The organism is Pseudomonas poae, assembly GCA_028869255.1.
GTDB lineage: Bacteria > Pseudomonadota > Gammaproteobacteria > Pseudomonadales > Pseudomonadaceae > Aquipseudomonas > Aquipseudomonas poae_C.
The window spans coordinates 4,204,491-4,258,587 of sequence record CP110972.1 but is presented as its reverse complement, the minus strand read 5'-3'; the positions used below and the strand labels follow the sequence as shown (position 1 = coordinate 4,258,587).

Annotated in this window: 65 protein-coding genes and 2 pseudogenes (2 of these 67 only partly in view); 45 read left to right on the top strand and 22 right to left on the bottom strand. The window is 59.0% G+C overall.

Annotation, left to right across the window (positions count from 1 at the left end):
* The 5 genes from LRS56_19360 to LRS56_19340 all read right to left on the bottom strand — a co-directional run.
* Positions 1-366: the start of a DMT family transporter gene (locus LRS56_19360; GenBank protein ID WDU61001.1), read on the bottom strand. 534 nt of this gene lie to the left of the window's left edge; 366 of the gene's 900 nt are visible here — the first part of the coding sequence; the start codon lies at positions 364-366; its stop codon lies off the left edge, out of view.
* Between the two features lie 169 nt (positions 367-535).
* On the bottom strand, positions 536-3,094 hold the full coding sequence (locus LRS56_19355) for a TonB-dependent hemoglobin/transferrin/lactoferrin family receptor (GenBank protein WDU61000.1): 2,559 nt from the start codon (positions 3,092-3,094) through the stop codon (positions 536-538).
* Between the two features lie 129 nt (positions 3,095-3,223).
* A complete protein-coding gene (locus LRS56_19350; GenBank protein ID WDU60999.1) occupies positions 3,224-4,192 on the bottom strand; it encodes a FecR domain-containing protein in 969 nt (322 codons plus the stop codon).
* Positions 4,189-4,728, bottom strand: coding sequence for a sigma-70 family RNA polymerase sigma factor (locus LRS56_19345; protein WDU60998.1), 540 nt, complete (start codon positions 4,726-4,728; stop codon positions 4,189-4,191). Before LRS56_19345 ends, LRS56_19350 begins: the two co-directional genes overlap by 4 nt.
* Positions 4,729-4,919: 191 nt before the next feature.
* The gene (locus LRS56_19340; GenBank protein ID WDU60997.1) at positions 4,920-5,936 is read right to left on the bottom strand and encodes a DUF4917 family protein; all 1,017 of its coding nucleotides are present in this window, start codon (positions 5,934-5,936) and stop codon (positions 4,920-4,922) included.
* 125 nt (positions 5,937-6,061) lie between these two features.
* Here LRS56_19340 and yiaY point away from each other — a divergent pair, with 125 nt between their 5' ends.
* From yiaY to LRS56_19310, 6 genes are all read left to right on the top strand, one after another.
* The gene (yiaY, locus tag LRS56_19335; protein ID WDU60996.1) at positions 6,062-7,210 is read left to right on the top strand and encodes an L-threonine dehydrogenase; all 1,149 of its coding nucleotides are present in this window, start codon (positions 6,062-6,064) and stop codon (positions 7,208-7,210) included.
* A 92-nt stretch (positions 7,211-7,302) separates the two neighbouring features.
* Positions 7,303-7,977 carry an NAD(P)H-binding protein gene (locus LRS56_19330; GenBank protein ID WDU60995.1) on the top strand — a complete coding sequence of 225 codons (675 nt, stop codon included), beginning with the start codon at positions 7,303-7,305 and terminating at the stop codon, positions 7,975-7,977.
* Positions 7,977-8,891, top strand: a complete 915-nt coding sequence (locus LRS56_19325; protein WDU60994.1) for a LysR family transcriptional regulator — start codon at positions 7,977-7,979, stop codon at positions 8,889-8,891. Before LRS56_19330 ends, LRS56_19325 begins: the two co-directional genes overlap by 1 nt.
* Positions 8,892-9,169: 278 nt before the next feature.
* Positions 9,170-10,363, top strand: a complete 1,194-nt coding sequence (locus tag LRS56_19320; GenBank protein WDU60993.1) for a CaiB/BaiF CoA-transferase family protein — start codon at positions 9,170-9,172, stop codon at positions 10,361-10,363.
* A complete protein-coding gene (locus tag LRS56_19315) occupies positions 10,360-11,301 on the top strand; it encodes a hydroxymethylglutaryl-CoA lyase (GenBank protein WDU60992.1) in 942 nt (313 codons plus the stop codon). Before LRS56_19320 ends, LRS56_19315 begins: the two co-directional genes overlap by 4 nt.
* A 59-nt stretch (positions 11,302-11,360) precedes the next feature.
* Complete coding sequence (locus tag LRS56_19310; GenBank protein WDU60991.1) at positions 11,361-12,692, top strand: MFS transporter; 1,332 nt, start codon at positions 11,361-11,363, stop codon at positions 12,690-12,692.
* Here LRS56_19310 and LRS56_19305 read toward each other — a convergent pair whose 3' ends face one another.
* A complete protein-coding gene (locus tag LRS56_19305) occupies positions 12,693-13,181 on the bottom strand; it encodes a DMT family transporter (GenBank protein WDU60990.1) in 489 nt (162 codons plus the stop codon).
* Between the two features lie 69 nt (positions 13,182-13,250).
* Between LRS56_19305 and LRS56_19300 the strand changes: the two genes are divergently transcribed.
* The 3 genes from LRS56_19300 to LRS56_19290 all read left to right on the top strand — a co-directional run bounded on the left by LRS56_19300 (position 13,251) and on the right by LRS56_19290 (position 15,670).
* Positions 13,251-14,165: a LysR family transcriptional regulator gene (locus LRS56_19300; GenBank protein ID WDU60989.1), complete on the top strand. Its 915-nt coding sequence runs from the start codon at positions 13,251-13,253 to the stop codon at positions 14,163-14,165.
* A gap of 216 nt (positions 14,166-14,381) precedes the next feature.
* Positions 14,382-15,023, top strand: coding sequence for a LysE family translocator (locus tag LRS56_19295; GenBank protein WDU60988.1), 642 nt, complete (start codon positions 14,382-14,384; stop codon positions 15,021-15,023).
* A gap of 119 nt (positions 15,024-15,142) precedes the next feature.
* Entirely contained in the window at positions 15,143-15,670 is a 528-nt protein-coding gene (locus tag LRS56_19290) for a DUF4142 domain-containing protein (GenBank protein WDU60987.1), read from the top strand.
* 54 nt (positions 15,671-15,724) lie between these two features.
* Here LRS56_19290 and LRS56_19285 read toward each other — a convergent pair whose 3' ends face one another.
* The 5 genes and pseudogenes from LRS56_19285 to LRS56_19265 all read right to left on the bottom strand — a co-directional run bounded on the left by LRS56_19285 (position 15,725) and on the right by LRS56_19265 (position 18,530).
* Positions 15,725-16,150 carry a low affinity iron permease family protein gene (locus tag LRS56_19285; protein ID WDU60986.1) on the bottom strand — a complete coding sequence of 142 codons (426 nt, stop codon included), beginning with the start codon at positions 16,148-16,150 and terminating at the stop codon, positions 15,725-15,727.
* Between the two features lie 113 nt (positions 16,151-16,263).
* Positions 16,264-16,765 (bottom strand): annotated as a pseudogene (locus tag LRS56_19280) (methylated-DNA--[protein]-cysteine S-methyltransferase).
* Between the two features lie 87 nt (positions 16,766-16,852).
* The gene (locus LRS56_19275) at positions 16,853-17,263 is read right to left on the bottom strand and encodes a type II toxin-antitoxin system HicB family antitoxin (GenBank protein WDU60985.1); all 411 of its coding nucleotides are present in this window, start codon (positions 17,261-17,263) and stop codon (positions 16,853-16,855) included.
* A 22-nt stretch (positions 17,264-17,285) separates the two neighbouring features.
* The gene (locus tag LRS56_19270) at positions 17,286-17,468 is read right to left on the bottom strand and encodes a type II toxin-antitoxin system HicA family toxin (protein ID WDU60984.1); all 183 of its coding nucleotides are present in this window, start codon (positions 17,466-17,468) and stop codon (positions 17,286-17,288) included.
* 168 nt (positions 17,469-17,636) lie between these two features.
* On the bottom strand, positions 17,637-18,530 hold the full coding sequence (locus LRS56_19265) for a LysR family transcriptional regulator (GenBank protein ID WDU60983.1): 894 nt from the start codon (positions 18,528-18,530) through the stop codon (positions 17,637-17,639).
* 108 nt (positions 18,531-18,638) lie between these two features.
* On the opposite strand from LRS56_19265, the gene LRS56_19260 reads away from it, so the two are divergent.
* The 4 genes from LRS56_19260 to LRS56_19245 all read left to right on the top strand — a co-directional run bounded on the left by LRS56_19260 (position 18,639) and on the right by LRS56_19245 (position 21,787).
* The gene (locus LRS56_19260; protein WDU60982.1) at positions 18,639-19,802 is read left to right on the top strand and encodes an MFS transporter; all 1,164 of its coding nucleotides are present in this window, start codon (positions 18,639-18,641) and stop codon (positions 19,800-19,802) included.
* Positions 19,799-20,992, top strand: coding sequence for an MFS transporter (locus LRS56_19255; protein ID WDU60981.1), 1,194 nt, complete (start codon positions 19,799-19,801; stop codon positions 20,990-20,992). Before LRS56_19260 ends, LRS56_19255 begins: the two co-directional genes overlap by 4 nt.
* 187 nt (positions 20,993-21,179) lie before the next feature.
* Positions 21,180-21,455, top strand: coding sequence for a hypothetical protein (locus tag LRS56_19250; GenBank protein ID WDU60980.1), 276 nt, complete (start codon positions 21,180-21,182; stop codon positions 21,453-21,455).
* A gap of 38 nt (positions 21,456-21,493) precedes the next feature.
* Positions 21,494-21,787, top strand: coding sequence for a helix-turn-helix domain-containing protein (locus LRS56_19245; GenBank protein WDU60979.1), 294 nt, complete (start codon positions 21,494-21,496; stop codon positions 21,785-21,787).
* 75 nt (positions 21,788-21,862) lie between these two features.
* On the opposite strand, the gene LRS56_19240 is transcribed toward LRS56_19245, so the two are convergent.
* Positions 21,863-22,168 (bottom strand): DUF6482 family protein, encoded by a 306-nt coding sequence (locus LRS56_19240; protein WDU60978.1) that lies wholly within the window; start codon positions 22,166-22,168, stop codon positions 21,863-21,865.
* A 23-nt stretch (positions 22,169-22,191) separates the two neighbouring features.
* On the bottom strand, positions 22,192-22,716 hold the full coding sequence (locus tag LRS56_19235; GenBank protein ID WDU60977.1) for a DUF3833 domain-containing protein: 525 nt from the start codon (positions 22,714-22,716) through the stop codon (positions 22,192-22,194).
* Positions 22,717-23,113: 397 nt separating this feature from the next.
* On the opposite strand from LRS56_19235, the gene LRS56_19230 reads away from it, so the two are divergent.
* Together LRS56_19230 and LRS56_19225 are read left to right on the top strand one after the other, a co-directional pair.
* The gene (locus LRS56_19230; GenBank protein WDU60976.1) at positions 23,114-23,458 is read left to right on the top strand and encodes a toxin; all 345 of its coding nucleotides are present in this window, start codon (positions 23,114-23,116) and stop codon (positions 23,456-23,458) included.
* On the top strand, positions 23,455-23,769 hold the full coding sequence (locus LRS56_19225) for a transcriptional regulator (GenBank protein WDU60975.1): 315 nt from the start codon (positions 23,455-23,457) through the stop codon (positions 23,767-23,769). The genes LRS56_19230 and LRS56_19225 overlap by 4 nt, the downstream gene beginning before the upstream one ends.
* A gap of 47 nt (positions 23,770-23,816) precedes the next feature.
* Here the strand turns inward: LRS56_19225 and LRS56_19220 are convergent, their stop codons facing one another.
* The 5 genes from LRS56_19220 to LRS56_19200 all read right to left on the bottom strand — a co-directional run bounded on the left by LRS56_19220 (position 23,817) and on the right by LRS56_19200 (position 25,905).
* The gene (locus LRS56_19220) at positions 23,817-24,053 is read right to left on the bottom strand and encodes a hypothetical protein (GenBank protein ID WDU60974.1); all 237 of its coding nucleotides are present in this window, start codon (positions 24,051-24,053) and stop codon (positions 23,817-23,819) included.
* A gap of 125 nt (positions 24,054-24,178) precedes the next feature.
* The gene (locus LRS56_19215) at positions 24,179-24,457 is read right to left on the bottom strand and encodes a pyocin activator PrtN family protein (GenBank protein ID WDU60973.1); all 279 of its coding nucleotides are present in this window, start codon (positions 24,455-24,457) and stop codon (positions 24,179-24,181) included.
* Complete coding sequence (locus LRS56_19210) at positions 24,454-24,720, bottom strand: pyocin activator PrtN family protein (GenBank protein WDU60972.1); 267 nt, start codon at positions 24,718-24,720, stop codon at positions 24,454-24,456. Before LRS56_19210 ends, LRS56_19215 begins: the two co-directional genes overlap by 4 nt.
* 48 nt (positions 24,721-24,768) lie before the next feature.
* Positions 24,769-24,963, bottom strand: a complete 195-nt coding sequence (locus LRS56_19205) for a hypothetical protein (protein WDU60971.1) — start codon at positions 24,961-24,963, stop codon at positions 24,769-24,771.
* A gap of 144 nt (positions 24,964-25,107) precedes the next feature.
* Positions 25,108-25,905, bottom strand: a complete 798-nt coding sequence (locus LRS56_19200; GenBank protein WDU60970.1) for an XRE family transcriptional regulator — start codon at positions 25,903-25,905, stop codon at positions 25,108-25,110.
* Between the two features lie 113 nt (positions 25,906-26,018).
* Between LRS56_19200 and LRS56_19195 the strand changes: the two genes are divergently transcribed.
* The 3 genes from LRS56_19195 (at position 26,019) to LRS56_19185 (ending at position 29,256) form a co-directional block, all read left to right on the top strand.
* Positions 26,019-26,228: a Cro/CI family transcriptional regulator gene (locus tag LRS56_19195; GenBank protein ID WDU60969.1), complete on the top strand. Its 210-nt coding sequence runs from the start codon at positions 26,019-26,021 to the stop codon at positions 26,226-26,228.
* 9 nt (positions 26,229-26,237) lie between these two features.
* Positions 26,238-28,580, top strand: coding sequence for a bifunctional DNA primase/polymerase (locus LRS56_19190; GenBank protein WDU60968.1), 2,343 nt, complete (start codon positions 26,238-26,240; stop codon positions 28,578-28,580).
* A 241-nt stretch (positions 28,581-28,821) separates the two neighbouring features.
* Positions 28,822-29,256, top strand: coding sequence for a hypothetical protein (locus tag LRS56_19185; GenBank protein WDU60967.1), 435 nt, complete (start codon positions 28,822-28,824; stop codon positions 29,254-29,256).
* A gap of 83 nt (positions 29,257-29,339) precedes the next feature.
* Here LRS56_19185 and LRS56_19180 read toward each other — a convergent pair whose 3' ends face one another.
* The 3 genes from LRS56_19180 to LRS56_19170 form a co-directional block, all read right to left on the bottom strand.
* Entirely contained in the window at positions 29,340-29,729 is a 390-nt protein-coding gene (locus tag LRS56_19180) for a hypothetical protein (protein ID WDU60966.1), read from the bottom strand.
* Between the two features lie 262 nt (positions 29,730-29,991).
* Complete coding sequence (gene nadS, locus LRS56_19175) at positions 29,992-30,279, bottom strand: NadS family protein (GenBank protein WDU60965.1); 288 nt, start codon at positions 30,277-30,279, stop codon at positions 29,992-29,994.
* A 2-nt stretch (positions 30,280-30,281) separates the two neighbouring features.
* Positions 30,282-30,596, bottom strand: a complete 315-nt coding sequence (locus tag LRS56_19170; GenBank protein WDU60964.1) for a type II toxin-antitoxin system RelE/ParE family toxin — start codon at positions 30,594-30,596, stop codon at positions 30,282-30,284.
* Positions 30,597-30,713: 117 nt separating this feature from the next.
* Here LRS56_19170 and LRS56_19165 point away from each other — a divergent pair, with 117 nt between their 5' ends.
* The 5 genes from LRS56_19165 to LRS56_19145 all read left to right on the top strand — a co-directional run bounded on the left by LRS56_19165 (position 30,714) and on the right by LRS56_19145 (position 34,953).
* Positions 30,714-31,046 (top strand): phage holin, lambda family, encoded by a 333-nt coding sequence (locus LRS56_19165; protein WDU60963.1) that lies wholly within the window; start codon positions 30,714-30,716, stop codon positions 31,044-31,046.
* The gene (locus LRS56_19160; protein WDU60962.1) at positions 31,043-31,357 is read left to right on the top strand and encodes an HNH endonuclease; all 315 of its coding nucleotides are present in this window, start codon (positions 31,043-31,045) and stop codon (positions 31,355-31,357) included. Before LRS56_19165 ends, LRS56_19160 begins: the two co-directional genes overlap by 4 nt.
* A 116-nt stretch (positions 31,358-31,473) precedes the next feature.
* Positions 31,474-31,995: a phage terminase small subunit P27 family gene (locus LRS56_19155; GenBank protein WDU60961.1), complete on the top strand. Its 522-nt coding sequence runs from the start codon at positions 31,474-31,476 to the stop codon at positions 31,993-31,995.
* Positions 31,961-33,700 (top strand): terminase large subunit, encoded by a 1,740-nt coding sequence (locus tag LRS56_19150; protein WDU60960.1) that lies wholly within the window; start codon positions 31,961-31,963, stop codon positions 33,698-33,700. Before LRS56_19155 ends, LRS56_19150 begins: the two co-directional genes overlap by 35 nt.
* 2 nt (positions 33,701-33,702) lie before the next feature.
* The gene (locus LRS56_19145; protein WDU60959.1) at positions 33,703-34,953 is read left to right on the top strand and encodes a phage portal protein; all 1,251 of its coding nucleotides are present in this window, start codon (positions 33,703-33,705) and stop codon (positions 34,951-34,953) included.
* 46 nt (positions 34,954-34,999) lie between these two features.
* Here LRS56_19145 and LRS56_19140 read toward each other — a convergent pair whose 3' ends face one another.
* Positions 35,000-36,538, bottom strand: a complete 1,539-nt coding sequence (locus tag LRS56_19140; protein ID WDU60958.1) for a serine/threonine-protein kinase — start codon at positions 36,536-36,538, stop codon at positions 35,000-35,002.
* A 200-nt stretch (positions 36,539-36,738) separates the two neighbouring features.
* On the opposite strand from LRS56_19140, the gene LRS56_19135 reads away from it, so the two are divergent.
* The 22 genes and pseudogenes from LRS56_19135 to LRS56_19030 form a co-directional block, all read left to right on the top strand.
* On the top strand, positions 36,739-37,428 hold the full coding sequence (locus tag LRS56_19135) for a Clp protease ClpP (GenBank protein ID WDU60957.1): 690 nt from the start codon (positions 36,739-36,741) through the stop codon (positions 37,426-37,428).
* A gap of 3 nt (positions 37,429-37,431) precedes the next feature.
* Positions 37,432-38,667 carry a phage major capsid protein gene (locus LRS56_19130; GenBank protein ID WDU60956.1) on the top strand — a complete coding sequence of 412 codons (1,236 nt, stop codon included), beginning with the start codon at positions 37,432-37,434 and terminating at the stop codon, positions 38,665-38,667.
* A 2-nt stretch (positions 38,668-38,669) separates the two neighbouring features.
* Entirely contained in the window at positions 38,670-39,011 is a 342-nt protein-coding gene (locus LRS56_19125; GenBank protein WDU60955.1) for a head-tail connector protein, read from the top strand.
* Positions 39,011-39,334, top strand: coding sequence for a phage head closure protein (locus tag LRS56_19120; protein ID WDU60954.1), 324 nt, complete (start codon positions 39,011-39,013; stop codon positions 39,332-39,334). Before LRS56_19125 ends, LRS56_19120 begins: the two co-directional genes overlap by 1 nt.
* Positions 39,327-39,743 carry an HK97 gp10 family phage protein gene (locus LRS56_19115; protein WDU60953.1) on the top strand — a complete coding sequence of 139 codons (417 nt, stop codon included), beginning with the start codon at positions 39,327-39,329 and terminating at the stop codon, positions 39,741-39,743. The genes LRS56_19120 and LRS56_19115 overlap by 8 nt, the downstream gene beginning before the upstream one ends.
* Complete coding sequence (locus LRS56_19110; GenBank protein WDU60952.1) at positions 39,740-40,087, top strand: DUF3168 domain-containing protein; 348 nt, start codon at positions 39,740-39,742, stop codon at positions 40,085-40,087. The genes LRS56_19115 and LRS56_19110 overlap by 4 nt, the downstream gene beginning before the upstream one ends.
* An 8-nt stretch (positions 40,088-40,095) precedes the next feature.
* Positions 40,096-40,566 carry a phage tail tube protein gene (locus LRS56_19105; protein ID WDU60951.1) on the top strand — a complete coding sequence of 157 codons (471 nt, stop codon included), beginning with the start codon at positions 40,096-40,098 and terminating at the stop codon, positions 40,564-40,566.
* Positions 40,566-41,033: a hypothetical protein gene (locus LRS56_19100; GenBank protein WDU60950.1), complete on the top strand. Its 468-nt coding sequence runs from the start codon at positions 40,566-40,568 to the stop codon at positions 41,031-41,033. Before LRS56_19105 ends, LRS56_19100 begins: the two co-directional genes overlap by 1 nt.
* A gap of 14 nt (positions 41,034-41,047) precedes the next feature.
* Positions 41,048-41,347: a phage tail protein gene (locus tag LRS56_19095; protein WDU60949.1), complete on the top strand. Its 300-nt coding sequence runs from the start codon at positions 41,048-41,050 to the stop codon at positions 41,345-41,347.
* Between the two features lie 108 nt (positions 41,348-41,455).
* A pseudogene (locus LRS56_19090) lies at positions 41,456-41,941 on the top strand (Hcp family type VI secretion system effector).
* Entirely contained in the window at positions 41,941-42,669 is a 729-nt protein-coding gene (locus tag LRS56_19085) for a DUF4225 domain-containing protein (GenBank protein WDU60948.1), read from the top strand. Before LRS56_19090 ends, LRS56_19085 begins: the two are co-directional and overlap by 1 nt.
* Before the next feature lie 394 nt (positions 42,670-43,063).
* A complete protein-coding gene (locus LRS56_19080) occupies positions 43,064-43,357 on the top strand; it encodes a hypothetical protein (GenBank protein WDU60947.1) in 294 nt (97 codons plus the stop codon).
* 38 nt (positions 43,358-43,395) lie between these two features.
* The gene (locus LRS56_19075; protein ID WDU60946.1) at positions 43,396-43,707 is read left to right on the top strand and encodes a hypothetical protein; all 312 of its coding nucleotides are present in this window, start codon (positions 43,396-43,398) and stop codon (positions 43,705-43,707) included.
* Between the two features lie 111 nt (positions 43,708-43,818).
* Positions 43,819-44,424, top strand: a complete 606-nt coding sequence (locus LRS56_19070) for a hypothetical protein (protein ID WDU60945.1) — start codon at positions 43,819-43,821, stop codon at positions 44,422-44,424.
* Positions 44,425-44,446: 22 nt separating this feature from the next.
* Entirely contained in the window at positions 44,447-47,689 is a 3,243-nt protein-coding gene (locus LRS56_19065; protein WDU60944.1) for a tape measure protein, read from the top strand.
* On the top strand, positions 47,690-48,022 hold the full coding sequence (locus tag LRS56_19060) for a phage tail protein (GenBank protein ID WDU60943.1): 333 nt from the start codon (positions 47,690-47,692) through the stop codon (positions 48,020-48,022).
* Positions 48,023-48,028: 6 nt separating this feature from the next.
* Positions 48,029-48,727, top strand: a complete 699-nt coding sequence (locus tag LRS56_19055; GenBank protein ID WDU60942.1) for a phage minor tail protein L — start codon at positions 48,029-48,031, stop codon at positions 48,725-48,727.
* A gap of 2 nt (positions 48,728-48,729) precedes the next feature.
* Positions 48,730-49,500, top strand: a complete 771-nt coding sequence (locus LRS56_19050; protein WDU60941.1) for a C40 family peptidase — start codon at positions 48,730-48,732, stop codon at positions 49,498-49,500.
* Complete coding sequence (locus LRS56_19045; protein WDU60940.1) at positions 49,497-50,081, top strand: tail assembly protein; 585 nt, start codon at positions 49,497-49,499, stop codon at positions 50,079-50,081. The genes LRS56_19050 and LRS56_19045 overlap by 4 nt, the downstream gene beginning before the upstream one ends.
* Before the next feature lie 7 nt (positions 50,082-50,088).
* Positions 50,089-53,439, top strand: a complete 3,351-nt coding sequence (locus LRS56_19040; protein WDU60939.1) for a DUF1983 domain-containing protein — start codon at positions 50,089-50,091, stop codon at positions 53,437-53,439.
* Between the two features lie 3 nt (positions 53,440-53,442).
* Positions 53,443-53,736 (top strand): hypothetical protein, encoded by a 294-nt coding sequence (locus tag LRS56_19035; GenBank protein ID WDU60938.1) that lies wholly within the window; start codon positions 53,443-53,445, stop codon positions 53,734-53,736.
* Positions 53,736-54,097: the 5' portion of a hypothetical protein gene (locus LRS56_19030; protein ID WDU60937.1), read on the top strand. Its footprint extends 313 nt past the window's final position; 362 of the gene's 675 nt are visible here — the first part of the coding sequence; it begins with the start codon at positions 53,736-53,738; its stop codon lies beyond the right edge, outside the window. The genes LRS56_19035 and LRS56_19030 overlap by 1 nt, the downstream gene beginning before the upstream one ends.

The following is a 54,097-nucleotide window of genomic DNA, read 5'->3' as shown; positions in this document are numbered from 1 at the left end:
TTTCGACGGCCGCTCATGGGACAGCCACGCCGCGTACAGCGCCACGCACAAAGGTTGCAGGCCGTTGACCAGCGCGCCATGGGAGGCCGGCAAGGTTTGCATGGCCCAGGCCGACAGCACCGGAAACCCCAGGATCACGCCCGCGATCACCAGGCACAGCCCGCGCACCTGGCGCCAGGTGGGCCAGCGCTCACGGCGCCACAGCAACAGCGCCGCCGCCGGGATTGCCGCGAACAAGGCGCGGCCCAGGCCGTTGAGCAAGGGGTGGATTTCCTGCACCACGATGCGGGTGAAGGGCAGGGTCAAACTGAAGATGATGACACCCAGCAGGCCGAGGGCCATGCCGGTGTTTTCGCGCGAGCTCATGGGAGGGATCCGAAATCCAGAGGGCTTCAAAGGAAGCCCATCTAGCCACAACCCCCGTCGATTGCGGGCCTACAGCTGGGTGCGGATTTATCCGTACAGTTTCAATTGCTCGGTTAGCCGTGCCGCCGCCTTCGCAGCCTCGCCAAGGCTGCGAAGGGATCGCCTGACCTTAGAAGAACCGCGTAACGCTGATCTTCGCATCGCGGCCTTTGGTGTAGGCGCGGTCGCCGCTCAAGGCCGGGCGGAAGTTGTTGTTGAACAGGTTGTCCACGGTGAAGTTGACCTCGGTGCCTTTCAGGTAAGCCTGTTGCGGTTGCCATTTGGCGAACAGGCCCTGGGTGTTGTAGCGCTTGTTGCCGTATTGGTCGTAGAACAAATCGCCCACGCTGCTGCCCGGGCCGCCGGAGTATTTGTCGCTGGGCAAGCGGTCGGTCGCGCCGATGAACTGGCCCATCCAGCCCACTTGGGCATCCCAGGCCGGAATATTGGTGCCCAGTACCAGCACCCATTTGGTCGGTGGAATGTCACGTGCCGCCACATCCGGGCCCCATGGGTTGGTGTAGGCGCCTTCGTGGTCGCCTTTGGCATAGGCGAACGACACCGAGCCGAACAGGTAGGTGGAGTTGTAGAACGATTCCAGCTCAAAACCCTTGATGGTCAGGCCGCCGATGTTGCGGTAGTTGGACATCGCCCCCGGGGGGCAGGCGCTGGAAATCGTGCCGCCATTGATCGCCTGGTTCTCGCAGCCGACGCCGGTGGCCTTGAAGATTTCGTCTTCGACTTTGTTGTGGAAGAACGTGGTGCGTACTTGCAGGTTGTCGTCCCGAGCGATCAGGTTATCGAAGCTGACAACGCTGCCCACGGTGATCGAGGTAATGCGTTCCGGGTCGAGGTCGACGCTGGTGGCGGTCCGGCTGCCAAGGCCTTGCACTTCATACTGCTCATCGATGACCGGTGCGCGCCAGGTCTTGCTCCAATTGGCGAACAGCCCAAGGTTTGGGGTTACGTTCCAGAACAGCGCCAGCCGGGGCGACCAACCGGTGTAGGTGCGGTCGCTGTAATCATGGCCTACGGCCGGGTCGGGATTGTTGTAGTACGGTGCATCGTTGCCTTCGCCACGGTTGCGCACATGGTCGTAGCGCAGGGACGGGGTAATGGTGACATCGCCCACCGTCACCGCATCCTGGACAAACAAACTGTTGGTATCGACCTTGCCGTGGGGCATGAAGCCCGGCTGGAAATGCCCGTAGTTGTAGCGTGCGGTGTTGTAGGTGGCGCCGGGCATCCACATCTCGGTTTCGCGGATGTGCTTGCGGATCTGCCCGCCGACGGTGACCGCGTGTTGCAGCGGGCCGGTGTCGAACAGGCTGACGTTGCGGATGTCGAGGTTCTTGTCGGTGTACGCCGTGTCCATCTTGCGCCCGCCAGTGGCCAGCTGGAAAAACGCCGTGGCGTCACGCTCGTCGGTCTGGTCGGTGTTGGACTGCGAATACTTGACGGTCAGGTCGACCAGCGGGTTATCCAGTGGCTGGTATTCATACTTGCCCGACCACGTGGTGTCGACGGTGTCGCGGTGGGCTAAAAAACGCTTGAGTGCGCCTTCATAGCCGTAGCGGTCGATGTTCGCCTGGGTCGGCGGCGTTGGGTAGCTGGCGGCCGAAAACGGTGTCCAGCGGTTGCTGTGTGAGCGCGAGTAGGACAAGCCCACGCTGTGCTCGTCGGTAAGGTGGGCGTTGACCTTGAACAGTTTGCCGTCCACGTCCTGCGCGGTGTTGGGCAGGCGCTGCGGGTTGATCGGGTATTCGTTGTTCTCATTCGGCAGCTTGGCGGCCACTTTCATGTCGCCGCCGTCGCGTTGGGTCAGGTAGGCGAGCGCGTCGAAACGGCCGTCATCGGTGCGGCCATACACGGCGCCGCTGTACACCTGTTCGTGGTCGTTGCTGGAGTAACCGTACTTGAGCATCGCGCCGCTGTTGCGGCCGTCTTTGAGCAGGTCCGGGGCATCCTTGGTGGTCATGTTGACCGTGCCGCCAAAACCGCCGTTGCCGGTGAACGGTGAGTTGGGGCCTTTCTCGACCTCGATGCTCTTGATCAGCTCGGGCTCGATAAACACTGTGCCTTGTTGATAACGCTCAAAACCGCTCTTGGTGGCGCCGTCGACGGTCATCGGCACGTCTTCGGCATCGCCGAAACCACGGATGTTGATGGTCTGGCCGCCGGGTTTCAGCGAGCCGCCCTGGCTGACGCCGGGCAAGGTCTGCAACAGGCTCGGGATGTTATTGGCCTGGTAACGATCGATATCGGCCTGGCTCAGGGTGGAGCGGTTGACGGTACTGGAGTCGACTTCGTTACCGGTGCCGATCACGCTGAGCGCGTCCAGTTGGATGGCGCCGCTGTTGGTGGTCTTGCCCTCGTCGGGCCTTACCACGTAGGTGCTGCCGACTTTGATCAGGGTGAACTCGCCGTTTTTCAGCAGGGTGCGAATCGCCACTTCCGGGGTGAAATCACCGTTGAGCGCCGGTGCCTGCACGTTCTTGAGCAACGCTTCATCGAACAGCAGCTGGATCTGCGCCTGCTGCGCCACCTGGCTCAGGGACGTGGCCAGCGACTGGGCGGGCAGTTGCAGTTTGAATGATTCAGCCTGGGCGCTGAGGCTGAAGCCCAGGCAGGCTGCGATGATGGTCGGTCGAAGAAACAGGTGCGAAGCGTGGCAAGGCGCGCGAAACATGAAATCCCCCGGTGTGGCCAAATGGCCAAAAAATACATGCGTTTCAGATGCAGACCGGGGGAAGACGGGGCACGTAGAAAAATCCACACCTGCGAATGCAAAATATTCTCAAATAAGAATTATGTAGGGTTATTTGCTCGGTTCTATTCTCACGATGCCGTCGGCCGACGCCACGGTTTTCACCGGCAGCAGCGCGGGCAGGGCGTTGAGCAGGGCGTCGGGGTCGTTCACATCCAGGTTGCCCGAAACCTTCAGGTGCGCCACGGCGTTACTCACTTGCAGCGGTGCCTGGGGGCGGTACAGGCTCAGTTCATCGATCAGGCTGACCAACTCGCGGTTGCGAAACGACAAATGCCCGCTGCGCCAGTCGGCCACTTCTCCAGCGGTGAGGGTTTGCTGCTGCAGGCTGCCCGTGGCGTAGCTGTAGCTGGCGCGTTGTTGGGCGCCGAGCAGGGTTGCCGGGCTTTTCGGGTTCGGCTCGAAAGCCACCTGGCCATGGGCGACGCTGACCACCAGTTGCTGCTGGCTGCGCCGCACATCGAAGCCGGTGCCCACCACTCGCACACTGGCCTCGCCCGCCTGCACGAACAACGGCCGTTCCTTGTCGGCCGCCACCTCGATATACAGCTGGCCCTTGTCCAGGTGCACGATGCGCTGGTAAGCGGTGAAATCCACACGCAGACGGGTGTTGGCATTCACGTACAGCGTGCTGCCATCGGGCAGGCTCAAGGTGCGCATGCCCTTGGCATGGGCCGCCACCTGGGTGTGATACAGCTCGCGGGGCGCACCGATATGCGTGGCCATGACAGCGCACAGCAAGGCGGCCGCCACCGCCAGGGCAGGGCGCCACACCGACGGTTTGCGCTTGGGCAATGCCACGGGTTTGTTCAGTTGCTGCAATTGGGCAAGGTCAGCCCACAGCTGCTCGAATTCGGCATAGGCGCGGGCATGCGCAGGCGTTGCTTGCCAGGCAGCAAAGGCCTTGCGGTCGGCGCGCCCCGCATTGTTGCGGTTGCGAGCAAACCAGCTGGCGGCTTGGGCATCGATGGCGTCGCTTGCTTCGATATCCAGGGCGTCGATGTCGCTCAGGCGGGTCATTCTGGCTGCTCCGTGCCGGGGGCGTTTTGAAGTCTTCTTTTGCAATGCAGCAGGGCAAAGGCGATGTGCTTTTCTACCATGCTGGTTGAAATCCCCATGCGCTCGGCGATCTGCGCCTGGCTCAGGCCTTCGAAGCGGTGCAGCATAAGGGCTTCTCGTCGGCGGGGCGAGAGTTCGGCGAGGACTTCTTTCAACTGTTCCAGGCGTTGCATGCGGAGCGCGGCGGCCATGGGATCGTTTTGCTCATCGGTGACCGGCTCCGCATCCCTGTCGGCCGGGTCAAAGTGGACGGTGTGCCGCACCTTCTGTCTGCGCCAGTGATCACGCAGCAAATTGCGCGCCATTTGGAACAGAAATGCCCGTGGCTGCTCGACCTTGGCCCGGTCGCGGTAGTCCAGCCACTGGGTAAAGACATCCTGGGTCATGTCCGCCGCATCGCTGGCGTTGTCCGTGCGTTTACGCAGGAAATACAGAATATCTGCATAAAACCCGCGAAAGGCATCGGCCGACAACGGGTCGGGCTTGGGACGAGACATGGATATCCTTCTTGACGAAGCACGACGTGGAATAGTCGTGAATGATATCGAGAATTATTGTCATTTGTCTCTATGTAACAGGGGGGTGCAATTAAAAATGTGCGAGCTGGCTTGCCTGCGATGCAGACGCTTCGGTGCATCTGAACCACCAAGGTGATGCCATCGCAGGCAAGCCAGCTCCTACAATTTGATCAGCGCTCGACAGGCACGGACAGCGCCGGGTTGCCCAAAGGATGGGTACGCGCCGCGAAGAACTTGAGCTCCACCCCAGACCCATCAAACAACTGGGAATACCGCCGCTTCTGCTGACGAATAAACCCGTCGCTGCGGCCCGACACCGAAATCGCCAGCGTGGTGATCCGGGCCTGGCGAAGTGCATCCACCAGGTGTTTATCCTGCGGCCCCAGGTCGTGGCCGAAGAGGCACAGCGTGCCCTCATGGCTCAGCAACTGTTCATAGCAGAACGACAGGTAATCCGAGCTGCGGATGGTCTTGAGCTTCTCTTCCACCTTGCCTTCGCTGACAAACAGCGGCACATCGTCCAGGGTCTTGATCGTGTTGTTGATCGCGAAACTGCTGAGCAAGGTGCTGTCGGTGGTCGGCAATTTGCGTGCGGTGCCGTCGAGGTTGCGCACCAGGTGCAGGCCGCCGTGCAGGTACAGAATGCGCGTGGCGTCGGTGCGGGTGTCGCGCAGGTCGAAGCTGGCGTCGGCGCTGCGAAACAGATCGTCGATGCCCGGGGCGTGCAGGATCGCCCAGTAGTTGAGCAGGTCGTAATTGGTGGTGAATACCGTCGAGTAATTCTTCAACTCATGGTTGATGGTCGCCAGCGTCGACGGCTGCACCAGGCGCCACGGAATGTGCACGGCGTGGATGGTATTGATCAGCGCTTCCTTGATCGCATAGTAGCGATTGCGCGGCGCCGCCGAGCTGACGGCCAGGGCCTTGTTGACCCGGCTGGTGGTCTTCAGCGCGCCCAGGGCCTGCTCGAAACTGCGGGTTTGCAGGGCGTCGAACACGCTGAGTTCGGATTGGCTCAGGGGTTTTTCTTCGACGGTGCGGGCGTTTTCGAACAGTGAGTCGTAGGCAAAGTCTTCCCAAATCACCCGGCTCGCGCCGTTGCCGATCAGAATCCCACTGAAGGCGGTGCTGCTGCGCAGCGCGTTCCAGTCTTCAAGGTGGGCGTCAATATCCTGGAAATCCTTCATTGCGGCGGGTCTACTCGAAATCGGCTGGACGGTGACTTTATCACGAGCTGGCGTTGATCCTGGTCAAGATGCCGTAGGCAGGTGAAGTCGATGCTGTAGGCATAAACGTCATCCGAGGGTTCGTCATGAGCAGCACTTTTTTCATTCCCGCCGTCAACATCATGGGCACCGACTGCCTCGACGAAGCCATGGTCGCGATCCGTAACTACGGTTTTAGCAAGGCGCTGATTGTCACCGATGCCGGCCTGGCCAAGGCGGGCGTGGCCAGCATGATCGCCGAGAAGCTGGCGATGCAGGACATCGACTCGGTGATCTACGACGGCGCCAAACCCAACCCCAATGTGGAGAACGTCGAGAAAGGCCTGGCGCTGCTGCAACAGAGCGCCTGCGATTTCGTGGTGTCGCTGGGCGGCGGCTCGCCCCATGACTGTGCCAAGGGCATTGCCCTGTGTGCCACCAACGGCGGGCATATCGGCGACTACGAAGGCGTCGATCAATCCGGCAAACCGCAACTGCCGCTGGTGGCCATCAACACCACCGCCGGCACCGCCAGTGAAATGACCCGCTTCTGCATCATCACCGACGAAACCCGCCACGTGAAAATGGCCATTGTCGACCGCAACGTCACGCCGCTGCTGTCGGTCAACGACCCGGCCCTGATGGTCGGCATGCCCAAGGGCCTGACCGCCGCCACCGGTATGGACGCCCTGACACACGCCATCGAAGCCTATGTATCTACCGCCGCCACGCCGATCACCGATGCTTGCGCGATCAAGGCCATCGAACTGATCAGTGCCAACCTGCGCCTGGCCGTGCGTGACGGCAGCGACAAGGCCGCGCGGGAGAACATGGCGTATGCACAGTTCCTCGCCGGCATGGCGTTCAACAACGCCTCCCTCGGGTTCGTGCATGCCATGGCCCACCAACTGGGCGGCCTGTATGACTTGCCCCACGGCGTGTGCAACGCGGTGCTGCTGCCCCATGTGCAAAGCTTCAATGCCAGCGTCAGCGCCAAACGTTTGAGCGATGTGGGCCGCGCGTTGGGTGCCGACATCAAGGGCATCACCGAGGAGGAGGGCGCCCAGGCGGCCATCGCGGCCATTCGTGCGTTGTCCCACGATGTTGAAATCCCCGCGGGCCTGCGCGAGTTGGGCGCCAAGTTGCAGGACATTCCGCTGCTGGCCACCAATGCGTTGAAGGACGCGTGCGGGCTGACCAACCCACGGCGGGCGGATCAGCGTCAGATTGAGGAGATCTTTCGCAACGCGTTCTAAAAGGGGCAGCCGCACGCGGCAAGCGTTAAGCTACAAGCCGAACTGCATTCAACTTGAGCATGAAGCTTGCGGCTTGCCGCTGAGGTCCCCCCATGAGAGTTCTACTATTCGGCGCCACCGGCATGGTCGGCCAAGGTGTGCTGCGTGAGTGCCTGCTGGCGGCCGATGTGCAGGAAGTGATCGCCGTCGGCCGCACGCCACTGACCCAGGAACACGGCAAGCTGCACCAGGTGCTGCACAGTGACATGCTGGATTTCCAGCCGTTGGAAAACCTGCTGCAAGGCATCGACGCGTGTTTCTTCTGCCTCGGCGTATCGTCGGCGGGCATGAATGAAACCAAGTACACCCATCTCACGTATGACCTCACCCTTGTCGCCGCCAGTACCCTGGCGCGGCTCAATCCGCAGATGACCTTTATCTACGTGTCCGGCGCCGGCACCGACAGCTCCGAGGCGGGCAAGTCGATGTGGGCGCGGGTCAAGGGCAAGACCGAGAATGCGTTGCTGCGTTTGCCGTTCAAGGCGGTGTATCTGTTTCGGCCCGGGGTGATTCAGCCGTTGCACGGTGTGCGCTCAAAGACGCCGTTGTACCAGTCCTTCTATAGCGTGCTGGGGCCATTGCTGTCGTTTGTGCGCCGGGTGAAACCGGGCTGGGTGGTGAGTACCGAAACCGTCGGCCGGGCGATGTTGGCGGCCGTGCGCTCTGGCGCGCCGCAACCGGTGGTGGAGCAGGCCGAGATCAATCGCCTGGCCGCCGAGCGCGCCTGATGTTGCACAAAAGCCTGGTGCGCCGCCTGGACCTGATCACCCTGCAACTGTTTGTTGCGGTGTTTGAGGAAGGTACCCTGACCCGCGCCGCTGCCCGCGAAGCCATTGCGGTATCGGCGGCCAGCAAGCGCTTGATGGAGCTGGAGCAGGTATTGGGCGTGAGCCTGTTCGTGCGGCGGGCCAAGGGCATGGAGCTGACGGCAGCCGGTGAAACCCTTTTGCACCATGCCCGGCAGATGCTGTTCAACGTCGAGAAAATGGGCCTGGAACTCGGCGAACACAGCCACGGCGTGCGCGGTTATGTGCGGATGCTGGCCAATCTCTCGGCGATCATTCAGTTCCTTCCTGAAGACTTGCGGGATTTTTCCGAGTTGCATCCCGAAGTGAAAACCGATCTGGAAGAACGCCCCAGTAACGGCGTGGTGCAAGGCGTGCTGGATGGGGTGGCCGACCTGGGGATTTGCTCCAGTGACACCGACACCAAGGGCTTGCCCAGCGTGACGTATCGCCACGACAAACTGGTGGTGCTGATGCCGGCGGATCACCTCTTGGCGGCGCGTCAAACCCTGGCCTTCAGCGAAACCCTGGGCAGCGATTACGTCGGCCTGCACGCGGCCAGCTCGATCAATATGCGCACCCACGCCGCCGCACGCGAGGCCGGCAAGATGCTGCGCCTGCGTATTCATGTGCCGGGGTTTGATGCGATGTGCCGGATGGTCCAGGCGAATATGGGCATCGGCATCCTGCCGCAGAAAGCCTACGAACTGTTCGGCCGGGCGCTGGGTTTGCACGCGGTGCCACTGACCGACGCCTGGTCGGATCGCAGCCTGATCCTGGTGGTGCGCGATAAGGCACAGTTGTCGCCAGTGAGCCGTTTGCTGTTCGAGTATCTGAGCAGGACGCAGGAGGCCTGACACCCAGCCTGCTTATGTGGCGAGCGGGCTTGTGTGGCGAGCGGGCTTGCCCGCGTTGGGCTGCGAAGCAGCCCCGAAATCGGCACCTCGGTTAACCCTGACACCATCAGGTTGAGCTAATTGCGGCTGCTGCGCAGCCCACCGCGGGCAAGCCCGCTCGCCACAACAGCGCTTGTTGTTCGCGTTTGGCGAACGCTGCTTGCCAACTGACGGTTGGATTTCTCCTATGGCTGTCCTCTAGCCTTGGCCTCACATTCCAAGAATAAGAGGTACACCCCATGACGGCTCCCCTGAGCGGTATCAAGGTGATCGAGATCGGTACCCTGATTGCCGCGCCGTTCGCCGCCCGGCTGATGGGCGAGTTTGGCGCCGAGGTGATCAAGATCGAGGCCATGGGTCAGGGCGATCCGCTTCGCAAATGGCGAAAGCTGCACGAAGGCACGTCGCTGTGGTGGTACCTGCAATCGCGCAACAAGAAGTCCCTGGCCCTGGACCTAAAGTCCCCGGAGGGCCTGGGCCTGATCAAGCAACTGCTCGGCGATGCCGACGTGCTGATCGAAAACCTGCGCCCCGGCGGCCTGGAAAAACTCGGTCTGGGCTGGGACGTGCTGCATGCCCTCAACCCCAAGCTGACCCTGGTGCGCATCTCCGGCTACGGCCAGACTGGCCCTTACCGCGACCGCCCGGGTTTCGGCGCGATCGGCGAGGCGATGGGCGGCATTCGCTACACCACCGGCAACCCGGACTCGCCCCCGGCGCGGGTCGGCGTGAGCCTGGGCGATTCGCTTGCCTCGTTGCATGGCGTGATCGGCGCGCTGATGTCGCTGCTGCGGGTCAAGACTGGCCAGGGTGATGGGCAGATTGTCGATGTGTCACTGGCCGAAAGCGTGTTCAACCTGATGGAAAGCCTGGTGCCGGAATACGACATGCTCGGCCATGTGCGTGAGCGCAGTGGCGGCGCGTTGCCCGGCATTGCGCCGTCCAACACCTACCTGACTGCTGATGGCGCCTATGTGGTAATCGCCGGCAACAGCGACCCGATCTACAAGCGCCTGATGATCACCATCGGCCGCGCCGACCTGGCCGACGCCGCCGAATTCGCCCACAACGATGGCCGCGCCGCGAAGAGCGGTTTGCTGGACGCCGCGATCACCCACTGGACCAGCAGCCTGCCCATCGAGCAGGTGCTCAGCGCGCTCGAAGCCGCTGAAGTGCCGGCCGGGCGCATCTACTCCGTGGCCGATATCGTCAGCGACCCGCACTACCAGGCGCGTGACATGCTGCTCGATGCCGAGTTGCCTGGCGGTGTGTCGGTGAAGATGCCGGGCATCGTGCCCAAACTCTCGCAAACCCCCGGTGGCGTGAACTGGCAGGGCCCAAGCCTGGGCCAGCATACCGACGACATCCTGGGCAGCCTGGGCCTGACGGTGGCCGATATCCAACGCTTGAAAACCTCGGGAGTGGTGCAATGATCTCCAACTACTCGGACCCGCTGATCGTGCAGGAAGTGTCCCCACGTGACGGCCTGCAAATCGAGCCGACCTGGGTCGAGACGGCCGATAAGATCGCCTTGATCGACCAGCTGTCCCTGGCGGGTTTTTCGCGCATCGAAGCCGGCTCGTTCGTGTCGCCCAAAGCCATCCCCGCGTTGCGTGACGGGGAGCAGGTGTTCCAGGGGATCCAGCGCACATCCGGGGTGATCTATGTGGCGCTGATCCCCAACCTCAAAGGCGCGCAGCGCGCCATCGAGTCCCGCGCCGATGAGCTGAACCTGGTGATGTCCGCCAGCCAGACTCACAACCTGGCGAATATGCGCATGCGTTGCGAGGCGTCGTTGGCGGCGTTTGGCGATATTGTCAGCTATGCCGCCGAACACCCGGTGCGCCTCAACGGCAGTATCGCCACCACCTTCGGCTGCCCGTTCGAAGGCAAGATCGATGAAGACCGCGTGCTGCAGATTGTCGACGCGTATCAGGCGCTGGGCATCCGGGGTATCAGCCTGGCCGACACCACCGGCATGGCCAACCCGCGCCAGGTCGAACGCCTGGTCAAACGCGTGTTGCAGCGGGTTTCGGCCAGCGACCTGACCCTGCATTTTCACAACACCCGCGGCCTGGGTTTGTGCAATGTGCTGGCGGCCTATGAAGCCGGTGCCCGACGTTTTGACGCGGCCCTCGGCGGCCTCGGTGGCTGCCCGTTTGCGCCGGGGGCGTCGGGCAATATCTGCACCGAAGACCTGGTCAATTTGTGTGAAGAGGTCGGGATTCACACCGGTATCGACCTGCCGCATCTGTTGCACATGTCCCGCCGCCTGCCGGCGCTGCTCGGCCATGAATTACCCGGCCAGGTAGCCAAAGCCGGGCGCAACTGCGACCTGCATCCGCCACCTTCGTACATCGCCACGCTGTAACGCCATACCAGACAACAAAAACAATCGGGCGCCTGTGAGCAGTCCGCTGGAGAGAAATAATGAGCACTAATACGTTAGAGGCCGGCGTGCGCCCGGCCGCTGAAATCGATGCCGAAAAAGCCCTGGTCAGCAAGGTCGCCTGGCGCCTGATGCCGCTGATCATGGTGTGCTATCTGTTTGCGTTTTTTGACCGTATCAACATCAGCTTCGCCAAGTTCCAACTGCAAACCGACCTGAGCCTGAGCGACACCGCTTACGGCCTCGGCGCCGGCCTGTTTGTCGTGGGCTATGTGATCTTTGAAGTGCCGAGCAACATGATGCTGTACAAGGTCGGCGCCCGCCGCTGGATCGCACGGATCATGATGTCGTGGGGCCTGGCCACGGCGGCCATGGTGTTTGTCACGGCCGAGTGGCAGTTCTATGGCCTGCGCTTCATCATCGGCGCAATGGAGGCGGGCTTTGCGCCTGGCGTGCTGTATTACCTGACGTTGTGGTTCCCGCAGCACTTCCGGGGGCGCATCACCTCGATGCTGTTCCTGGCGTCTGCCTTCGCGGGATTGGTCGGCGCGCCGTTCTCCGGCCTGGTGCTGGAACACCTCGACGGCGTGTTGCAGATGCGCGGCTGGCATTGGCTGTTTCTGCTCGGCGGCTTGCCCTGCATCGGCCTGGGGTTCCTGGTACTGGCGCTGCTCAAGGACCGCATTGAAGACGCGCATTGGCTGACGCCGGCGGAGAAGACCTTGCTCTCTAGCCGTATCGCCAAGCATGAGCCGAACCAGCACGGTGGTTCACTGCTGTCGGCGATCCGTATTCCTGGCTTTTTGATGCTGGGCTTTATCTACTTTCTGATTCAGGTGGCGTCGTACGGCCTTAATTTCTGGGCTCCACAATTGATCCGCAGTGCCGGCACCCAGAGCCCGGTGATGATCGGCCTGCTCACGGCGATCCCGTATGTGTGCGGTGCGATCAGCATGGTGGTGATCGGGCGGCTGTCGGATGCCACCGGCGAGCGTCGCAAGTTTGTCTGCGCCCTGGTGGTGCTGGGGGCGGTGGGCTTCTTCAGTGCCGGGATTTTTGCCGACCACACCACCTTCCTGATCATCGCCCTGGGCATGCTGGGCGCGGGCATTATCGCGGCGATCCCGACTTTCTGGACCCTGCCACCCAAGCTGCTGGCCGGCGCCGGTGCCGGTGCGGCCGGCGGGATTGCGGTGATCAACACCCTCGGTCAGTTCGGCGGGATTGTCAGCCCGGTGATGGTGGGGCGGATCAAGGACCTTACCGGCAGCACCACCCCGGCACTGTATGTGATCGGCGTGTGCGCACTGTTGGCGGCGGCGCTGCTGCTGTGGGGCCTGCCGCAGAAACTGCGCACGCTGGACAAGGGCTGATCAGCCGGCCGTTGCCAGTGCCCGGGCCGGTGTGGCGCTGAACTGAATCAACGCCACCCCGCCCATCAACAACAACGCCCCCAGCAACCGGGGCGTTGTCAGTTGGCGTTCCACCAGGCCGAACAGGCCGAAATGGTCGAGCACCAGCGAGGCGAGAATCTGCCCGGCCATGGCCAGTGCAATAAACCCTGACGCGCCGAGCTTGGGCAGCAGCATCAAGGCCAGGGAAATAAAGCACACGCCGAATGCGCCACCGGCCCACATCCACAGCGGCGCCTTGCTGATAAACGCCAGGCTCGGCAGCGGCAAGTGCAGCGCAATAATCACCGGCAGCAGCACGATAATGCTCACCAGCAGCGACGCCAGGGTGGCCCACAGCGGGTGACCCAGCCCGCGCCCGAGGTTGGCGTTGATCGCACTTTGAAACGGCACCACCGCACCGGCAATCACCGCCAGTGCCAACAAACCTGCCCAATGCAACGTCGTCATCTTGAATCTCCCCAGAGGTTTTGCTGGACTCTAGGCTATTCGTCGCGCAAATTTAAATTCCAAGTTCTTATGCCGAGCATGCAGCTGATGAATGATCTGCGTCGTATCGACCTCAACCTGTTGGTGATCCTCGATGCCTTGCTCAGCGAGCACCATGTCACCCGCGCCGCCGAGCGTTTACATCTGAGCCAGCCGGCGGTCAGCCATGCGCTGGCGCGTTTGCGTGATTTGCTGGGCGATCCGCTGCTGGTGCGCCAGGGCGGCACTCTGGTGCCGACCGCCCGTGCGCTGGAGTTGGCAACGCCATTGGCCGAAGTCCTGGCCCAGGTGCAGGCGCTGCTGGCGCCGAACCGGTTTGATCCGACGTCGGCCAAGCGCCGGTTTCGTGTGGCGATGTCTGACTACAGCGCGGCGATTTTCCTGCCGGGCTTGGTCCGTGTCCTACGCCAGAAAGCGCCGGGTATCGACCTGCAAATCATCCAGGCCAGCCGCGAAGGCATGGTGGACGGCGTGCTCAACGGCGACCTCGACCTGGCCGCCGGGGTGTTCCCCGATATGCCTGCCGAACTGCGCACCACACCCTTGTTCGAGGAGCATTACACCTGCCTGGTGGACCGCAACAGCCTACCGGAAAATGCTGCACTGGACCTGCCCACCTACCTGTCGCGGCCCCACGTGCTACTGGAAATGCGCGGCAGCGGCACCCCGGAAATCGAGCGGGCGCTGACGGCGATCCGTGAGCGCCGGCATGTGGCGATCAGCCTGCCGCATTGGGGCGTGGCGCCGCAGTTGATTCAGGGTACGGACTTGATTCTGACGGTGTCATCCAGAGGCGTGCTCAACATCGATCAGCAGCATTTGCTGGCGGTGCCGCCGCCGTTTCATATTCCCTCGTTTGCCTTCGAGCTGGCATGGCATACGCGGCGGGGTGGGGATTCGGGGCTGCAGTGGTTGAAAGAACAACTCCAGAATGTATTGAATTAACTCCCCCTCAAGTTAAGCACGTTTTTTATGGCGAGCGGGCTGTTGTGGCGAGCGGGCTTGCCCGCGTTGGGCTACGAAGTAGCCCCAATAAGATCACCGCCAGGCTTGGGTGCCGCTACGCACCCCAACGCGGGCAAGCCCGCTCGCCACGATTGCACTCGTCTGCAGAACATGCAAAATCCTTGCACCTCATAACTGTCTGTCAGAGTCGCGCCCATGACCCCATCCTTGCTGTTCGCCGTCCTTGCTTCGGGCTTTATCTACGGCATTACCCCAGGTCCTGGAGTATTGGCCGTGTTTGGTATCGGCGCTGCCCGTGGCCGTCGCGCCGGGGCGGGGTTCCTCTGCGGGCACTTGCTGGGCGATGTGGTGTGGTGCAGTACGGCGCTGATCGCCATCGTCGGCGCACGGGAAGTCGGCAGCAGTGCCTTTGATGTGCTGGGCGTGCTCAGTGGTTTGTACCTGTTCTGGCTCGGCTGGCGTGCCATTCGCACCCAGCGTCGCAGCAGTGATGCACCGCAGGGCGCGGCGCGGCATCCGTTCTGGCACGGCATCCTGTTCGGCCTGACCAACCCCAAGGCGTACCCGGTGGCCGTGGCGACCTTCACCGCGTTGCTGTCCAGCCGCGCCGAGTTGCTGACCTGGGCGATGCTGCCCTCGTTGATCTTCCTGAGCTTCGTCGGTGGGCTGGTCGCCTATGCGATTCTGATCGGCGTGGTCGGCGCCCAGCGGGTGCGCATGGTGTATCAGCGCCATGAAATCCTCATCACCAGACTCTGCGGCGTGATGTTTATCGGCTTCGCGATCAACGCGCTGGCCCATGCGTTGCCGGGCCTGTTCGGCAGCAAACCGGCCTGAAGTGATGACGACCGTTCGTCGCACTGGCGAGTTTTTTCTAAACCTTTGCCGCGCATAAAATTCGAATTCAGGGCGGGGTGTATGTCCCCGCACCTATTTTTGCCCTGGAGGAACCCATCATGAGCCGCATGGCTATCCGGTTACGCACCGCCAGTTTCGCGATGCTGCTGGGCCTCGGCGCCAGCAATGCTTTCGCCCAGTCGCCTGCTGAGTTCATCGAGCAGGCTTCGGCCAAGGGTATGGCCGATATCGAAACCAGTCGCATGGCCCACGCCAAAACCTCGTCCCAGGAAATCAAGGACTACACCATCGAGGTGATCAACGAGCGCACCCTGGCCAACCAGCATCTGGCAGCCATCGCCAAGAAGCTCGACCTGCCCGTGGCCCCACGCGAGAAGATCGTCGATAAGGCCGAAACCCTGATGCCCGAACTCAAGGACGGCGATTCCTTTGACGCCGCCTACACCGCGCAGCAGGTTAAGGAAAACGAAGAGGCCATCGCCTTGTTCAAACGCGAAGGCGCGGCCTCGGATGTGCCGGAAATAAAGGCCCTGGTGGATGAGACGCTGCCCAAGCTGGAAGAGCGTCTGCAAAAAGCCCGTGCCCTGGCATCGACCTACGGTAAAGGTCATCAAGGCGACGGTTAAGGCATTTGCCTGATATAAAAACGGCGGTTGGAGGTGATCCAACCGCCGTTTTTTTTATGCCTGGTTCAGGTCGGTTTTATTCGGCACAGCATCGTCCACCGCCGCACCGCAACTGCTGTTCAGCGAGACACTGCCCGTGGCGCCGATGCTGCGGTATTCGTTGCGCAGTTTTTCCAGCGCCTTGCGGTCCAGGCCATCCAGGCTCAGCACGGCATTCTGCGCATCCTTGGAAACACGCAGCAACTCATCGATCTTGATATGCAGGATGTCGTTGTCACGGTTTTGCGTGTTCTGGATCAGGAACACCATCAGGAAGGTGATGATGGTGGTCGAGGTGTTGATAATCAGCTGCCACGTGTCGTTGTAATGGAAATAGGGCCCGCTCAGGCTCCACAGGAAAATCAACGCGACGGCTGCATAAAACGTCCGGGCGCTGCCTGCCCAGCGGGACAGAGATTGGGAGACTGCGGAGAATTTCATGACCGTTTTCCTAAATGGGTGGGTGATGAAATGATGGACCGCAGACGCGCGCTGAAATTTCTTTTTACAATTGAGTGGCTGAACAAAGCTGTACGTTTTTGTCGCCGAGGCTGTTAAAACGCCAGTTCGACCTGGCCCGTGCCTTCCAGCGCGAGCAGATACTGCTTGGCCTCAAGCCCCCCGGCAAAGCCTGTAAGCCCACCCGAGGCACCGATAACACGATGGCACGGCGCAATGATCGAGATCGGATTTCGGCTATTGGCCGCCCCCCACCGCACGCACCGCTTTCGGGTTGCCGATCTGCCGGGCGATCTGGCTGTAGCTGCGGGTTTCGCCGAAGGGGATGGTCAGCAGGGCCTGCCAGACCTGCTTCTGAAAGTCGGTGCCGGTGAAGTCCAACTCCACCTCGAACCGGTTGCGTGTCCCGGCGAAGTATTCCCGCAGTTGGCGCTCGGTTTCCAGCAGCACCGGGCTGTCGTTAGCTTCGTGCAAATCCCCCAGGCGCACGCGGTTGGCGCGTTCCACTTCCCACAGGATGGCGCTGAGTTTGCCATTGCGCCCCACCAGGGTGAGTAGGCCCACAGGCGAGGGCATGAGTTTGTATTCATAGGGCATGAGCGGTCTCCTGGGGCGAGTGTTTTTCCAATCTAAGGCGCCCTGTGTAACGAGAAACTACGTTTCTTGCGGTTGAATTCGCGTGGGTCAGCGGTCTTGTTGCAGCACCTTGAGCGCCGCTGACGCGAGGAAACCCGAGCGGCTTTTTTCTTCAGGGTGGTGCAGTACGTAGTCATCAATGCGATTGAGCAGATAGCCCGGCAAGGTGATGTTGAGTTTCTGCGCCTTGCCCAGGTACTTGGTGACATCAATGTCCACCACCGCCCAGGTGCAGCCAGCGTACTGTGGGTTGGCGGCATGCAGGGTGACTTTCTGAGCGCTGGGGATCGGCGCGCCGTCTTCCGCGAGGATCTCGAAGTGCCCTTCGATGGCTTCACGGGCCATGGCCATGGCGTCGTCCAGGTCGTCGCCGGCCGAGTAGCAACCAGGAATATCCGGGACTTCCACGCCCCAGGCATGGTCTTGGTCGCCGGTTGAAATTGCGATGGGGTACAGCATGTTCAGTGTCCTCCACGGACGGTTAACTCAGCAGAGCTTGTTTGAGAATGCTCTTGGCAGTCTTGTCCAACAGGTCCTTCTTTGGGTGGGGAATCGTCACCAGCCCAGGCTTTGTGGGGTGCTTGAAGTGGTGGTGGCTGCCTCGGGTGCGTACCAGGTACCAGCCATCTGCAACGATATGACCAATCAAATATCGGCTATCCACATCACCTCCTTGTGGTGTGTGTCAGTGGTGACTATAACCACTGAAATTAAATTATCAACACCGTACCTACCAGTTGTCGATGACTGGTATTTCGGTGAGCGCCGAATGAAGTGTATGACCGCGCAGGAATGGCGCCGGGGAGAGGTATTGCGGGTTTTTTCGAATACGTTAGCGAGTGTGTAACGCCTCTCCAATAACGCTGAGAAATGCATCCACCAGAACGCTGCGCCTTTGAGTCGAGGTCAGCACCAACAGCCGTGCGCATGCATCCACCTCTGCCAACGGCCGATAGGTAACACCTTTATTCATCAGGCTTTGTGTACACGCCGGCACTAGCGCCACACCTTGCCCGGCCGCCACCAGCGCGATGATCGAGGTGATCTGCCGCCCGGTCGGTCCGGCCCGCAGGGCTACGCCGTGGTGGCGGTAAAGCTGTTCGATGGACTGGTTCAACCCCGAGCCGTAGTCGGCTGGAAACAGGATCAGCGGGTACGCGCCGAGCTGCGCCAGGTTGACCTCAGCCTGGCGCGCCAATGGGCTGTCACTGGACACCGCCGCCACTAGCCGCTCCTCACCCAACGACACTGTCTGCACCTCGTCGTTTTGCGGCAACAGCCGGCTCAGGCCGATATCCAGCCGACCCTCGGCTACCTGCGCGCCGAGGCTGCCGGAGGCGCATTCCACCAGGGTCAGTTGCACATCGGGGAAACGCTGGGCGAAGGCCTGGATCGCCTGGCTGAACAGATCGGAGAGGGCAATTGAACTGACGTACCCCAAGGCCAGCTGCCCGGCTGTACCTGCAGCCAACTTGCCGGCGATCACCTGAGCCAGCTCCACCTGCTCCAGCACGCCACGGGCATAGGGCAAAAACGCCCGGCCCTGGGCGGTGAGGGCCACGGTGCGGCTGGTACGGTCGAACAGCTTGAAACCCAGCTCGGCCTCCAGCGCTGAAATCTGCCGGGTCAGCGGTGGCTGGGCCAGGTGCAGGCGCAGCGCGGCGCGGCCGAAGTGCAGTTCTTCGGCAACGGTCAGAAAGTAACGCAGCTTGCGTAGGTCGAGCATCCTGATCCTTGGGTATTGATCGGTCGGAAATCGGTATTGGTCACGATCATGCCGCTCATTCTATAAAGGCGTAACAAAATAAAACGCAAAATAACAACGAGAGGTTTCATGAAGCCGCGCCTGCATTGTGCCCGCCTTGCCCTGTTCCTGTGTGGTTGCGCGGCGTTTCTCAACCTCTATGCGACCCAGAGCATCCTCCAGACCTTCGCCGCGCATTTTCATATCAGCGCCAAGACGGCAGGCTGGAGCATCACGGTCACCACCCTGGCCGTGGCCATCACGGCGCCCTTCGTCAGCCGCCTGACCGGGCGCTTTGATCAACGCACGGTGATTGCCAGCGCCGCGTTGCTGCTGGCGGTGCCGGCGCTGATGACGGGCTATGCCGACAGCTTCGCCGAGGTGCTGGTGTGGCGCTTTGTCGAGGGCATGCTGATTCCGGTGGTGTTCGCTACCAGCGTGGCTTATATCGGCGACCGCTGGAGCGGTGGCACCGTCACCGAAGTCACCAGCCTGTATGTCGCCGGGACTGTGCTGGGCGGGTTCGCTGGGCGTTTTGTTACCGGCGTGATGACTGAGTACGTGGGCTGGCGCGAAGCCTTTGAGCTGCTGGCGGTGTTGAGTCTGATGGTCGGCGGGTTTATTCAGTTTCTATTGCCCGCCAACCGGCCGCGAGCGGTACAGGTTAAAGCACCTTCATCGAGCCTCTTTCGCAGAGCTTTGTTGGCTGCGTACGCCGTAGGTTTTTGCGTGCTGTTTTCCCAAGTCGCGGCGTTTACCTACGCGGGCTTGTACCTCAGCCTACCGCCTTTCAACCTTGGGCCTGCAGCCTTGGGCACGCTTTACATGGTGTTCCTGTTGGCGTTGATCGTGATCCCCGTCGCGGGCCGACTCAGCAAAGCCCGGCCCCACGCCGAGTTGTTGAGTGTCGCCGCCGTGCTCGGCGTGAGCGGCTCGGCCCTGACCCTGGTGCCGTCCTTGTGGTGCATCGTGGCGGGCCTGGCACTGAGTTCCACCGGCGTGTTCCTCGCCCAGGCCGCCGCCAATGCTTTCACCACCGCCACGGCGGGCGATAACAAGGCGGGCGCCGTGGGCGTTTACCTGACCTGTTACTACCTGGGCGGCAGTTGCGGGGCCATCGTCCCGGCGCTGATCTGGGAACGCTGGGGCTGGGTCGGGTGTGTGGCGCTGATTATCGGTTTCCAACTGCTGACCCTGCTGATCGCCTTGACCGGCTGGAAGGCCCCTAAACCCGAGCTGATTCCTACGCCATGAACGACACCGTCGCTGTGCCCGCGTCCGAAATCCCTGCCCGCCGTCGCGCCCTGTTCGCTGGGTGCACCGCTCATGCTGTGCACGATGGCCTCACCGATGTGATCTATGTTTTGCTGCCTGTCTGGCAGGCTCAGTTTGCCTTGTCCTACGCCCAGATCGGCCTTTTACGCGGCGCCTATTCAGGGATGATGGCCGTGTTCCAACTGCTGGCCAGCCGTGCCGCCAAACGCTGGGGCCGCTTGCCGATGCTGGTGGGCGGCACCGCGCTGGCCGGTATTGCCTACCTGTTGGTGGGGCAAGCGACCGGGCTGAGCCTGCTGCTGGTGGCGCTGCTGCTCGGTGGCCTGGGCGCCAGTACCCAACACCCGCTGGCCTCCTCGATGATCACCGATGCCTATGAGGACGGTGGGGGCGTAAAGCAGGCGCTGTCCCAGTACAACTTCTCCGGCGACATTGGTAAGACCCTGATCCCGGGGCTGGTCGGGTTGTTGCTCACGGTCATCAGTTGGCGGGCCAGTGCTACGCTGCTGGGGCTGCTCGGTCTGGCGGCGGCGGGGCTGCTGTGGTGGCTTATTCCTGCTCAGGCATCCGAATCCAGCGTCACCAAAAAAGCCAAACCCCTTACCGGAACCGGCTCCGCCACGGGGCTGCGCGCGCTGATCCTTACCGGCACGCTCGACAGCGCCGTGCGTATGGGCTTTCTCACCTTCCTGCCCTTCCTGCTGCAAGCCAAAGGGGCCGGCACTGCCGGCATCGGCCTGGCCTTGACCCTGCTGTTTATCGGCGGCGCGTTCGGCAAGTTGCTCTGCGGCTACTTGGGTGCACATATCGGCATGATGAAGACGGTATGGATCACCGAAACCAGCACCGCCTTGCTGATCGTCGCTGCGGTGTACCTGCCGCTGCCCGGGTTGATGGTGATGTTGCCGGTACTGGGCTTGGCGCTGAACGGCACGTCTTCAGTGCTGTACGGCGCCGTGCCGGACCTGGCCGGCGCGGGCAGGCGGGAGCAGGCGTTTGCGCTGTTCTACACCGGCACGATTGGCGGCGGCGCGTTGGCGCCCGTGGTGTTTGGTGGGGTGGGGGATGCGCTGGGCGTGCCGATGGCGGTGATGGTGCTGGCGGGGATGTTGTGTGTGACGTTGCCGTTGGCGTGGGTGGTGGAGCGGGGGGTGGAGATGGGAGATTGATTGCGTCTTTTCGGAGGGAAACTCAGTTACGTCCTACGTCATGACATTGGCTGTCTGGTTGTAGAGTTTGTGCTTCATAAAACTCGGCGCATTTTTGTAGGCCTATCAATGCATGACGGATGGCTGTTGCGTGATAGGAAAGGATCTGAATAATCTAATTATGCGCCAATGACGTATAGGCGTGAGCATGCTATTTATCGAGTCGCTCGCTTTTACAGAGGATTTTGCAGCGCTTTTGAGCGACGAAAGTTACAGTGAATTTCAAGGTTTTCTGGCGGAAAATCCCACTGCAGGTGATGTTATTCAAGGGACCAACGGTCTGAGAAAAATCCGTTGGGCTGCGCAGGGTAAAGGAAAAAGTGGAGGTGTCAGAGTGATCTATTACCATCTCTGCAGGGCCTTTGAAATTAGATTGATCCTGATCTATCGAAAGGGCATCAAGGATGATCTTTCGTCAGCGTAAAAGAGAATCCTGAGTGAGATAAACGTAAGGTGGGAGTGATGGAGAAAAAACTGTTCAATCGTCTGGTCGAAAGCATGACCCAGATGGATGAGATCGTCCGCGGTGAAAGTCCCCCATCCCGCGAATTTTTTGTGGATGCCTTGAAGGTTAAGGAGATTCGACAAGGGACTGGACTTTCGCAGGCACGTTTTGCCAAGGCAATTGATGTGCCTGTGGGAACGCTCCAAAACTGGGAGCAAGGGCGACGTGAGCCGGAGGGGCCGGCAAGGGCGTTATTGCGTGCCCTTTACAATGACCCTGATCACGTATTGGCGGCCTTGGAACATAGGTAATTGCCTGAGAGGGAATATTTCAGTCAGTTGAAACCGGCTACTTGCCGGTTTTTCGTTTGATCAGTCAGTGACGCCTTACAGCGTCGACGTCAGCGAAAACGGAATGCGCAACGCACCGATGGGCCCTTCACGCACACCGCACATTTCATCGTGGACGCAGTGCTGCACCAGCACACAGGGAAACGGCGGCACCCGCTGCAACAGGTCGCGCAGATGGGTGGTGGAGCCAATGCGCAACGGCTTTCCCTCATCATTCATCAGTGTTGTCTGGGTATGACCAAGGCTGATGCGTGCCAGGTAGAAACCGCCCTCGAGCGATAACAACTCCAGTTCATGTACCTCGCCCTTTCCGGCCAGTTCAGTCAGCTTTTGCAGATTCATGACTTACCCTCACTTTGGCTCGTTCATTGGCGACGAAAGAACAACGTGACCTGGCCCCACTCAACGCCGAATTTGGACATGCTCGAACGATTGATCAGCGTGTCCTCATCCATCAGGTACATCCAGTCGTCAAAGCTGACCTCGTACGCGGCACCCTCTACCGGGAGGTTGAGTCGGTAGCGCCAACGCAGCGCGTTACCCGCCACTTCGCCGATCGCCTCGCCGACCACATCACCCGCTCGCCCGCGCCAGCGTCCAGGGCCATCCGGGGTCAGTGTCCAGACCCTTTGCTGGCGCGTGCCATCGCTGTAGAGGAATCGCTCGTCGAGAATCAACGCGTTGCCTTCGCGCCGGCTCGCGATATCGACCTCAAAACGCTTGGCGACTTCACCCGAACGCTTCTGGAAGATGCCCCAGGCTTTTACGGGCTTGCTGAAGAAGCGCTCCAGGTCCAACTGCGGTTGCTGGTCGGCGTAGTGGTCGACTCCCACGTTGCCGCAACTGCTCACACTCAACACCAGCAACAATGAAATCAATAGACGCGTCATTGCCCGGCTCCCTGATCGTGCGCGGCGCGGTGCCATCGCTCAGGACTGATACTTGTACAAAAATATTGTTTTGTACATGTTTGCGCGAGATAAATCACGGAGACCTCAAATCTCGCCCATAAAAAAACCGGCCACCAAGGACCGGTTTTTTATGCATCCCCCGTCGAAAATCCTGACGCGAGACCACTATTTGAGTGGAGCGGGTAGAGGGGGTCGAATGGGCCACGTGGTGCGCGGGTTTCAGGGCTTTTTTTTTGGGTTCGCTATACAAGCCGCTATACAAGAATTTTCAGATCGGAGGACCCCGCACCGCCTGTCACGACGCAGCGCGCTGGGGGTGACGAAGGCCCGTGGATGAGTTATTTTAAGTGTAAGCAACTTGCCTATACTTTTATCTATGAAAACGGTCTTCTTCGAAACCACAAGCTTCACCGCTACGGTTGGTGACTACCTGACTGACGATGAGTATCGCCAGCTTCAGACCGAAATGCAGGCGAACCCTGAAGCAGGCGATGTGATGCCGCGCACCGGAGGCTTCAGAAAGCTCCGCTGGCAGGACGCTCGCCGAGGCAAGGGAAAGCGTGGTGGGCTGCGTGTCATTTACTACTGGCTGATGAATGACGGTCAGTTTTGGATGTTTGCGATCTACGACAAGGATGAAATGGCGAACCTGACCGCTGATCAGGAGAAAGCACTGAAAGCTGCGATTGATGCAGAGCTGAAAAAACGAGGTGGAAAATGAAAAAGCGCGATCTGTTTGCAGAACTGATGCAGGGTGTTGGCGAGATGGCTGAACACCGGCAGGGGAAGATTACGCTTCGTCAGTACGAAGTGGAGGCCCTTGCTCCGCCAGAGGTGACGGCTGCTGAGATCATTTCCATCCGTGAAAAGCTGCACATGTCACAGCCCGTATTCGCCCGGCAGATCAGGACCAGTCCTGACACGCTGAAAAACTGGGAGCAGTCGAAGTCCAAGCCCAATGCTCAGGCGGCGCTGTTGATTAAGCTGGTTGAGCGCTTCCCGGATATGGTTGAGCGGCTGAACGCTGTTTGAATGTTTAGCCCAGCGCCCGGCCTTGTGTCGGGCGTTATCTAGGGCGCTTATCCGGTGGTCGCTTCCGCCTGCCGATCACGTTGTTCCTTCTTGGCGGCAATCCACTGCTCAATCTCCGCTAGATCAAAACGCACCTTGGCTTGCCGTGCGTCGCTGGTCTTGATGGGTTTTGGAAAGGTCTTGTCGCGCACCCTGAGCTTGTTCAGGCCAGAGATGCTTTGCATCCCCAGCATTGCCTGAACCTCTGGGTTCCCGATCAGTTGGGTGTGTGGTCGTGATTCCATGATGCGATACCTCTATTCAAGCCCAATTCGAGCGCCTGACGTTTCTCCGATCACAGTGCCTGCTATCCATTTCTCAATCTCGTTTCAGATGTCGACAATAACAACGTCTCTGTCAAACCGTTGGTCTAGCTATTGCGCTTATAACGCCCCATCAGTTGGTCCAGTTCCTTGACCGCTGCGTCTCGTTGCTTGTCGATGTAGTTAGCCAGGTCGCTCAGGTGAATTCCTAATGCTGATTTTTGGGAGCGCCCCCCTAGCCGGATAATAGGCAGATCCAACTCGCCTGCCAGTTGCTTGCGTTTGGCTTGTTCGTAGCTCAGGTTCAAATAGTCCCGACACACGGTTTCCAAGGGGATGACGGCTTGGCCGTTGTATTGGGCCATCAGCAAGAACAGGGTGTTCATAGTCGCTTCTCCTGTTCTGTTGTGCTGTTGGTCGGTGGTGCGCAGGAGTCTAGATAGTCCGCCAAGTCATGCAAATAGATCACTGGTGCAGATCTGATCGACCCATGCAGCCGCGTGTACCTGACAGGAATACGACCGGAGTTGATCTCATGCAGCATGTACCGGTCGGTCTTGATGTGCGGAAAGTACCGCTGACGCACAGCCGACAGCGTGGGGCAGGGCGTGCTCCATTCGCGGCGTAGTTGGTCGAGTGTTGGGCTCATAGTGTTTATCTCCCGTCATCGCGCTCCTGGGCGTTGACGTGCAGTGGTTTAGGCGGCGTCGCCGCCCCAGGGATCGATGTCATCATGGTAGGCAATAGGCGTCGGTGGTTTTGGCCCATTTGAACGCTGACCGATGATGATCAGTAATTGGCCGATGCGCTTTTGAAGGGCTTCAATTTGGGCGCGCTGTGAGACGGCTGGGTGAAGGTACACCTGCGGTGATTTCAGTTTTTTAGTGTTCATGATCGCTACACCTCAAGCAGCGAAGTGATAATGGCTAAAAATTAGGATCACTAATTTATTCTGTCAACTGTGCTTTCGGTGAGAGTTGTATAGGTCATGGGGGAATGTGGCTGGTATGGCTGAAAGATATTTCTGATCATCACGCTAGATAAGCACTGAATACCAGAAGACCTTGCCGAGAATTCGGATATTTTTAGAAACAAAATTGCCGTCCCAATTTTCCTCAGGATACTCGTCGTTGTTGTAGCTGCGCAGTCGCAACCCATTTTCTGGCAGTTTGTAGACGAGGCGTAGTCGGAGCTGGCCTTTGTAATCGAGGAGGTACATCTTCCCGTCATGGATCTGCTTTGCTGAGGTATCAATTGCAACTCGGCTACCTTCGGGCAGCACCGGTTCCATACTGGTGCCTTCAACAAAGATTCCCGCCACAGACTCAGGCGTGATTTTCTTCAAGTACAGATCGCGACGGCTGCAAGGCATCGTTCTTCCGCCACCAAGCTTGACCTCGGAGCCCTTACCGTCCGCGCGATTGACCTCGTGATAGAGGTCGACTTCGATATCTCCAGGAGCCAGTGGGATTTTGTTGTTTAAGCCGGAGGGTGGTGGCGAGCTCACGTCGGTTTCACCCAGGGCACGAAGGAAGGAAGCGCCGATGTTAGTCGGCAGAGGGCCAATGTTGAAACCTTCAATCGGAAAATCTGGGAAGAGGCGGGTGCTGACTTCGGCGGGTTGAAACTCCAATAGCGCGGCGAATTTCAGCAGCGCGGGCATGTTTAAAGGAATCTTCCCTGTCATGTACTGGCTGACGACGCTTTGCCCTTCCCAGCGGCATTTTTCCCCGAGCTTTTTCTGCGTCAAAGCTGGAAACAGACGCTTTCGGTTCTTGTAAATCGCAAGCAGGCGAGCGGCTTCTTCGCGGATGTGTTCTGGCTGATCTGACATAGGCTGAAAATATAAGGGAGGCTTATTTCCGCATACTTTTACATATTGGCGGTTGAGATGTAAAAGAAGTATTACTAATATCTATAGTCCAAAACCATTCGAGGTATTGAGGAATGGACGACGATATTGGTATTTCACTGAAGGATTTTGCTCACGGTCGCACCCAGCCGGAACTCGGAAAACTGCTGGGCGTTTCGCAAAGCGCAGTGTCACAGATGCTGAGCTCGGGTCGTGATATCCGCATTCAGGTCGATAAGCAGGGCCGTTACTCGGCCTTCGAGATTCGGCCTGTTGGCGGCCGTAGAAAAGCTACGGCCGCGTAAGGTTGCGCGATGCAACGGCCAACATCCTCTGACTGGGCAAAGCGCTACGTTGAACTGTTCAACCTAGCCCTCGTCCCCATTGAGCCTCGTCAGAAGGCGCCCAAGGGCAATGCTTGGAATCAGCCGGACGGCTATTTCACCGACGCCGAGCAGGCTGCGGACTTCTGGCGTGATCATCCCAAACACAACATGGGCGTGGTCTTGGGGCCGAGTCACCTGTGTTCGCTGGACGTGGATGATGTGCAGTGGGCGCGGCAAGTTTTGTTCGATCAGTTGGGCCTTGATCTGGATGAATTGGCGAGCGCCTTCCCGTGCGTAATTGGTAACCCTGCACGTATGAGGATTCTGTTTCGTGTGCCGGACGAAGTGGAACTCAGCCGACATGCGTTAGCGTGGCCACGTGAAAGCGATCCTGATGGTTCGAAATTCAAAAGCGCTATCGCGATGGCGAAAGAGGCCAAGGCCTCTGGGGATCAAGCTGCTGAAGCAGCAGCGAGAACGCTGGCGGACAAGTACAAGGCGTTCACGGTTTTCGAGCTCCGAGCCGGGCTTGTTCAGGACGTGCTGCCACCCTCCATTCATCCCGGAACAGGCAAGCCTTACACCTGGAGGAACCCACCGTCGGCTGAAGGTTTTCCGGTGCTGCTTCCTGAGCTACTTAAAGCCTGGCAGAACTGGGAGCTGTTCAAGCGTGATGCCGACGCAAGTTGCCCGTGGAAGCCCACACCTAAACCGCCTGTGCGCAAACCGAAGCAAACTGAGCCAGGAAAGCACCCGTCGGTGATCGATGAGTTCAACCGCGCCCATGACGTTGAGGCAATGCTGGCCGATCACGGCTACACCAAACATGGCCGAAAGTGGCTCTGCCCCCATAGCAGCACAGGCTTACCCGGTATTACCGTAACTGAGGGCCGCGTGTATTCACATCACGCGTCAGACCCACTCGCCAATGGTCACCAGAACGATGCCTTCGCGGTCTATTGCTTGCTGGAGCATGACGGTGATGTATCGCGGGCGGTGAAAGCAGCCGCGAAGCTGTTAGGTCTAACTCCTACAGAAAAAGCTCCAAGATCGTGCAAGCGCCCGAGCGGCGCTATCGTCGAAAGTGATGACTGGAAAGCGCTTTTACGGCGTACCGAGGAGGGAGCCTTACGGTCCCAACTCGCCAATGCTTATTTGGTCCTCAAGCACACACCCGAATGGCAGGGCGTCCTTGCCTACAACGAATTCGCCGACCGCATCGACAAACTCAAGCCACCTCCTACGCCAGACGGTGAAAAAGGCCCATGGCAGGATGTCGATGCCAGCAAGACGCTGGTGTGGCTGCAGATGGTGTGGAGCCTGCACCTGCGCAGCAGTGCTGTCGCCGACGAGGCGGTGCGGATGGTTGCCTGGGAGCATCGCTTTCACCCCGTACGCAATTGGCTTGAATCACTACCACCTTGGGATGATCAGCCCCGCCTGGAGATGCTGCTGCCCACGGTGTTTGGCGCCGACATCAACCCCTACACCGCGCACATCGGCCAATCCATTCCTGTGTCCTCGATTGCACGCATCTTCATTCCCGGCTGCAAAGTCGACGAAATGGTGGTGCTGGAAGGCGGGCAAGGGCAGGGCAAATCCTCCTGTATCGCTGAGCTGTTTGGTTTCGAGTGGTATCTGGAAACCAGCGAGCCACCGACCAACAAAGACTTCTACGTCACCATGCAGGGCAACTCTGTGGTCGAGATTGGCGAGATGCAGAGCTTCTCCAAGGCCGATATCAACCAAGTGAAAATGGCGATCACCCGGCGCGATGACAAATACCGTGCGCCTTATGATCGCCATGCGCGCAGCCATCCACGGCAGTGCATTTTCATGGGCACCACCAACGCCGATGCTTACCTCAGCGACCCCACCGGGGCACGGCGATTCTTACCGGTGTTGTGCCGCAAGGCTGACGTCGCCTATATCCGGCAATGGCGGGATCAGCTTTGGGCTGAGGCGTTGCATCTGTACTGCACAGGCTTTCAATGGTGGAACTACCCGCAAGAGCTGGCCCGAGAAGAGCAGGATTCCCGCTACGTCGAAGATCCGTGGGAGGAGCCCATCATCAAATACTTGGAAGGCCATGCACCTCAACTGTACTACCCCGACGGGTTGTTTGGGCCGATCACTGAAGTGACGGTCATGGGCCTGCTCAAACACGCCCTGCAAATGGACCTGGCGAGGATGAACAAACCGGAGCAAAGGCGCGTGGCAGATATCCTGCGACGGTTGGGCTGGGTGAAGGAAAAGCAGAAACGCGTCGCCGGAACCTTGGAGCGGATTCGCCCTTATGTCCGGCCGCAGGCGGAGGATCAAGCTGCGTAGATGTCACCAGTGTCACCGGCCATGTCACCAGCCGACGCATTCAAAAAACGTTGCAGATCAACGGTGTCACCAATGTCACCGGTGTCACTACCGATTCGTGCATGCAATACACGGTACGCCCCCGTCACCGGCTGCGTACCGTGTAATTACTTTTTAATTGGTGGCACTAGTGTCATTGGTGACAGCTTTGAATTTAAAGGCGTTTCAGCGTCACCAGCGCGTCACCAATGTCACCAGATGAATGAGCGAGGTGAAGACGATGATTCCTGAAATCGAAAACCTGATGCGTCATTGGGGGGAGCAGACCCGGCGTTGCAATGCTGAGCGCAGTCTTGGCAGTCCACTGGGTACGTTGATGCGCTTTGGTGGACTGATGCCTCGTGGCACGCCGGGCGTGCGCGATTTGCTCGTTGGAGCTGGTCCCGATCACATAGCGAGGGAAGTCGAAGCTGCGTTGGCCTGGTTGCAGCATCAGGGTGAGCAGGGCCAGCGGCTAGCCAAACTGGCGAGTCTGCGTTACTTGCCGGAGAGGGAGTTGTCCGTTGTTGAGCAAATGCGATTGCTAGGGTTGGAGGCAACTGCAGATAGAACCTATCGCAATTGGGTGCAGCGATTGCACGATCTAGTGTTGGCGAGATTGAATCACAGAGCATTGAGCCGCTCTGGCGGCTGCTGACTTGTCATTTCTGCTAGGGTTGCCGAACCCAGATCCTTGACTGAGCCCAATAGAGGGCTCATGGTTTTTAATTCATAGAGTTGTTATTTCCAGTTAAAACCAATTATCTCGAAATCCTGTGAGTTGGGGGTATCGGAGTAAGAAAGAGCTAACATCTGTCCGATTGCCAGTGGTAGGGCGCGAAGCTGATTTAGTGGGTCCTCAGGGTTTTGAATGCGCTCGAAGCAGGGATGTAAAGTTGCATGCGAACCGTTTTCGAAGGTCAAGCTGAGCCGACGTGGATCATTCGCTGGTGCTGTAACGAACTTCGATGTTCGAGTTGAGTAACCGTCATAGATCTTTTCACCACCCCCGGCGAAATCAGACAAAAATTTAGGGGGTTGGTCGCTATTGCCAGTTATTGTCAGTGTAAGATTTGCCTCGGTGTCCCGCCCTCGGGTTCCTTTGAGGGATGTATAAACTTGAAATTCCATTGCGGCTGAAGCTCCATAATGTGTTCGTGTCATAGGTTGTATTGCAGCTGATGTGGTCTAAGTAAAACAGGTTTGGCGCTTTAGGCGCGATACCGCATTACCGTTTGTCAGCTCTCTATACCTTAACCGTGACACAACCTTCTCTCAATTCAGTACTGAGAAAATTTCTTTAATCAGTCCCTTTGCTCAATTTCCGTTGAGGAGTAAAACCTCGCTAAGTTGTTATTTTTGTGCCGGTAGCCCAGAGTCGAGAGCAACGCGTTCAACCCGCCAATGCGTTCAGCACATGTACTGGATCGTTGTGAATGGCCTTAAGCAGTGCTTTTGCTGGGCCAGTAGGCTCGCGCCGTCCCTGCTCCCAATTGCGTAAGGTTCCGAGTTGCACATCAATCAGTGCGGCAAACTTGGCTTGAGTCAGACCCGTTGCTTTGCGAATCTCTTTGACCTGTAGCGCATCAACGTGGAATTCGCGCGAAGGCTGACGCTCACCCCGTAGGATTTCGTTCATTTCCTGCACGCTTCCCATCAGCTCGTCAAAAAATTTGCTCATGATTATCTCCAGTGTTCGATTGCAGCCTTCAACGCTTTGCGTTCGTCGCTGGTCAGGTCGTGCTGTTCATTCTTCGGGTAGATCATCAACAGAATAATCTGCGACATCGAGACGAAGTGGTAGAAGATCACTCGGGCTCCACCTTGTTTGCCATGGCCCTTCGCAGCAATTCGAACTTTACGAATTCCACCGGTGCCTTCGATCACGTCACCTGCGGACGGGTTAAGCATCAATGCACGCTGAAAAACAGTGTAGGCATCGTCATCAATCAATTCCTTCACACGGCGCGTGAAGGTTGGGGTCTCAATGAAAATCATAGCTAATGTACGCCATTGGCTTAGTTTTCGGCAATGCTAGTCCCGAATACGTCAGCGTGCATCCGATGAGTTGTAACTGGTTTTTAACGAGTCTCGATGTATCGGAGGACTGTCGATATGCCATCGAGTAAAGACCCCACCGCTTGGGCCGTTGCCCTCGCATGGCTGGCTCAACATGCCCCAGTCATCTACGCCACCAGCTTGTCAGCATTGATTTCTGCGCTACGAATCATCTACCGAGGCGGCACCCGAAAAGCCGTTCTGTTGGAGTCAATCCTCTGTGGCTGCATCACTCTGGCAATCCTCTCTGGGCTAAGCCTGCTAGGGCTCCCACAAGAGGCGGCAGCGTTCGTGGGGGGCATGGTTGGGCTACTCGGCGTCGACAAGGTGCGCAATCTGGCTGAACGCTTCGCCGGTGCCAAAATCCCCCGACGCGACGAGGATAGATGAACACATCCGCCCAGCGCGGCTACGGCTACCGTTGGCAGCAGGCTCGCCTCGGCTGGTTAAGACATCACCCGCTGTGCGCCGAATGCGAGCGCCACGGCCGTATCACCCAAGCTTCAGTCGTCGACCACATCCACCCCCACCACGGTGACACGCGCCTCTTCTGGGACCACACCAACTGGCAATCCCTCTGCAAGCACTGCCACGACGCCCACAAACAACGCTTTGAAAAATCCGGCGTAGTCCTCGGCTGCACAACCGACGGCCAACCCATCGACCCCAGCCACCCATGGAACCAGGGGAGGGTGGGGTGAAAGTTGCACAGACTCCAGCTTCAAGACCCCGCCCCCGGTTTCTATGCAGTGGCGGGAAAAATGAGGGGCGCCCCTTTCACGTAGCAGGCGCTCCCAGGTGAAATCTGAGGTGAACAATGGCCGGTAATCAAAACTCTGGGCGTCCAGCCAAGCCTGCCATCGTCCACTTGCTCAACGGCAACCCCAGCAAACGCAACCGCGAAGAACTGCTGCGCGAGCAGGCGAAGCCACTGGCACCAGTGGAAGCACCCTCGATACCTGATTGGCTCAGCAACGAAGCCCGCACTGAGTGGGAACGTGTCGTCCCCGACCTGGAAGCACTGGGCCTAATTTCTCGCCTGGACCGCCAGGCCATGGCCCACTACTGCGAAGCCGTCGCCGAATACCGTTTCTGGACCCTGAAAATCCGCGAGCTGAGCCAGGGCCAATCCCTACGCGGCGACGTGCAAACCTACCGCAGCGGCGCCCAGGATTTATCGGTGTGGCGCAAGTTGCGCAACGATGCCGAACGCCGCGCCAACGAGGCAGGCGCCAAGTTCGGTCTATCGCCATTGGCTCGCCGCTCCCTAAAAGCACCTGCGCCCCAAGGCGAGCTATTCCCCAATGAGCAAAAGCGCATCGCGGACAGGTACTTCTGATCGCGTCAGCGCCTTTGCTCTGGAGGTTGTCGACGGTCGTATCGTCGCCGGGCCGGATGTGCGCCACACCTGTCAGCGGTACCTGAATGATTTAGAAAACGGTCCCGCCCGAGGCCTGCGCTGGGATCAGGAAGCCGCCAACCGCGCCATCGGTTACTTCGAAGAAGTCCTCTGCCTCAACGGCGGTGAGTACGAGGGCCTTCCGTTTCTGTTGCTGCCTTGGCAATCCTTCATTGTCGGCAGCCTGTTTGGCTGGAAAGGCTCCGACGGTTTCAGGCGCTTTCGCACCGCCTACATCGAAACCGCTAAAGGCTCCGGCAAGTCACCGCTGGCCGCTGGCATCGGCCTGTACGGAATGACCTCGGACGCCGAAGCCCGCGCCGAGATCTACGCAGCCGCGACCAAAAAAGACCAGGCGATGATCCTGTTTCGCGACGCGGTCTCGATGGTCGATCAGTCAGCGTTGCTAGCCGAGCGCCTGGAGAAATCCGGTCGCGGCGAAAAGGTCTGGAACCTGGCCCACTTTGCCTCCGGCAGCTTCTTCCGCCCGATCAGCGCCGACGACGGTCAATCCGGCCCGCGCCCTCATATCGCGCTACTGGACGAGATCCACGAACACAAAACACGTGTCGTGGTAGACATGATCCGCGCCGGCACCAAGAGCCGTCGCCAAGCACTGATCGTGATGATCAGCAACAGCGGCCACGACCGCACTTCGGTCTGCTACGAGTACCATGAGTACGGCCGGGCCATCTGCTCAGGCCAGCAAGACGACGACAGTTTCTTTGCCTTCATCTGCTCCCTGGACGAAGGCGACGACCCGTTCAAAAGTGAGGCCTGCTGGTACAAGTCCAACCCGAGCCTAGCGTTCGGCCGCCTGCCGGGCTTGAAATACCTGCGCGAACAAGTCACCGAAGCGCGGGGCATGCCAGCCAAGGAGTCGAGTGTTCGGCGGCTGAATTTCTGCCAGTGGGTGGATGCTGAAAACCCTTGGCTCTCTGCAGATGTCTGGCTGGCCTGCGAATCTGATTTCGCAGTGGAAGACATCCCCCAGAACGAGCCGTGTTATGGCGGCCTGGACCTGTCCGGCACCCGCGACCTGACTGCGCTCGCACTGTACTTTCCACGATTGCACAAAGCATTGGTCGAATTCTGGACGCCGAAAGACACCCTCAGCGACAGAGCCCGCACCGACCGAGTGCCCTATGACGTTTGGCTACGCGAAGGCTACTTGCATGCACCTCCCGGCAGCGCGGTGGACTACGGCGCAGTTGCCACCCGCCTCGGCGAGCAAGCTGCACGCTTCAACATCGTCGGCGTGGCATTCGACGCTTACCGCATCAAGTATTTTCTGCCGGAGCTGGAAGCGCAGGGCATCGAAGTCCCGCTGTTCGCCCATGGCCAGGGCTACACCGTCGCCAAGGATTCCGGCCTCTGGATGCCGCGCTCAATTGAGCTGACGGAAGCTCTGCTCACCGAGCAGCGCATTCAGATCAAAGCCAACCCGGTACTACGCTGGAACGCCGCCAGCGCCGTGCTCGACGCCGATCAAAAGGACAACCGCATCTTCGCCAAACGCAAAAGCAACGGCCGCATCGATGGCGTGGTGGCGCTGGCGATGAGCATCGGTGCCTCCGAACTGCAACTGGCTGAGGTTGGCGACCGCGACGGCTTCTTCAACCATCCGATCATGGTGGGCGTCTGACCGTGAAACTCTGGAAACCTGGACGACTGCGTGCCGCCTTGCAGCACTGGCTCGGCGTGCCCGTCGGCCTGACCGACAAGGCCTTCTGGCAGGAATGGTTCGGCACCTCCAGCAGCGGTAAAGCTGTATCAGTCGATTCCGCCATGCGCCTGTCGACGGTCTGGGCCTGCGTGCGGTTGCTCTCGGAATCCGTTTCCACCTTGCCGCTGAAGCTCTACCGCCGACTGCCCGATGGCTCCCGTGAACCCGCCACCGACCATCCGCTGTACCGCGTGCTGTGCCGCTCACCAAATATCGAGATGACCCCGCAGCGCTTCATGCTGATGGTGGTCGCCAGCCTCTGCCTGCGTGGCAACGCCTTTATCGAGAAGAAAGTCATCGGCCTGCGATTGGTGGCGCTGGTGCCGTTGTTACCGCAATGCGTGACGGTCAAGCGCCTGGACAACGGGCGCTTGCAGTACCTCTACAGCGAGGCGACAGGACAGCGCGAGATCCCGGAAAAGCACCTGGTTCATATCCGTGGCTTCGGGCTGGACGGCATCTGCGGCATGCTGCCGATCACCACCGGCCGCGACATCTTCGGCGCTTCGATGTCGGCCGAGGAGGCCGCAGCCAAGGTCTTCGCCAACGGCCTGCAAGCCTCAGGTTTCCTCACCGTTGAAGGCGGCGCTGCACAAGGCGCAGGCACCCTGACCAAAGAACAACGCGAACTGCTGCGCAAGAGCCTGGAAGAATTCAGCAGCTCGAAAAACGCCGGTAAAACCATGGTGCTGGAAGCGGGCTTGAAGTATCAGGGCATCACCATGAACCCGGAAGCCGCGCAGATGCTGGAGACCCGCGCATTCAATGTTGAAGAGATCTGTCGCTGGTTTCGTGTGCCGCCGTTTATGGTGGGGCACATGACTAAGCAGAGCAGTTGGGCCGCGAGTGTCGAGGCGCAAAACCTGCATTTCCTCACCAACAGCCTGCGTCCGTTGCTGGTGAATATCGAACAGGAAATCAACCGCTGCCTGATCGACGAAAACGACGCAGAAAAGATCTTCGTCGAGTTCGCCGTAGAGGGGCTATTGCGAGCTGACAGCACCGGTCGCGCCAGTTTCTACATCAGCGGCCTGACCCACGGCTGGATCAATCGCAACGAAGTCCGGCGCTTTGAAAACCTGCCGCCGATTCGGGGGGGCGAGGTCTTCACGGTCCAAGCAGCGATGATATCTCTTGAGCAGCTTGAGACAACGCCAGTGAGTACTTCTTGAAGTTATCTTGGCAGCACGGTTGTTGTTAGCGTGCTTGGTGGGGTTTTCAATCAAATATGGTTAATTCGTTAGAATGATGGTCCTCAATTTTTTGCAGGAATTGCTTGATGTCATGTTTGTCGATGCCCGAGTAGCCTAGAGCAGATGAAAGCAAACGTGAGGTGGGGGCACGATCTATAATTCGAGAAGCCCCGCTGCCATTCGGAATGACAATGTAGGCATAAGGTAGGTTTGTATAACGGAATCGTGTTTGAAATTCTGGTTCTGTAACAGGAATGACTTCGGTTCCCGTGTTGTAATAACCGTTGTGGGTTTTTTCAGCTGAAATGTAGTTGCCATTCCAGAGTACAGCTTCATCTACAGGCAGGTTGTAGATGAAGCCTCTGCTGACGTTTTTTCCTCTGTTATCTATGATTTTAAATGGTTTTGATGGCTCAATGGTGAAGGCGAAAAAACTTTTGTAAAAGCAGCTAGGGTCTTTGTAAATTGTTAGTCTTTTAATTTTAATCTCGCTGTATTTGTTGAAAAGCCAGTTCCCATCTTCTAGCTTTTCAAAGGGGGCGAGCTCGCCATCGCCATTGCTAGATCCTTGATACCAAAATTCTTCGGCTTTACAGATGTTGTTGAAGTTTAATATAAATCTGTCAATTTCATGCTGGTCTTCCGTGGAATATAAATCAATAATTTCAGGGAAAGACTGCCGGATGCATAAGTCGAGATCTCTCATTCGATCACGCATGTCACGTATCGGTTGTGCCTCCGTACGTCCTATAAACTCCTCTATAGACTCTATTGATTGAAAGCGGTCGGTGGGATTGTTTTTTAGGCATTGATCTACTATTGAATCAAGCAGTTTTAGACGCTTTGGTGAGTTCTCTTTCGAGAATTTACTTCGATCTATACCTCTGTTAGCGGTACCTGTGACTAGCCAGTGCATTACTTGGCCTAGTGCGAATATATCGCTGGAAAAAGTTGCACGCTCATTGTTGTTTGCTTGCTCCGGAGCACTGAACAAATAATTGCCGGTGCGCTCGTTTGCTTTTGTTTTTGCTTCTTTTGTAAATCTATCTTCGTCAAAGTGTGCGATTCCCAAGTCTCCGATTACGTACTGACCGGTCTTGGCGTCTAGGAAAATATTTTGTGGCTTGATATCTCGATGGGTTATCCCATGGTTATGCAGGTGTTTTAGACCATTGCAGAGGTTTTGGAAAATACTCCATAGGTTGCCAGTTAGGTCGTTATCGTTATCGTTTTTTAGGATTTTTAGAGTGCCTGAATAAGCCTTCATTATGACTATAAAGTAGGGTGATCCTGATATTTCTACTTTGTCGAAGTGAAACAGTTGGGAGATGTTTGGGTGGGTTGGTATCTGTGCGGCACAAAAATATTCATCTTTAAAACGTTGTATTTTCTTTATTTCATGGATTTCAAGAAATTTGACCGCGTATTTCGTACGTCCTTTTTCAAAAAGGAGGACCGTGCTATTTCCTCCTTCACCAAGTGGCTCTATATAAGTGAAGTCACTGACATCAGTAGTTAGTGTTGGTGAAGACTTAAAGTGTTTGATCAAATTGCTGATGGACATAACCCCAATTCCCTCTGAATAAACAGCGATAGTAGCATTTTGCCTTTCGAGGGCTAACCCTAAGCATTCTAATTTTTCTGCTTATCGAGATTTGGTTCCCAGGTTTGCATCACCCATCGGAGATTTATATGGCGACTCGTTCATTGCTCCCTTTGCCTCGGCTGCCATCTTGTCCAGACCTGTCCGGCGAAGTTCGGCCCTTGGCGTTGGAGCGCTGGAATCCCTCGATCCAAGCCGCCAACGAGGATGAGCACACGATCTCGATCTTCGACCCCATCGGCTTCGATCCCTGGACCGGCGAAGGCGTCACCGCCAAACGAATCGCCGCCGCGTTACGCGCTATCCACGGCGCCGATGTCACGGTGAACGTCAACTCACCCGGCGGCGACATGTTCGAAGGCCTGGCGATATACAACCTGCTGCGGGAGTACTCCGGCAAGGTCGTCATCAAGGTATTGGGACTGGCCGCATCGGCAGCATCAATTGTCGCAATGGCCGGAGATGAGGTTCGCATCGCTCGTGCCGGGTTCCTGAACATCCACAACTGCTGGGTCGTTGCCATGGGCAATCGTTATGACCTGATGGATATGGCGGAGAGGCTGGCGCCGTTCGATCAGGCCATGGCAGACATCTACGCCGCCCGCACCGGCGACTCCCAAGACGCAATGCAACAACTGATGAACGCCGACAGTTGGATCGCCGGTAGCGCCGCCGTTGAGCAGGGTTTTGCCGACGATTTACTTGCCTCTGACGCTATCAAGCAAGGCGCAAAACCGGCAGGCCTTCTGGCACGCCGTTACCTGAACCGCTTGCAGCACAACCCTGTGACTGAACTGGAACTCGCCCTGGCCCGGCTTCGGGCTGCCATCCCACAGCAACCGGGAGGATAAACCATGTCCGACACCACCCACGACCTGCTCAAACAGGTCTCCGCCGAGCTGGAACGTGCCTCCAGCGCCTTCAGCAAGCAGGCCGAGGAGGCCATGAGCGAAGCGCGCAAGGCTGGCAGTTTATCCGAGCAAACCAAGGCAGCCGTCGATGAACTGGCGCTGAAATTCAACAGTCTGACCGAAGCCGAAATCCAGCTGAAAACCCGGCTTGGCGAGATTGAGCAAGAGTTCGCTCGACTGCCCAGCCCAACAGCATCCCAGCCCCAAGACAGCCTCGGCGCCTGTGTGGTCAAAAGCGAAGCCCTCAAAGCCTTCGCCTCCAGCGTTGAAGGCGGCAAGCGCATCAGCATTCCGGTGAATGCCGCGTTGCTCTCCAAGGACATTCCCGAAGGCGTCGTCGAACCCCAACGCCTCCCCGGCATCGACTCCTTACCCAAACAACGCCTGTTCATCCGCGATCTGATTGCCCCAGGCCGAACCACCGCGCCAGCAATCTTCTGGGTCCAACAAACCGGCTTCACCAACGCAGCCGCTGTTGTGCCAGAGGGGCAGGCCAAACCCTATTCGGACATCAAGTTCGACATCAAAATCACCGCCGTCTCCACCCTCGCGCATATGTTCAAAGCCGCCAAGCAAATCCTCGATGACTTCACCCAACTGCAATCCACCATCGACATCGAAATGCGCTACGGCCTCAAGTACGTGGAGGAAGATGAGATCCTGTTCGGCGACGGCACCGGTGTCCACCTCCACGGCATAGTGCCCCAAGCCTCGGCATTCGCCCCGGCCTTTTCGGTACAAGAGCAATCGGGCATCGATGACCTACGCCTGGCAATGCTGCAAGCCCAGCTCGCACGACTGCCCTCCAGCGGTCACGTTCTGCACTTCATCGACTGGGCCAAGATCGAACTGACCAAAGACACGCTGGGCCGCTACATCCTCGCCAACCCTCTGGGCCTCGCCGGGCCAATGTTATGGGGCTTACCGGTGGTCGCGACCGAGGCCAGCGGCTTCGAGGGCAAGTTCCTGACCGGCGCCTTCCGCACTGGCGCGCAGTTGTTCGACCGTGAAGACGCCAACGTAGTGATCAGCACCGAGAACGCGGATGACTTCGAGAAAAACCTGATCTCCATCCGCTGCGAAGAACGTGTCGCCCTGGCCGTGAAGCGCCCCGAAGCCTTTATTCATGGCCCCTTCACGGTGCCTGCGCCAGAAGGTCGCCGGCTCAAGGCTGCTTGATCATGAGCGTGATCGACATCGACATCGCAATGCTCCACCTGCGCGCCGAGCCGGTTGATCAGCCGTTGGTGCAACGCTATCTGGATGCAGCGGAAGATGCCGCGATGCAGTACCTGCAGCGGCGCTTCTTTGCCAGCACATCCGATCTGGAACAGGCCGTTCTCGCGGGCGACGCCGGGCACGATCCACTGCTGATCACCCCGTCGATCCTCGCCGCCTGCCTGCTGATCCTCGGGCACTTTTACGACAGCCGTATCGACCTGTTCAGTGAAACCGGTCGCACTGATTTGCCCACCGGCTCGCGATCCTTACTCGCACCGTTCCGCCGAAATTTGGGTGTGTGATGCGTGCCGGTCGCCTGCGCCATCGGGTGACGCTACAACGCCTGACTCGCGTGCAAGACGATATCGGTGGATGGATCGAAGTCTGGCTGGACGTTGGCGAGACTTGGGCAGAGATCCGCCCGGTCTCCGGCAGAGCCTGGATGGCGGCAGCTCAGGAGCAACGGGAAGTGACTGCGGAAGTGTTGATCCGCCCACGCCAGGGCATCGTCTCCGGCATGCGCGTGGTGAATGGCGACACCTTCTACATGATCGAAGCGGCCCTGCTGGATTACGCCCGATGCGAACTCAAGCTGATGTGTAAAACGGTGAAGGCCAATGCTTGATACCTCGTTACGTTTCCTCGGTTTCGCCGAGCTGGAAGCTGACTTCCAGCGGCTGGCCAAAGCCACTTCCAACAAAGTGGTGCGCGATGCCACATTGGCCGGAGCCCGCGTAGCCCAGGACCGCACCCGCAAGAGCGCGCCCATCCGCAGCGGGAAATTGCAAAAACACATCGTTGCTAAACGCCTGCGCCAACGGGACACACCAGGCGCCGCCGTGGCGGGTGTCAGCGTGCGGCGGCCGAAGAATTCCCCTGCGCCTTTCTACTGGCGCTTTCTGGAGCTCGGTACCTCGAATATGACCGCCAAACCCTTCATCCGCCCAACCTGGGACCGCAGCCTTCCTGATATCGAAGGCGCAGTGCGCAGCAAACTCGTCCAGGCCATCGACCAGGCACTGCTCGCCCGATGATCGAAACCGCCATCGTCGCCCGCATCGGCACCTTGGCCGACGGTCGCGTGTACCCGGAAATCGCCCCAACCGATGCCGCGTCCCCACGCATCACCTGGACCCTGATCAGCGGCGGCGCAGGCTGGACACTTTCCGGTTGGGACGGCTCAACCGACGCGCAAATCCAGATCGACGCCTGGGCGCTGAGCAAACGCGAAGCGATCCTCCTGGCCGAACAAGCCTTCGACCTGATGTCCGCCAGCGGCCCCGATTTTTGCGTCAGCGAGGCGATGCGTTTACCCGATGACTACGAGCCCGACACACGCCTGTTCCGCGTGAGCTGGGAGTACACCCTGCAACCCTAGGAGGCACCATGGCCAGCCAGACGCCGACCAAATCCAAGTACGTAAAATCCCAAGGCACGCAGGTCAGCGTGTCGAAAACCAGCACCGCCGACCCTACGGACGACACCTTGGTGTTCGCCGACCTCTCGGTGACCATCAAGCAGCCGCAGTTCCAGGGTGGGCAGTCCGACGAGATCGAAACCACCACCCTGGCCAGCGACGCCAAGGAGTTCACCACCGGATTGGCGGACAACGGCACCTTCAGCATGTCCGGCAACTGGAAGGCGGATGACGAGGCGCAGACCGTACTGCGCGAAGCGCGGGATGACGGCGAGGCGCGTGCGTTCAAAGTGATGTTCAAGGACAAAACCAGCTCGTTGTTTCTTGGGCTGGTGACCCAGTTCACCTGGGACGCCGCGCCGAATAGCACGGTGAATGGCACGTTTAATGTGCGGATCACTGGGGCGGTCAGCTTCGATACAGCCAATGGAGGTGCGTGATGCCACGTGCAAGAACCAGCGATAGCGACCTGCGCGACAAAATCCTCGACCCTCTGCGCAATTTCAAACATGAGAGTGTGCAGGTGGAAGAGTGGGAGGGCGCGACGGTGGTGATTCGTGCGCTGAGCGCAGGGGATTGGTTGGAGTATCGACGGCGGGCGCTGGAGCAGGTTCGGCAGGCGCGTGTGGCGGCGGGGTTGAGTGCGCAACCGCCTGTTATGGAGGATGAGGATCAGCCCGAAGAACCGCTGATTGAGGTGTTCAGCGTGCCCCTGTATGCATTTGTATTAGCGCGGACGTTGTTTGAGTTGTCGGGTCGCCGGCTGTTTAGCGACGACGATGTCGATGAATTGGCTGAGGCGTTTAGCCCTGTGCATGACCGGTTGGTAGCTAGAGCATTTGATTTGAGCGGTGTCCGTGTTGAAGCCGACTCACCTGACCCCGTGGACATGGCGGGAAACGCTTGAGCGCAGAGCCTGAGTTGGGTTTTCTCATGGCGTTGGCTCTGCGGCTCGGCAAGACCTTACATGAGCTGATCCAGCAAATGAGTGCCGAAGAGCTTTTCCTGTGGCAAGCCTTCAACCGCGAGTCGCCCATCAGTGATGTGAGAGGTGATGTGCAAGCGGCGATCCTCGCAGCGGCAGTCTTCCAGGCTCAGGGCGCGAAGGTTACGGCGTTGGAGCTATTGCCAAAATGGCAGCGCAACGCTGAACCGTCGAATCTGGATGCGGACGAGGGCGAAACACAACTGCGTAAATACCTGGCGACGCAGACAGTTTGAAACTTCGAGTTTCAGATTTCTTTGAAATACAGAAGCGTCCTACAACTGCGCTTTGGGTTGCTGTAATAGCCTGCTCAGCCGATTGGTTTATTACAAGGAAAGGCACCCATGGCGAACACTGGATATATGTCGATCACTGGTAAGATTCAAGGATTGATTTCGGCAGGATGTTCAGGTCAGAGCTCGATAGGTAATAAATGCCAGCCAGGGCATCTCGATGAGATCATGGTACTTTCCTATAGCCATAACATGGCAAATCTCGGGAATGTCGATAAGCCGACGCATCGGCCAATTGTCCTAACAAAAAATGTCGATAAGTCTTCACCGTTGCTGGCACAAGCTCTTTCAAGTCGAGAAGAAATTCAATGTACGATTAGTTTTTATCGTGTGTCTTCTTTCGGGCAACAGGAAAAATTCTATTCGATATCAATTGAGGGCGGCGTCATTTCGGACCTGACGTTGGATATGCCGCATGTCATTTTACAAAATGACGCTGAACCCTAGGAGCATGTTGCTATTCGTTATCGGAGCATCACTTGGGTCCACCACCTTGCTGGAACGACCGGGTACAGTTCTTGGGGTGGTGACGCGTGATGCCGTTCAGGGATAAGAATGGCGGCAACGAACCAGGCAGCTGCGACTTTTGGCAAGTCAGCCGCGCTGGAAGCATCCTTGCTAACCAAGCTTGTACCGTGAGCGCCCGCCATATCCAAGATGGTGTGTTACGTCTGCAATTCAATCGTGAAGTGGCGTATTACGCGAGAAGTATCGTCCACGATGTGGAGCAGGGTAGAAAATCACCGGAGCAGGGTCTTCGCGACTTGGAGGACGAGCAAAAAAGCCTGCTTGAGCAGTCACTGGAAATTGCTCAAAAGGGTGTCGGGGTGGTCGCTGGTGTATTGCAGTTCGCGGCGGGGGCAGGGATTTGCTACGGCTCTGTTGGCACGCTTTGTCTGGTGGCAGGCGCGCCATTGATGGCGCATGGTGCTAATAACACTTATGAAACTGCACGCAATCTATGGGAGGACCGCACGGATACCCAAGGATCTGTGCGTAAGGGTTATCACGAAGTTTCCAAAGTGATGGGCGGTGACGAATTTGAAGGGAATATGGCCTATGGAGGCGCAGACTTATTGATGTCTGCCTATGGTTTAGGCCGGTTGGTATTGAAACCTGACTCTTGGCGCCTGTTTCGTTATGTTCGTGGTGATTATCAACGTGCGTATATCAATACGAGCAAACAGGCTTTCGCAGTAGATATGACCGCTGACGGGTTTACGATGGGTTCCATGTATAAGGAAACTGCTGAAGATGGACGGTGATCAGCTTTTTGTTACCGTTATATATTTTGTTGTTTCTATGTTGGGTTTTTTATTTTGGCGTGCCGTTATCAGGTATTTTTCCAGTGAGTGTTTTAGGGGTATATGGTTTTTGATGTCCCTTGCTGGAGTCTTGCTATGGGGGGGCGATGCAATACGGTGTGTCTAAAAACGGGTCTATTTTGTTCTTTACACAGCCACTGGATTTTCTTGTGCAAAACTACTGGGTGCGATGGATTGCATTCATCAGTGTTCTATTACAGGCAGCGAGCATTCCGAGCAAAAAACCGTACAAGCGATAGTTGCCACGAAAGCAACCGCTGGCTGACAGGCCGAGCTGACAGACTCGATTGAAAACCGATGATACCTTCGCATTTTTCTCTCCGGGAGAAATCACGTGAGACCTGTCATCAAGCGTTCCCTGATCAGTTTGGTGCTGGCGTTGTTCATTTTCATCTTCATCGTTGCCTTGGGTTTCTACCGCTTCGGCAACACACACGCCGCGCCGTACGTACTGCTCGAAAACTGCGAAGCCGCCGACTTGCGACTGGTGAAGACACCGTCTGCGATGACCCTGCTCAACACACGGATCTACAAAGGCGGCAGCCTAAGTATCAGCGATGACGACCATCGCGCTTTCAAAAGTAGCACCGCCTATGCCGAAGTGGTTGCCCGTGGCGATGATTGCTGATTTAGCTACGGTCGATGCCTTATATAAAGAGTCTAAAAATGATGGACGCTGACCAGGTTTTTTTAACCGTAATTTATTTTGTAATGTCTCTTTCGGTATTTTTAGTCTGTCGCTTGGTCAGTAGAAAGCTTTCGGGCGATAACTTTAGCGAGAAGTGGTTTTGGGTGTGCTTGGTAGGTGTTCTGCTTTGGGGGGCGGCTCAGTTTAGTGTGGCCCGTTACGGCTCAATTTTTCTTTTTTCCTCCCCCTTGGAGTTTCTGGTGAATAACGATTGGGTTCGATGGATCGCTTTCATCAGTGCGCTGCTTCAAGCGACATGTATTCCAAAAAAATCAATTCGGAAAAATTAACGCTCGGTTAGTTTGAGTTGTCACAAAATAACCGCTGTCTGACAGACCGAGCCGACAGACTCGATTGAAAACCGGTGGTACGTTCGCACTTTTCCATCTGGGAGAAATAACGTGCGACCGATCATCACGCGTTCATTCATCTGCATGGGTCTACTGTTGTCGCTCGCCACCGTTGTCTTTGGCGTCGGAGTCTACCGCTTCGGTAGCGATCCGCGTCTCGCCTTTGTACTGCTCGAAAATTGCGAAGCTGCGGTCCTGCGACTGGTGAAGACGCCGTCCGCGATGACACTGCTCAACGCCCGGATCTACAAAGGCGGCAACCTGAGTATCAGCGATGACGACCAGCGCGCTTTCAAAAGCAGCACCGCCTATGCCGAAGTGGTTGCTCGTGGCGATGGGCGTTTCTTTTATCCGGCAGTTAATCTGGAGATCGAAGCGCTCAACTCCTTCGGTGTGAAACAGGTAGACACCGTGCTGTGCCGCTATGGCGGGGTGGAGTACAAAAATGGCGCCTTGCTCAGTCTGCGGTTGATGACCTTGGATCTTGGTTCTGGAGTTCTGCGAAACCCCTTCGTGTACAACAATGCGAAATTTGCTGAGTGGGCGAAGCTCGGAATCATTGATGTGGTGAGCATTGATGAGTTCACACTGACCGAACACTGGCGACACTTCTTTGATCGCAAAATCAAAATGGTGGATCTGGACGGGGAGGTGTGATGGCTAATTGTTGGAAGTACCCATGGCCGGACAAACCCTACGTTCCCTGATCGTCAGCGTCTCCGCCGAAACCAGCGCCTACCAACGCGAAATGGCCCGCGCCGGTCGAGTCGGGCGCGACTATCTGCGCACAGTTACTGCCGGCAACCGCGAAGCCTCCGCAGGATGGCGCGCCCAGGAAGCTGCAATCCGCGCCCAGGAGCGCGCCCTTGGTTCAATCTCCGGCACCGTCGGCAGCTACGTCCGCGTAATGGCCGGAGCCCTGGCCGTCGGCAACCTTGTCGCCATGGCCGACCAATGGGGCCAAATCGCCTCGCGCCTTCAACTCGCCACCGACTCCCAGGCCGACTTTGCCGAGGCCCAAACTCGTTTGATGGACATCGGCCGCGTCACCTTCAAAGCCTTCTCCGAAAACGCCGAGCTGTTTATCCGCACCGCTGGCGTCCTCAAGGACTATGGCGGCACCGCCGAAGACGCTTTGAACATGACCGAGGCCCTGTCGCTGGGCCTGACGGTCAGTGGCACCAAGGCCCAGGCCACGGCATCGGTGATCGATCAGGTCAGCAAGTCCCTGGAGCGCGGCAAGTTGCAGGGTGACGGTTTCAATGCGGTGGTCACCCAGGCGCCGCGTTTGTTGCAGGCGTTGCAGGATGCCCTCGGCAAGAACCGCGACGAGCTGCGTTTGATGGCGTCTGAGGGCAAGTTGACGGTAGATGTCGTCGCGAAGGCTTGGGTCAGTCAGATCGGCCGTATGCGCAAGGAAACCGACGGCATGGCGACCTCGGTGGCGGATGCCAGCCTGCGTCTGCGCGATGCCTTTATGCAGTACATCGGCACCGCCGACAGCGGCTCGCAGGTCACGGCGAAGTTGGCGCAGGCGATCAACTATGTGGCGGATAACCTGGGCGTGTTGTCGGCCATCGCTGTCGGCACTGGGTTGGGCTGGATCACTCAGACAGCGGCGGAAAGCATCAAGGCGCTGTATCAACAGGTAGACGCGGCGCGAGCGGCGTACTCGGCGGAGTTGGGCCGTGCGCGGGCTGCGCTGGATACCTCGGCGATGATCGCGCGCGTTACCCAGGCTGAGGTGTTGTTGGCCGAGCGACGTGTTGCGGCAGCGATGACGGCGCAGCAACTCAACACCGCAACGCGGGCGCTGACGGCGGCGAAGCTGGCGGATCTGGAGACTTCACGCGCTGCGGCTGCGGCGCAGGCGGCGTATGCGGCGGCGAGTTCGTTGTCGGCGCGGGCGATGTCGGGTGTCGCGGCGCTGTTGGGCGGGCCGATGGGGTTGGCGTTTTTGGTGGGGACCACGGCCACCAGTTTTCTGTTGTTCAGTGACAATGCAGACAAGGCCCGTGTTTCAGCGGTGGATTTGCAGCGTCCTTTGGCCGAGCTGCGCAAGGAGTGGGAGGCCCTGAGCAATGCCCAGCGGCGTCCGATCCTCAAGCAGTTGCTGGACCAGCAGAACGAAGCGCGCAAGGCGGCTGAGCAGGCGCTCCGCGATATTCGCCAGCGCGCCCAGTTGTTGGATAAATGGGGCGATAGCTACAGCGCCAATCCCTTTGCCAGAGACCGTGCGGTGTCGGTATTTCGGCGGGCGGTGGCTGGCGGGCAGGATATCGACGCGGCGACTCAGGCGTTGATCAAGGCCATTGGTCCGAGCCAAAAACTGCGTGATCAAATCGAAGGCCTGGCCGGTGCCTATGCCCGCAGTCAGCAGCAGGCCGATGAGGCCGGCAAGCGTATCGACGCGCTAGACGGCATATTGCGCAGCGCCCAGAGCGCCGCCGAAGGGGTCAGCGCGGGACTGCAAAGCATCAAGCCACCAGATGCCGATCTGACCGCTGCGTGGGAGCGACGTATCAGCAATTTGCTTGAGCAGATGGCCCGCCTGCGGGATAGCTCGGCCCTTGGCGAGATCAATCGACAGGCCGAGCGCGATAAGCTCAGCCAGACCGAAGCCGGGCGCGCACTACTGGCCCGCGCCCAGGCCGTCGCTCAACTCAAAGATGCGCAAGAGGCTGCGAACCGCGCCCAGGAAAAGGCGAACCGCCAAGCTCGACAAGCCACTGAAGCCGCCCTGCGTGAAGCGCAAAAGCTTCAAGACAGTTACGAGCGAACCCTGCGCTCGTTGCGCGAACAGCTCCAGCTCAGCGATCAGAAAACCGAACGCGCCCGCATCGAGTACGAGATCAATCAAGGCTCACTGGCCCAGCTCGATCAGTTGAAAAAAGTCGAGCTGCAACGGGCGGCGTTGGCGGTCGATCACCTCAATACGCAGCGCGGCTATCAGGAGCTGCTGACGGAGGTTCAGCAGCAGGAAGACAACCTGTTGGTCAGCACACGCAAGCGCTTTGCCGAACTGGACCGACTGCAAAAACAGGGCGGCTTATCGGCGGATCAATACCGCACCGCAGCCGATACAATCTCCGGCGCATCGGTCGGCAAAGCACCTGCCTTCATGGGAATGGACAGCGCCGTCGGCGGCCCAAGTGCCGAGCTGATTCGCCTCACCGAAGTGGAGCGCGAACTTCAAAAATGGCGCGACAAAGAGCTGGAGCGTCAGCAACTGTTCTTCGATCAAAAACTCACTAGCGAGCAGCAGTACCTGGACCGTGTTGCCGAGATCAACCAACAGAACAATGACCGGCTCGCCGCGATTCAAGACGCCTATCGCTCAGCCACGCTCGGCGTGTTTAGCGAACTCACCGGCAACGCCGCTGACCTATTCAAGCAACTCGCCGGTGAAGGTTCGGCAGCCTACAAGCTACTGTTCTTCGCCAGCAAGGCAGCGGCCATGGCCCAGGCAATCATCAACACCGAAGTGGCGGCGACCAAGGCTCTGGAGTTGGGGCCAGCGGGGCCGGCAGCAGCGGCGTTGGTTCGGGCGCTGGGCTATGCCTCGGTGGGTATGATCGCCGCGACCACCTTGGTCGGCATGGCCCACGAGGGCATCGACACGATTCCGAAGACCGGCACCTGGTTACTGCAACAGGGCGAGCGGGTAGTGGACGGTCGCACCAATCGCGATCTCAAACAATTCCTGGCCCAGGCACCGCCCGGCAGTGCGCAGCCAATGCCTCCGGTCAGTGTGAACATCAACGTCGATGCGCGAGGCAGCAGTGCAATGTCCGTCACCTCCCAAGTAGGCGCCCAGCAATTCGCGCAGCAGATGGGCCAGGCGATTGAAGACGCCGTCCGGCAAGTCATCCGCCAGGAACAACGGCAAAACGGCTTGCTGGATTCAACTGGGAGGCGCTAAGTGGACACCTTCGTTTGGCCGGTGCGCCTTGGCTCATCCGGCCAGATCGAGCAGCGCGTGCAGATCAATGAGTTTGGCGACGGCTACGTGCAGGTGATCGGTGTCGGCCTCAACAATCAAGCCGAAGCCTGGGACGTTTCCGTGACCGGTGTGCTGGCCAAGATCCAGCCGGTGCGTGAGTTTCTGGATCAGCATCGCGGTTCACGCTCTTTCCAATGGACATCACCAGGCGGCAACGCAGCGCGTTTTCGCGCAACCGGTTACCGCCTGTTGCCCCACGGCAAAGGCATCTACACCCTGAGCTGGACCTTCCAACAAGTCTTCTATCCCTGACTCGCCATGGCCATCAACACCGACGTCCAACTGCTGGAGCCGGGTGACGCCGTTCGCCTGTACGAAGTCGATGCCACACACCTGGGCGGCGACCTGATGCGCTTTCACGGCCACATGCAGGACGGCACGATCATCTGGCAGGGCCAGGCTTATGAGCCGATCAGCATCGAAGCCAAAGGCCTGGACCTCAACGGCGACGGTCGCCCCGCATTGCCGACGCTGACAGTGGGCAACGAAATCGCAGGGGTACGCGGTGCTCTCTCGGCCTTGTGCCTGCACCTGGACGACCTGGCCGGGGCCAAGGTGACCATCCGCGAAACCTTCCGCCATTACCTCGACGCCGCTAACTTCCCTGACGGCAACCCGCAGGCCAGTGACCAGCAACGCGTCATGAGCTGGTTTATCGAACAGAAAACCGATGAAGACGAGATGCAGCTGGAGTTCCAACTCTCCAGCCCGGCGGACTTGCAGGGCATCAAAGTTCCCACGCAACAAATCACCAGCCTGTGCCGCTGGGCCTGCATGAACCAGTACCGAGGCGAGGCCTGCGCGTACATCGGCACCGCGCTGTTCACCAAGCACGACGAACCCACTGATGACCCCGCACAAGACCGCTGCGCGGGGCGCTGGCGCAGTTGCAAGGTACGCGGCAACACCGCGCGGTTTGGTGGGGCGCCCGGTTCGAGTTTGATTATTCGGAGGTAGCCATGCGAATCAGCCGCGCCCTGGAGGCGCAGATGCGGCAGCACGCCGAGGCAAGGTATCCGGAGGAGGCGTGCGGGTTGTTGATCCGCACCGGCAGCGGGCGCGTGTATTGGCCGTGTCTCAACGCTGCCGCCAGTGCTTCGGAGCATTTTGTAATTAGCCGCAATGCCTGGTGCGAGGCCGAGGATCAGGGCCAGGTGCTGGCGGTGGTGCATAGCCATAACAACGGCAGTGCGCGGCCTAGTCAGGCGGATCGGGTGAGTTGTGAGTTGCATGAACTGCCCTGGGCGATTGTGGCCTGGCCAGGTGGGGAGATTGGTTGGCTCAAACCCGAAGGCTACACCGCGCCGCTGCTGGGGCGCGACTTCACCCATGGCGTGCTGGATTGCTACACGCTGATCCGCGATTGGTATGCGCGGGAGTGGGGGCTGACCTTGCCCGATTACCCGCGCACCGACCGGTGGTGGGAGAACAAGCACGGCCCCAGCCTTTATCAGCATCACTTCGCCGAGGCCGGGTTTGTGCAGGTCGACAATCCCCAGCGCGGCGATGTGCTGATCATGGAAATCGGCCGCACCTATCACCCCAACCACGCGGCGATATTTTTAGGCACGGACGGTTCGCTCTCGAGCGAACGGGCGCCCGATTTGGGTGGCAGTGGTCCGTTTTTTATTCATCACCTGCACGGGCGCAGTTCGACCCGCGAGGTGTATGGGCCGGATTGGGCGCAGCGTACGCGGTTGATTTTGCGGCATCGCGAGGCGCGGCCATGAGCCAGCGCACGGTGCGGTTGTATGGCGTGTTGCGAAAGCATTTTGGCCGGGACTTTCCGCTGGAGGTGTCCAGCCCCGCGGAGGGCATCAGTGCGTTGTGCTATTTGCTGCCAGGCTTTGAGCGCTTTCTGCGGGATGCCGAGTTGCGAGGGTTGGTGTTCTCGGTGTTCGCTGGCCAACGCAATCTGAGCGAGCAGGAATTGCCCCTCAGCACTCGCGACGACAGCGTGATCCGCATCGTGCCGTTGGTGGCGGGTAGCAAAAGCGCCGGGATGTTTCAGACCATCCTCGGCGTCGCGTTGGTTGCGCTGGGGTATTTCAGCTTCGGCACCACGTCACCTTGGGGCATGGGCCTGATCGCAGCGGGCACCGGCGCGGCTGTCGGCGGTGTGATGCAGATGCTTGCACCGATCCCAAAGCCGGGGCTGGGCCGAGACGAGGAGGGCAACCGCGCGAGTTACGCGTTCGGCGGCGCCGTCACCACCGTCGCGCAGGGCAATCCGTGGCCGGTGTTGTACGGTGAACGTGAGATTGGCGGCGCGGTGTTAAGCGGCGGCATCTACGCCCAGGATCAGGTCTGACGCTGCCATGGGCAGTTATGTTGTCGGCGCTAAGGCTGGCAGCAACAAGCCCAATCGCCCCTACATTGCCAGTGACAGCGCGCCCTCCATCGCCACCGCAAAAATGCTGTACTCCTTCAGCTGGGGAGAGATCGTTGGCCCGGTAGATGGGCTGAAATCCATCAAGCTGGACGGCACGCCCATCGAAGCCGCCGACGGAACTCTGAACTTCCCACGGGCACGCTGGCAGTTCCGTTCGGGCACCTTGAATCAGGATCGCCTGGTCGGCTTCCCCGAGATCAACAACGAGATCGCCATCGGCGTCGAACTGCGCTCCGAGTCACCGTGGGTAAGCTCGGTCAGCAACGACGAGATCAATGCCGTGCGCTTGCGACTGTCCTGGCCCCAGCTTCAAGCCCAGGACGCCAATGGCAATATCAACGGCTATCGCATCGACTACGCGGTGGATATTGCCACCGACGGCGGCGCCTATTTGCCGGTGTTGACCGCCTTCGTCGCACGCAAAAACACTACCAAGTACGAGCGCTCCCACCGCCTGGAACTCCCCACCGGCAGCGAGTGGACCCTGCGCGTCCGCAGGCTGACCCCCAACCAAAACAGCAGCCTGATCGCCGACATGATGCGAGTCGAGTCGATCACCGAAATCATCGACGCCGAACTGACCTACCCCCTCACCGCCGTGGGCGGCATCGAATTCGACGCCGAGCAATTCAACAACGTGCCCAAACTCTCGGCCCTGATGCGCGGCCGCATCCTGCGCGTACCCAGCAACTACGACCCCGAAACCCACACCTACATCGGCATCTGGGACGGGACCTTCAAGCTCGCCTACAGCAACAACCCCGCGTGGGTCTGGTACGACCTGGCGCTGCACCCGTATTACGGCCTCGGCGAGCGCCTCAACGCGGCGATGGTCAACCGCTACGCCCTGTATCGCATCGCCCAGTGGTGCGACCAAATGGTCCCGGACGGCAAGGGCGGCACCGAACCGCGCTTCACCTGCAACCTCTACCTGCAAACACAGGAAGAGGCGTACATCGTCCTCGAAGACATCGCCTCGATCTTCCACGGCATGGCCTATTGGGACGGCAGCCAGATGGTGGTCAACGCCGACATGCCGCAAGACCCGGTCTACAACTTTCATCGCGGTAACATCATCAGCCTCAAATACCAGGGCGTGCGCAAACGGGATCGGCATACGCGGGCGATGGTCAGTTGGGACAACCCCGACAACAGCTTTGAGACCGAGCAGGAGCCGGTGTTTGTCGAAGACGGCATCGCGAAGTTCGGTATTCAGGATTTGCCCATCGGCGCAGTGGGTTGCACCAGTCGTGGACAGGCGCAGCGGGCGGGGATGTTTGCGTTGGTCAGTGAGCAGACGCAGACGCGCCCGGCGACGATGCGCGTCGGCCTGGATGGGCAGATACCGCGACCGGGGCAGTTGATTCGCCTGAGTGATGAACTGCTGGCAGGCCGGGCCAATGGTGGGCGGGTGTCGGCGGTGGCGGGGCGGGTGGTTACGTTGGATCGGGATGTGGAGATTCCGTCTGGATCGCGCTTGATCTGCAACTTGCCCAGTGGTGCGTCCGAGTCGCGGTTGATTGCGCGGGTAGAGGGGCGTGCGGTAACGGTTGCCGCCGAGTACAGCGAGCCGCTGCTGCCGGAGTGCGGCTGGGTGATCGACTCTGATGACCTGGCGACGATGCAGTTCAAGGTACTGAGCATCACGCGACCGGAGTGGCAGCAGTTCCAGCTCACGCTGATCCAGCATGAACCGGGCAAATACGATGCGGTGGATTACGCGAGCAAGATCGATCCACCACCGGTGACCGTGATACCGCCTGGCGTGCAGGCACCACCCAGTTCCGTGCTGATCACGCAGAGCATCTCCACTCAACAAGGGCTGGCGGTGACCACCATGACCATCGCCTGGCACGCCGCTGAGTATGCGGTGGGCTATGACGTGGAGTGGCGGCGCGGCGCCGGGGACTGGGTACGGATTCCGCGCACCGGAGAACTGTTGGTGGATGTAGTGGGCGTGTACTCCGGCCAGTACCTGGCGCGGGTGCGGGCGGTGAATGTGCTGGATGTGGCCTCGATACCGGCCAGCTCGGTGTTGACCACCATTGAGGGCAAGATCACGCCGCCGCCTTCGGTGGCGTTTTTGCGTACCCAAGACAAGTTGTTTGGGATTGGCTTGCAGTGGGGCTTCCCTGCCGGGGCTGAGGATACACAGCGCACAGAGGTTTGGTCCTCGCAGGTGCCTGCGTTTGAACATGCACAGAAACTCGGTGACTTCGCTTATCCGCAGGCCGCGCATGACTTGCAGGGGCTGGCGGCGGGGGCGCAATTCTACTTCTGGGCGCGGCTGGTGGATCGCACGGGGAATGTCGGACCTTGGTATCCCGTCGGTAATGGTCTGGCCGGGCAAGCCAGCGCTGAGGCCGGGCCGATTCTGGATTTGATCGCGGGGCAGATTGGCGCCAGTCAGCTGGGTCAGGAGTTGCTGGGTGAGATTGGGCTGATCACTGGCGATGGGCCTGGCTCTGTGAACGACCGGCTGGAGAAGACCCGAGAAGAACTGAAAGAGCTTTTTAGCGAGGTGAGCGATGCCTTGGCGTATGACGAAACCAAGGCCTATTCGGCGGGGGAGATTGTTCGCCTGGGCAGCCGCCTGTTCCAAGCCAGAGAACCGGTGCAAGGCGTGGCCCCACCCGATCCCGATTATTGGCTGGATATCGGCACTGTCGCCGAGACTGCAGATGCGCTGGCCTATCAGGTCGAGGCGAACTCCAGCAGCATCGAACAGCAGGGCGAGCAGCTCATTGCTCAAGCCCATCAACTGAATACCGTCGTTGCCTCGGTGGATGATGCGGTGGCTTCGGTGCAGCAGGTCAGCCAAGCCCTGGCCAGTACCGATGACAAGCTCCAGGCCATGTGGGTGGTGAAGATGGAGCTGAATCAGGACGGGCAGTATGTGGCTGCCGGGTTTGGCTTAGGCATCGAGAACACAGGCGCCGGTTTGCAGAGCCAGTTTCTGGTCAGCGCCGACCGCTTCGCCATGGTGACCACCCTCGCTGGTGGGCAGGTGTTCACGCCGTTTGTGGTGCAGAACGGGCAGATGTTTATCAACCAGGCGCTGATTCAAGACGGCTCCATCAGCAACCTGAAAATTGGCGACTACCTGCAATCCAACGACTACATCGCAGGCACGCAGGGCTGGCGACTCGACAAGACCGGCGTGATCGAATTCAACGGCCCGGTAGCCGGAGGCGGGCGCCTGAGCATCAACAACCGCGTGGTGCAGGTGTACGACATCAACGGCACCTTGCGGGTACGCCTGGGGATCTGGGGCTGAACCATGCCTGCCGGATTACAAGTCTGGGACGCCAACGGCGCATTGATTCTGGACACCTCCACCCGCGTCGGAACCCTGATCGGCAGCGTCAATACCGGCGCGGTCAATGGCGCGATAGCCGTCTCGCTGATCGGCGAGCCACTGTTCTTCGTCAAGCAACTGAGCTTCCCGCTCTACACCGTCTACATCTTCCCGAATGTCTCGATAGCGGGCGGGGTACTCAGCTGGGTCTACCCGCCGCCATTCAACCCTTACCAAACCAACGTGGCTGTGAGGATTTTTTATGGTTTCTACTGATGCCTGCCGGTCTGCAAGCCTTTAACGACTACGGCACCGCCCAGATCACCGGCGAAGAAATTTGCCTCAGTCTGATCAACAAATTCGCCGTTACCCTGACCCCGCGCTACACCAGCGGTCAGCAGCTCTACTTCGCCATTAACCTCACGGTACCGCTGGACGCAGTGATGCTGATGGGAGACACCAGTGGCGCCTACGTCAACGTCTTCTTTGACCCACGATACGACGGCTCCTACGTGCAGCTCACCAGCCACGCGGGCGTCACGGTGACGCTCTACCTGTTCGCCGCCGCTCCAGTCGTTGCGTCCACGGCGGGGTTGCAAGTGTTCGGCAGCGACCAGCGATTGCTGTTCGACTCATC

What these genes read in the sequence shown, in the direction of transcription:
- LRS56_19355 (WDU61000.1), bottom strand. Translation starts at nt 3,094, where the DNA reads ATGTTTCGCGCGCCTTGCCACGCTTCGCACCTGTTTCTTCGACCGACC.
- LRS56_19350 (WDU60999.1), bottom strand. Translation starts at nt 4,192, where the DNA reads ATGACCCGCCTGAGCGACATCGACGCCCTGGATATCGAAGCAAGCGAC.
- LRS56_19345 (WDU60998.1), bottom strand. Translation starts at nt 4,728, where the DNA reads ATGTCTCGTCCCAAGCCCGACCCGTTGTCGGCCGATGCCTTTCGCGGG.
- LRS56_19340 (WDU60997.1), bottom strand. Translation starts at nt 5,936, where the DNA reads ATGAAGGATTTCCAGGATATTGACGCCCACCTTGAAGACTGGAACGCG.
- yiaY (WDU60996.1), top strand. Translation starts at nt 6,062, where the DNA reads ATGAGCAGCACTTTTTTCATTCCCGCCGTCAACATCATGGGCACCGAC.
- LRS56_19330 (WDU60995.1), top strand. Translation starts at nt 7,303, where the DNA reads ATGAGAGTTCTACTATTCGGCGCCACCGGCATGGTCGGCCAAGGTGTG.
- LRS56_19325 (WDU60994.1), top strand. Translation starts at nt 7,977, where the DNA reads ATGTTGCACAAAAGCCTGGTGCGCCGCCTGGACCTGATCACCCTGCAA.
- LRS56_19320 (WDU60993.1), top strand. Translation starts at nt 9,170, where the DNA reads ATGACGGCTCCCCTGAGCGGTATCAAGGTGATCGAGATCGGTACCCTG.
- LRS56_19315 (WDU60992.1), top strand. Translation starts at nt 10,360, where the DNA reads ATGATCTCCAACTACTCGGACCCGCTGATCGTGCAGGAAGTGTCCCCA.
- LRS56_19310 (WDU60991.1), top strand. Translation starts at nt 11,361, where the DNA reads ATGAGCACTAATACGTTAGAGGCCGGCGTGCGCCCGGCCGCTGAAATC.
- LRS56_19305 (WDU60990.1), bottom strand. Translation starts at nt 13,181, where the DNA reads ATGACGACGTTGCATTGGGCAGGTTTGTTGGCACTGGCGGTGATTGCC.
- LRS56_19300 (WDU60989.1), top strand. Translation starts at nt 13,251, where the DNA reads ATGCCGAGCATGCAGCTGATGAATGATCTGCGTCGTATCGACCTCAAC.
- LRS56_19295 (WDU60988.1), top strand. Translation starts at nt 14,382, where the DNA reads ATGACCCCATCCTTGCTGTTCGCCGTCCTTGCTTCGGGCTTTATCTAC.
- LRS56_19290 (WDU60987.1), top strand. Translation starts at nt 15,143, where the DNA reads ATGAGCCGCATGGCTATCCGGTTACGCACCGCCAGTTTCGCGATGCTG.
- LRS56_19285 (WDU60986.1), bottom strand. Translation starts at nt 16,150, where the DNA reads ATGAAATTCTCCGCAGTCTCCCAATCTCTGTCCCGCTGGGCAGGCAGC.
- LRS56_19275 (WDU60985.1), bottom strand. Translation starts at nt 17,263, where the DNA reads ATGCTGTACCCCATCGCAATTTCAACCGGCGACCAAGACCATGCCTGG.
- LRS56_19265 (WDU60983.1), bottom strand. Translation starts at nt 18,530, where the DNA reads ATGCTCGACCTACGCAAGCTGCGTTACTTTCTGACCGTTGCCGAAGAA.
- LRS56_19260 (WDU60982.1), top strand. Translation starts at nt 18,639, where the DNA reads ATGAAGCCGCGCCTGCATTGTGCCCGCCTTGCCCTGTTCCTGTGTGGT.
- LRS56_19255 (WDU60981.1), top strand. Translation starts at nt 19,799, where the DNA reads ATGAACGACACCGTCGCTGTGCCCGCGTCCGAAATCCCTGCCCGCCGT.
- LRS56_19250 (WDU60980.1), top strand. Translation starts at nt 21,180, where the DNA reads ATGCTATTTATCGAGTCGCTCGCTTTTACAGAGGATTTTGCAGCGCTT.
- LRS56_19245 (WDU60979.1), top strand. Translation starts at nt 21,494, where the DNA reads ATGGAGAAAAAACTGTTCAATCGTCTGGTCGAAAGCATGACCCAGATG.
- LRS56_19240 (WDU60978.1), bottom strand. Translation starts at nt 22,168, where the DNA reads ATGAATCTGCAAAAGCTGACTGAACTGGCCGGAAAGGGCGAGGTACAT.
- LRS56_19235 (WDU60977.1), bottom strand. Translation starts at nt 22,716, where the DNA reads ATGACGCGTCTATTGATTTCATTGTTGCTGGTGTTGAGTGTGAGCAGT.
- LRS56_19230 (WDU60976.1), top strand. Translation starts at nt 23,114, where the DNA reads ATGAAAACGGTCTTCTTCGAAACCACAAGCTTCACCGCTACGGTTGGT.
- LRS56_19225 (WDU60975.1), top strand. Translation starts at nt 23,455, where the DNA reads ATGAAAAAGCGCGATCTGTTTGCAGAACTGATGCAGGGTGTTGGCGAG.
- LRS56_19220 (WDU60974.1), bottom strand. Translation starts at nt 24,053, where the DNA reads ATGGAATCACGACCACACACCCAACTGATCGGGAACCCAGAGGTTCAG.
- LRS56_19215 (WDU60973.1), bottom strand. Translation starts at nt 24,457, where the DNA reads ATGAACACCCTGTTCTTGCTGATGGCCCAATACAACGGCCAAGCCGTC.
- LRS56_19210 (WDU60972.1), bottom strand. Translation starts at nt 24,720, where the DNA reads ATGAGCCCAACACTCGACCAACTACGCCGCGAATGGAGCACGCCCTGC.
- LRS56_19205 (WDU60971.1), bottom strand. Translation starts at nt 24,963, where the DNA reads ATGAACACTAAAAAACTGAAATCACCGCAGGTGTACCTTCACCCAGCC.
- LRS56_19200 (WDU60970.1), bottom strand. Translation starts at nt 25,905, where the DNA reads ATGTCAGATCAGCCAGAACACATCCGCGAAGAAGCCGCTCGCCTGCTT.
- LRS56_19195 (WDU60969.1), top strand. Translation starts at nt 26,019, where the DNA reads ATGGACGACGATATTGGTATTTCACTGAAGGATTTTGCTCACGGTCGC.
- LRS56_19190 (WDU60968.1), top strand. Translation starts at nt 26,238, where the DNA reads ATGCAACGGCCAACATCCTCTGACTGGGCAAAGCGCTACGTTGAACTG.
- LRS56_19185 (WDU60967.1), top strand. Translation starts at nt 28,822, where the DNA reads ATGAGCGAGGTGAAGACGATGATTCCTGAAATCGAAAACCTGATGCGT.
- LRS56_19180 (WDU60966.1), bottom strand. Translation starts at nt 29,729, where the DNA reads ATGGAATTTCAAGTTTATACATCCCTCAAAGGAACCCGAGGGCGGGAC.
- nadS (WDU60965.1), bottom strand. Translation starts at nt 30,279, where the DNA reads ATGAGCAAATTTTTTGACGAGCTGATGGGAAGCGTGCAGGAAATGAAC.
- LRS56_19170 (WDU60964.1), bottom strand. Translation starts at nt 30,596, where the DNA reads ATGATTTTCATTGAGACCCCAACCTTCACGCGCCGTGTGAAGGAATTG.
- LRS56_19165 (WDU60963.1), top strand. Translation starts at nt 30,714, where the DNA reads ATGCCATCGAGTAAAGACCCCACCGCTTGGGCCGTTGCCCTCGCATGG.
- LRS56_19160 (WDU60962.1), top strand. Translation starts at nt 31,043, where the DNA reads ATGAACACATCCGCCCAGCGCGGCTACGGCTACCGTTGGCAGCAGGCT.
- LRS56_19155 (WDU60961.1), top strand. Translation starts at nt 31,474, where the DNA reads ATGGCCGGTAATCAAAACTCTGGGCGTCCAGCCAAGCCTGCCATCGTC.
- LRS56_19150 (WDU60960.1), top strand. Translation starts at nt 31,961, where the DNA reads ATGAGCAAAAGCGCATCGCGGACAGGTACTTCTGATCGCGTCAGCGCC.
- LRS56_19140 (WDU60958.1), bottom strand. Translation starts at nt 36,538, where the DNA reads ATGTCCATCAGCAATTTGATCAAACACTTTAAGTCTTCACCAACACTA.
- LRS56_19130 (WDU60956.1), top strand. Translation starts at nt 37,432, where the DNA reads ATGTCCGACACCACCCACGACCTGCTCAAACAGGTCTCCGCCGAGCTG.
- LRS56_19125 (WDU60955.1), top strand. Translation starts at nt 38,670, where the DNA reads ATGAGCGTGATCGACATCGACATCGCAATGCTCCACCTGCGCGCCGAG.
- LRS56_19120 (WDU60954.1), top strand. Translation starts at nt 39,011, where the DNA reads ATGCGTGCCGGTCGCCTGCGCCATCGGGTGACGCTACAACGCCTGACT.
- LRS56_19115 (WDU60953.1), top strand. Translation starts at nt 39,327, where the DNA reads ATGCTTGATACCTCGTTACGTTTCCTCGGTTTCGCCGAGCTGGAAGCT.
- LRS56_19110 (WDU60952.1), top strand. Translation starts at nt 39,740, where the DNA reads ATGATCGAAACCGCCATCGTCGCCCGCATCGGCACCTTGGCCGACGGT.
- LRS56_19105 (WDU60951.1), top strand. Translation starts at nt 40,096, where the DNA reads ATGGCCAGCCAGACGCCGACCAAATCCAAGTACGTAAAATCCCAAGGC.
- LRS56_19100 (WDU60950.1), top strand. Translation starts at nt 40,566, where the DNA reads ATGCCACGTGCAAGAACCAGCGATAGCGACCTGCGCGACAAAATCCTC.
- LRS56_19085 (WDU60948.1), top strand. Translation starts at nt 41,941, where the DNA reads ATGCCGTTCAGGGATAAGAATGGCGGCAACGAACCAGGCAGCTGCGAC.
- LRS56_19075 (WDU60946.1), top strand. Translation starts at nt 43,396, where the DNA reads ATGATGGACGCTGACCAGGTTTTTTTAACCGTAATTTATTTTGTAATG.
- LRS56_19065 (WDU60944.1), top strand. Translation starts at nt 44,447, where the DNA reads ATGGCCGGACAAACCCTACGTTCCCTGATCGTCAGCGTCTCCGCCGAA.
- LRS56_19055 (WDU60942.1), top strand. Translation starts at nt 48,029, where the DNA reads ATGGCCATCAACACCGACGTCCAACTGCTGGAGCCGGGTGACGCCGTT.
- LRS56_19050 (WDU60941.1), top strand. Translation starts at nt 48,730, where the DNA reads ATGCGAATCAGCCGCGCCCTGGAGGCGCAGATGCGGCAGCACGCCGAG.
- LRS56_19045 (WDU60940.1), top strand. Translation starts at nt 49,497, where the DNA reads ATGAGCCAGCGCACGGTGCGGTTGTATGGCGTGTTGCGAAAGCATTTT.
- LRS56_19040 (WDU60939.1), top strand. Translation starts at nt 50,089, where the DNA reads ATGGGCAGTTATGTTGTCGGCGCTAAGGCTGGCAGCAACAAGCCCAAT.
- LRS56_19035 (WDU60938.1), top strand. Translation starts at nt 53,443, where the DNA reads ATGCCTGCCGGATTACAAGTCTGGGACGCCAACGGCGCATTGATTCTG.